Source organism: Malaciobacter halophilus (assembly GCF_002837275.1).
GTDB lineage: Bacteria > Campylobacterota > Campylobacteria > Campylobacterales > Arcobacteraceae > Malaciobacter > Malaciobacter halophilus.
Genome location: NZ_NXIF01000021.1, coordinates 1 through 40936 on the forward strand (window position 1 = coordinate 1; position 40936 = coordinate 40936).

A 40936-nucleotide genomic window follows, 5' to 3' on the forward strand; every position below is an offset into this window, starting at 1 on the left:
GTAGTTTTTTCATTTTTAATATCATCCATTGATAGATTTATAGAAAAACTTAACTCTTTTTTATTTTTAAAGTATTCAAAACTCTTTCTTATCATAGCTTCTGTTATTTTTGGATACTGTTTACTACTTTTAGAAATCTCTAAAAATCTATCAGGAGTAATAATCTCATCTTTTTTTACAACTCTAGCTAAAGCTTCATATTTGTCGATTTTTTTAGTTTTGGTATTTTCTAAGCCTTGATAAAAAGGAGTAAGTTCATCATTTTGTAAAGCATGTTTTAATAAAGAAGTTAATTTTATATGGTTTTTATACTCCTCTTTTAAGGTTAACTCTTCGTTATAAATTTCAATATTTCTTTTCTCTTTTTTAGCAGTTCTAACTGCAAGAATTGCTTTTTCTAAAGTTCTTGATTTTGAGTCTTTAGCAACACCTATTGTTGCTTGAATATTTATATCTATATCTTCATATTTAAATAGTTTTGAACTAATAGTTTTTATAAGGTGTTCACAAAAATCTATATTAATAGTTTCATAGGAAAAAATTGCAAACTCATCACTGTGTAGTCTATATACTTTTCCTACATCTTTAGAGGTCTTTACAAGAAGTTTTGCAACTTCATTCATGATAAAATCTCCTACTTTAACACCATAAAAACTATTTATTGTTTTAAACGAATCAAGAGAAACAACAGCTAAACTTTGTGTTTTATATAGTTTTATATCCTCTTGTAGTTTAGTTAAGTTAGGTATTTTTGTAAGGGAGTCTGTATATAGATTATTTAACAATTGATTGTAATAGTAAGTAATAGTATCAAGTAGTCTATTAAATCTACTTTGTAATGAGTAAATTTCTGCAGTTTTTGTTTTTATATGAGCTCTTTTTGTAAAGCTTTTATCTTTTGTTACTTTTTTTATCTCTTCTGTAAAGTTTACAACTGGTTCGATAATCTTTTTATTGATTATTTTATAAAAAATATAAAAATATAAGATAATAAAAAGCATAAAAAATATTAAAAAATAGTATATTACCATATCAAGTGATATTTTTATTTCATTTGGTGGATATTTTATATCTAATACTCCATTTACATCACCTACTTTTGAATTATAGTGACAAGTAATACACTCGCTTGATGTTTTCATAGGATATAAATATCTAATACTTCCATCTTCTTGTACAACAAACTGTTTTTTACCTTCCATAGCTTTTTGTATAAGAGGGTCATTTTTTACTTTTTGTTTATCCTCTTTTATTACACCCATGATTTTTTCAACATTTTTATTTCTATATGAGTGTACTTCTAAGCCATGTCTTATATGCTCCATTCTATTTAGAATTTTAACTAAATCTTCTTTTGCCCAACCTTCTTGCATTCTTGTGTACATAGTTTCAAAAATAAGTTCGCTAGTCTTTTTTGCATCATCTTCTGCTAAAGTTGTTAAAGCAGTTCTTTTTATATAAATTGTTGCAATAAGTAGAGTAATAATACTAAAAAAAAGAACAACTATTAAAATTCTAAAAATCAATACTTTGTTTGTAATAAGGTTATTTTTCATTCAATTCCCAACAAATAAATTACTTTAAAAATTATATATTAAATATACTATATAGTAATTTAAAAAAATTATAACTTAACTACTTTTGTGTGCTTAACTAATGTTTTGGTATAATATAGAGTTTTAAAGGAAAAATATTGAAAGATTTAACAACATTTTATACAAGTAAAAACATACTATTTAAACAAATAAATGAAGTTCTCCCTAAGCAATTAGGAAGTAGAAAGAAAATAGGAATTTATACAGCAACAGATATAAAATCTACTTATTATGCAATCTTTATAGTAGATGCAAAAAGTAGATTTATAAGAAAAAATGCAAATGATTTATTAGAACTTTTTGAGAAATTAAAGGAGTTTAAAGGACATAACTTTAAACACAAAGAGTTACTTATAAGTTCACCACTTTGTTCAAAAGCAAAGAGTTTTTTAAAAGATAATGAATGGAGAGTAAGAGTTGATTTTATGTGATATAGGAAATACAACTATTCACTTTTTAATTGATAAAGAAGAGAAGAGATATTTTTTAGATGAAAAGATACCAAACTTTAAAGAAAAAATTTACTATGTTTCTGTAAATGAGAAAGGTACTTTAAAATTAAAACAATCCAATAATGAGTTAGTAAATATACAAGACTATTTTGAGTTTGAAACAAACTATAAGGGTATGGGAATTGATAGAAAGATTGCTTGTTATGGATATGAAAATGCAATAATAGTTGATGCTGGAAGTGCAATTACTGTTGACATTATAAATAATAAAAAACATGAAGGTGGATTTATACTTGCTGGTATTAAAGCTATGAAAGATTTATACCCAAATATCTCTTTGAAATTAAAGTTTGATTTTAATACAAAGGTAAATTTGGATAAAATCCCACTTTGTACACAAGATGCGATATCATACGCAATCTTACAATCAATAATACAACCAATTGAAAATATTAGAAAAAAACAAAAAATCATATTTACTGGTGGAGATGGAGAATTTTTAAGTAAATATTTTAAAAATAGTATCTATAAAAAAGATTTGATTTTTGAAAATATGAAAAGGATAATTAATGCTAACGATTGCATTGCCTAAAGGAAGAATTGCAAAAGAGACTTTAGAAAAGTTTGAAAAGGCTTTTAATGAAGAGTTTATATTTGAAGATAGAAAACTTATACTTGAAAAGGGTGGTTTTAGATTTTTAAATGTTAGAAATCAAGATGTACCTACATATGTTATGCATGGAGCTGCTGATTTGGGAGTTGTGGGGCTTGATGTTTTAGAAGAGAAAGAGTATGATTTAATAAAATTATTAAATCTACACTTAGGAAAATGTAAAGTTGCTTTTGGATTAAAAAGAGGTGAGGAGTTAGACTTTTCAAAAAGTGAAATTAAAGTTGCAACAAAACATGAAAAGATTGCAAAAAAATATTTTGAACAAAAAGCAATGGCTGTTGAAATTATTAAACTATATGGTTCAATTGAACTTGCACCAATAGTTGGCTTAAGTGATTGTATAGTTGATATTGTTGAAACTGGAACTACAATGAAACAAAATGGATTAGAAGTAGGGCCAACAATCATGGAAAGTAGCGCCCATTTAATTGCAAATAAAAACTCATTTTATGCTAAAAAAGAGATTATTTTAGAATTAAAGCAAAGATTAGAAGAAGTATTATAATGGGATTAGATTTATACTCAAAAGTAGAACAATATTTAGATTTTGAAGATGAGGTTTACTCTTTACACAAAGAGTTTATGACTTTTGTAATGGTAAATGAGCTTGATAATATACTTGATATTGGATGTGGACAAGGTTATTTTCTTGAGAATCTAAAAATAAATGGTAAAAAGGCTTTTGGGATTGATTTAAGTAATGAGCAAATAAAAGTTTGTGAACAAAGAGAAGTTGATGCTAAATGCATGCCTCTTGAAGAAGTAAATAGAAAATTTGATTGTGCAACTGCAATTTTTGATGTAGTAAACTATATCCCTAAAAATCATCTAAAACAGTTTTTTAAAGATACATATAATGTTTTAAATGAAGGTGGATATTATATGTTTGATGTTAATTCATATTTTGGATTCAATGATGTTGCAGATGGAAGCTTGACTATAAATAAAGAGAATAAATTTATAGCAATTGATGCAATTTTTGATGAGGATGAATTAAATACAAATATTATTCTTTTTGAAGAGAAAAAGAATAATTTATATGAAAAACAAGAAGATTTAATAACTCAATATTATCATGATATAAAGAGCTTAAAACAGCTTTTAAAAGAGGTTGGTTTTAAAGTAGAATCAATTAGTGATTTTAATCTTCATGGTTTTGATGAAGCAGATAAACATATTTTTATTTGTAAAAAATAGATACTTATTTTAAATCAATGACTTATTTAAAAGGTTTATATAATATTTTATAAACTTTTTAAAGGTTATAAAGATGAACTACCCAAACTTTTTTAATGAAATAGAATCAATTACTTTAGAAGATAAACTCTCAAATTTTTTAGGCGCATTTGAAAATGGAGTTATTGAATTTAATTATTTAGATGCAGTAAAAATTGCAGGTCATTCATGTCCTACTGTTTTAGGAGCATATTTGATGTGTATTGAAGGATTAAAGGCTTTATATAAGTTAAGCTTACCTAAAAGAGGAGAGATTAAAGTAGAGTTTAAAAATGCTTCAACTGAAGGAACAACAGGAGTTATTGCAAATATAATTAGTGCAATAACAGCAGCTACAACAAATACAGGATTTAAAGGAATTTCAGGAAACTTTGATAGAAGAAATTTACTTTTTTTTGAACAAGATATAACTTCAAATGTAAAGTTTACAAGATTAGATACAAATGAAAGTGTTGATGTTTATTATGATTGTAGTAGTATAACTTTTGACCCTATGGTGTCAGAATTAATGAAAAAAATAGTTCAAAAAAAAGCAAATGATGAAGAGAAAAAACTATTTAGTAAGCTTTGGCAAGAAAGAGTTGAAAAAATTTCTAAAAATATAAATAAAGTGATAAAAGTTGTATAGAATAAAAAGACAAAAGTCTTTTTATTCTTATATTTTAAGTCCTATAAGTTCTCTTATTTGTTCCATTTTTGCTTGAGCAATTTTTCTTGCTTTATTTGCTCCAAAAGCTAAAATATCTTTTACTTCATCTTTATTATTTAAGTAATACTCTCTTTTTTCTAAATAAGGTTCAAAGTGCTCATTTATTTTATCTAAAAGTGTTAATTTAAAATGCCCATAACCTTCACCTGGAGTTTCATATCTTTTTTGTAAATCTTTTAATTCATCTTCATTCATAAATAGTTCACAAAGTTTATAAATATTACAATTTTCCCACTCTTTAGGCTCATCAAGCTCTTTTGAATCTGTAACAATTCCCATTACTTGTTTTTTAACTTTTTTCTTACTTCCAAACATATCAATTGTATTTCCATATGATTTAGACATTTTAGCTCCATCTGTTCCTGGAACTGTTGCAACTATTTCATCTACTTTTGCTTTTGGAAGTATAAAAATCTCTTTGTCATATGCATGATTAAAAGAGTTTGCAATATCTCTTGTCATCTCTACATGCTGAATTTGGTCTTTTCCTACTGGAACAACATCTACATCATAAAGTAAAATATCAGCAGCCATTAAAACAGGATATGAAAATAATCCATGGTTTGCTTGAATTCCCCTTGAAGTTTTATCTTTATAAGAGTGTGCTCTTTCTAAAAGTCCCATTGAAGTATGATTTGATAATATCCAGTACAGTTCAAGTACCTCTTTTACATCGTGTTGTACCCAAAAAGTAGATTTCTCTGGGTCCATTCCTAAAGCTAAAAAGTTAACAGCAGCTTCAAACATATTATTTTGTAAAGCCTCTTTATCTTTTACCGATGTTAAAGCATGATATGATGCTAAAAAAGCAAATAGTTCACCGTCATTTTGTGATTCTATCATCTTTTTTATCATACCAAAATAGTTTCCTATGTGTATTGTACCTGATGGTTGAATTCCTGATAATATTCTCAAAACATAAATCCTTCAAATTTTTTTTGAGATTATATCTAAATTAGGCTAAAATAGAGACTTAATAATCTAAAGAAGAGAGTAGGAGAAATTGGAAGATTATATAAAATCTAAACTAGATAATTTTTACCAAATAATCGAATATCATGAGGGTATTCTTGGTATAAATGACACACTTTCAAATAATGAATATTTAAATATAAAAGATAAAATTTTTAATGTTATTAATCTTTTTTCAGTAATGGATGACCAGTTTGAAACAAAGTTAATGAAAAAGTTTCTAAATGATACAGTTTGCTTAATTGAACATTTTTATAATATTGATATTAAATATAATATTGAAAAAATTTATAATGATTACGAAAAAAAAGAGCAAATAGATTTCCTTAGCTTTGAAAAACTCTTTAAAAAAGTTTTAAAAGAGGAAAAATTAAGAGCTGTAAAGATTATGAATACAAAACTTTATTATCTTGATTTATATATTTGGCATGAAGCTATGAGGTCACAAATTCTTACAAAATTTATTAAGAATTTTACAACTTCAAGTATTTTTGGAACAAAAGAGTTCTTAAGACATACAACAAAAAGTTTTAATTCAATATGTGATTACAAAATAAATGCAACATGTAAACCTTTAGAAGTTAAATACTCAAAAGCTGAAATTGGGGAGTTAAAATCTTTAGAACCAAAAGAAGAGATTGAGTGTGATGAGATTGTTCAAAAACTTGTGGATTCTAAAGAGAACATAAGATTTTTTAAGAATATGAGAGATGAAGATATAAAACATATTGTTAAAGATGTTAAATTTATTAGATATAATCCCCATGAAATAATAATAAATTTACTAGAAGAGGGTGATGAAATTTTCTTTTTACTTGAAGGAAGTTGTAGGGCAAGTATTGGTGCAAATATTGTTGGACAAATAGATAAAAATCAAATTTTTGGAGAGTTTGCACCAATTACTAAAGAGAAAAGAAGTGCTACTGTAAGAGCAAATACTAAAGTAAAAGTTATTAGCTTTAAATTGGCTTTTGAACTTTATGAGGAAGACCCTTATGTTTTTACTCAACTTTACAAAAATGTAATTGCTGAGTTAGTACAAAAAATTAATGCAAAGAATTTAAATAAGCTTTAATCTTGTTTTTATTCTTTGCTCTAACATATTAATATGCATAATTAAATTATAGTATTCTCCCATAAATGATAAAGGAACTTTAGTCTCTTTTGATATTTCATCTTGTAAATCTTGAAGTTTTTCAAGCTGTTCTTCAAGTTGCTGTTTATTTAAATAAGCTATATCTAATTCTACGGTTTTTACTTCTTCATACCATTTATATATTTTAGAACGCATACTCCATTGATAAAGTGGTAAAACTCCTTTAAATAAAGGTATTAAAAGAGTAATTAAAGGTATTAAAAATATTTTTAATCTATCAATATTTGCAGCTATCCAATAAGGAAATATTTTCTCTAACCAAGTATCTCCATTTTCAAAATATATCTTTGCTTCTTCATGGACTTGAAGTTTCATATTTTTTAAATTAGGAAATTCTCCTTGTTTTGAAAATAGCTCTTTTTTATTGTGTACTTCTTTTACTTTTTTTAATAAGATTCTAATTAATTCTTGTGAAAAATCACTTTTAACAACTAAGTTTGCTGTTGTTGCAAGTAAATTTATATTTTCATCTGGTAAGTTTTTATACAAATCAAGAGTTCCCTCATATAAAGTTAAAGAGTCTAAATATGAATATTTTCTACTATATGCTTTTGCTCTTTTAAAGCTAAGTACATTAATATTTGGATTTTCAAGTAACTCTTTTACAATTTGTGAATTATGAGAAGTAACAGCAAACATAGCATCAATTTTTTTAGCTAACAGTAGCTTTTTTGCTTCTTCATTTGAGTAGTTAAGAATTGTTGCATTCTGTTTTGATAATCCATTATCTTTTAGTATTTTTGAAGTTAAATCATGGGTTCCACTTCCTTCTTGTCCTATATTAATTCTTTTAGTAATCAACTGAATAATATAATCAATCTTATACCCTTCATTTCTATAAAAAACCCACAATGGTTCATAATAGATTGATGCAATTGATTTTATATTTTTTGTATCATTTGTAGTTATTGTTCCATTTTGAATAAATGCAACATCTGCTTTATTTTCATGAAGAAGAGTTATATTTTCAACTGAACCTTTAGAAGTAATAATATTTACCTTTACTTTCTCTTCTTCTAAAAGTTTTTTATAAATTAATGCAGTTTTATAGTAGTTTCCTGTTTTTGAGCCTGTGGCAATAGTTATCTCTTTTTTAGGAGCAGGTTTTACAAACTTTGAAGTTATATAAAAAGATGCAATTATTAAAACTAGAATTGGAATGGATATTGTAAAGAATCTACTTTTCATACTCTTCTCTTTATATTGGTATTTATATACTTTAGTGAAACTAATATAAAGGTATTATAAAAAGAAGTATGAAAAAGAGTATTTAATAAGCTTTGTTTAGTCTTGTTTCTACTTTTCTTTGGAAATATGTAAAGGTAACTACAATTACCCAATATACAATAGCAACTGCTAAAAATGATTCAAAGTATTTATAACTACTTGAAGCTTCAATTTGAGCTTTTGCCATAATCTCTGGAACTCCTAGTGTAAAAGCAAGAGAAGTACTTTTAATTATATCAATAAAATTATTCATCAAACTAGGAATGGCAACTCTAATAGCTTGAGGTAAAACTATATAAGAAAAAGTTTGTGTTCTTGTCATTCCAAGTGAATTTGCTGCTTCAAACTGTCCTTTATCAATAGAAGATATTGCTCCTCTAATTGATTCTGCCATATAAGCTGAAAAGTGCAGGGCTAAACCAGCAATAGAAGCTGTATAAGCATCTAAATTTGAAAATATAGGAAGAATTTGTGGTAAACCAAAATATAATAAATATAACTGTACAAGTAAAGGAGTTCCTCTAAAAAAAGAGATGTATAAATCACAAAGTTGTGTTAAAAGTTTTATCTTATAAGTTGTGATTACTGCAATTAATATGGCAATTATTAAAGCTATGGCAGCTGAAATAACTGCCATAGAGATAGTAATATCTATATATTTAAAAAGTATTGGGAAAATCCCTAAGGTATAATCTATATCAAATGTACTCATTATTTCTCTGTAATATTAGAATCAAACCATTTTACTGAAATCTTTTTTAATGTACCATCTTCTTTTAGTTGTTTTATTGCTTTATTAACTTCTTCAACTAAGGCTTTATTTTTCTCATTTTTAACAAAAGGAAAAGAGTTTGTTAATACTTCAAGTGGTTCACCTACTATTTTTAAAGGTAAATTTGCTTTTTTTATTAGTTCAACTGCTGAAATTCTATCTTGAACAAAAGCATCAATTCTTTTAAGCTTTACATCTTGCTCAAAACCATTACCTTCATAAGTGATAAGTTCAACTTCATTATTTTTATCTAAACTTCTAACTATTTGTGCATAGTTCGTACCTAATGTAACACCAACTTTTTTACCTTTTAAGTCTTCAAATGATTTAATTTCATTATTATCTTTATGTACAATAATTTGTGCCCCATCATAAACATATGCAGTTGGGAAGTAATATTTTTCTAGTCTTTTAGGTGTTGTTGTAATTTGATTTGAAATAGTATCAATTTTACCTGTTTCAAGCATTCCAAAAAGTCCAGAAAACTTTGCAGTTTTAAACTCGATTTTTGCATCAAGTTTTTCACCAATTGCATTCCAAACATCTATTTCAAAACCTTGAAGTTTATCATCTTTATAAAAAGTAAATGGAAAATATCCACCTGAAGTTCCAACTTTTATAACTTTTTCTTGTGTAGATGCTTGTGTAGAGTCATCTTTTGAACATCCAATAAAAAGTAAAGAGAACACTGTAATAGAAGCTAATATTATCTTATTCATAACTGTCCTTTATGTTATTTTTGTGAAATTGTACATTTTTTTTGTTAATTATTTCTTACTTTTAAATTTTATATAAATTTTATTAAATATTTGTGTAGTCTTAAGAAGAGAGTTCTTCTTAAGATTTAAAAAATAGTATTTTCAAGTAGTATTTTAAAGCCTATAGCTATAAGAACAACTCCACCAAGAATCTCTGCTTTACTTTCATATTTTGCAGTTCCTTTTGAGCCAATCATAACTCCAATAAAACTAAAAATAAATGTTGTAATACCTATAATTAGCAAAGAGAAATAAACATTTAAATCAAATAAATGAAGTGTGAAACCAGCTGCCATTGCATCAATACTTGTTGCAACTGCTAAAGTTAATAAAACTTTAGTTGAAACTTTTGCTATATCCTCTTCTGTATTTTCTCCAAAAGCTTCATATATCATTTTTCCACCAATAATTAAAAGAAGAAAAAATGCAAGCCAATAATCAAAACCACCAATTATATCTTTTAATCCAACTCCTCCAAAATATCCAATAAATGGCATTAATGCTTGAAAAAAACCAAAAAATAGTCCAGCTTTAAAAGCTAAAACTTTTAGATTTTCATTACTTTTTATGCCTAAACCAATAGATACTGCAAAAGCATCCATACTTAATGCAATTGCTAAAATTAGTACCTCTAACATCTAATAGCTTCCTTTTTTTTATATGAAAGTGAAATTATAGTCAAAACTAAAAAAGTAGTTGCTGAAAATATAAATGGAATTTCTGGTTTGATTTCATAAAGAATTGTACTTAATAGAGGTCCTATTATTATTCCTAAGCCTTGTGCTGCTGATACTGTACCTGCTGCAACTCCTTGCTCATGCTCTTGTACACTATTTGCAGTGATTGCTAAAAATGCGGGCATTAACATTCCTAAACCAGCTGTTCCTATACTAAAAGCAATAGTTAGTTGTATTTGTGTTGTTATAATACTAACTAAAAAATATCCAATTGCACAAAATATTGAACCTAAGATTAGCCATGTATGCGAAGAGATATTTTTTAATTTTGACACTACAATTTGTGTTAATATAAAAACAACACCAATAACTGCTAAAATATAACCAGTACTTTTTGCAGTTTGAACTTGTGTTAAATGAAATTTATCAAGTATATAAAAACCTAAGCAAACTTGTGAGGTTACAATACTGTACATAGTAAAAAATGATGCAATCATAGGAAGTCTTAATCTTTTATCTAAAAAATGAATAGCTTTTTCTTTAGTTTCTTCTCTTTTTTTACTTGGTTCTAAACTAAAATATATAATAACTACTGCAATTAAAGGTAAAATAGTAGCTACATATAAAGGTGCAGTTAATCCATAAACAGCAAGTACACCACCTATGATTGGGCCTATTATCATACCAATTCCATTTGCAGCACCTAAGCTTGCCATATATGAAGTTCTTTTGCTAGGTTCCACCTTATCAGCAATTAAGGCATTTGATACAGGTGGAATTGCAGAATAAAATACTCCAATCATAACTCTTGCAAAAACTAAAGCAATAAGTGAGATTATAACTGAAGGTGGATTTATTATGGCATAGTTTGTATATCCTGCTAAAAATAAGTAAGATAGAAAAAAACCAAATATTGAAAAAATTAAAATAGTTTTTCTTCCATAATAATCACTTTTTTTACCCCAAAATCTTGAGAGTAATACCCATGCAACACCTGCAAGAGCAACCATAAGTCCGGCATGCCATTCTTGTAAATTTAACTCTCTTACAATTGGACCAACAACTGCTAAGAAAGCCATCATTGAAGACACACATAAAATATTTATTGCCATTAAAGGCTTTATTTCTTTCATTTTTTATCCTATTGTATTTAAACTGTTTATTTTTATTTTTTCATTTTGTTCCTCTTTTGATAAAAATTCATCTATTTTAAATGATAAAAAAAGAGGAATAAAAGCTATTAAACTAATAGCTAAAACTATATTTTCATAACCAAATTTTCCAGAAAAAAAGATACTCATACTTGCAAAAATCAGTCCAGAAAGCATAAACATACTATGTTGAATTGCATATTGTGAAGCTGGATTATTACTATCTATTTCATCCATCATTAAAGTTGAAATTACTGTTGTTGAGGGTGTATAAAAAATAAAAATTGTTCCAATTGTTAAAATTACATGAGTAGTGCTTGAATATCCATGTAGTAGTAAAATCAAGAAAAAAAGTCCTAAAATTTGTCCTATTGAACAAAAAATCAAAACTCTTTTTTTGCCAAATTTATTTATTAGCCATGAAGCACCAAAAGATGCTATAATTCCAATGCTATATCCAATAATATGTACAATTAGTCCAATATCTTTTAGTTCCCATCCTAAATCAACTAAAATTGGAGATATTAACCCATGGGCAGTTGCAACTGCACAAGGAAAAAGAAGAATAAAAACAAGCCATATTTTTCTGTTTTTACCTTTCCAAAAACTATAAAACTCTTTAAAAACAAATCTTTTTTGTTTAGCTTTTTTCTCCCAAGCAGGCTCTTTAAATAGTAAAAGTTGAATTATTGCAATAGAAGTAAAAGATGCAAGAATTAAGACTGTTATTTGCCATTGAAGGTATGAATAAATAATTAATGCAACTCCTCCTCCTAAAACTGTTCCTATAAGTCCTCCTGATACTTTAATTGCATTACCAAAAGGTCTTTGTTCTTTTGTTAGGATTTTATAAACAAGTGCATCTAAAGCAATATCTTGAGTAGCAGAGAAAAAAGAAAAAATAACTGCACATAAAAGAATTATTGAGATATGAGTTGTTACTTCATAAAAAGATGCAAAAAATAGTGAACTTACCATTACTATTTGAGAAAGTATAAGCCAAAATCTATAATGACCAATTCTTTGAAAATTTACTTTGTCTATAAAAGGAGCCCATACAAATCTTAAAACCCAAAAAAATCCTAGCATATAAACTATGCCAAGATTTTCTAAAGACATTCCTGTTTTTCTTAAAATAGCGATAAAGGCTTCTGTAAAGAAACCTAATCCTAAAAATTGTGTAACATACAAACTTAAGAATAAAAAAGAGTGCTTTTTTGTAAGGCTTTTCATCAACTATTCCAAACTTTTGTTCTAGTTTGCGCTTCCCACATATTTTTATATAAGTCACTTGAAACTATTATTTGTTCATGCTTACCTTGCTGTATAATCTCTCCTTCATTCATTACTAAAATATTATCTGCATGAGTAATTGTAGATAACCTATGTGCAATAACAATTACTGTTCTATTTTTTACAAGAGAATCAATTGCTTTTTGAACAGCAAGCTCACTTTTTGTATCAAGAGAAGCCGTAGGTTCATCAAGTATTACAATTGGAGCATCTTTTAAGATTGCTCTTGCTATTGATATTCTTTGTTTCTCTCCACCTGATAAATTTCCTCCTAAATCTCCAATATTAGTTTCATAAGAGTTTGGAAGATTTTGTATAAAATCATGGCAATTTGCAAGTTTGCAAGCTTTGATAATCTCATCTTTTGTTGCTTTTGGTTTTGCCATTTTTATATTATTTAGTACTGTATCATCAAATAAATATACATCTTGAAATACTACAGAAATATCTTTCATAAGCTCTTTTTGTGTCATGTGCTTAATATTTACATCACCAATTTTTACACTTCCTTTAGATACATCATCATATCTCATAAGCATTTTAGTAATAGTAGTTTTTCCACAACCTGAGTGTCCCACTATTGCCGTTAGTGAGTTTTGTTTTATTTTGAAATTTATATTTTTCAAAGAGTAAGTTTCATCTTTATCATATGAATAAAAAACATTTTCAAACTCTATATCAAAACTCTTAGCTTCTTGTTTAGGTTCATAAGTTTTTAATGACTTTATATCTAAAACAGTTTTTATTCTATTAAAAGCACTATCCATAGTATCAAATACAGGAATAACTCCTAAAAATAAAGTTAAAGGCTCAGTTAGTCTTGATACTACAACAAGTAAAGCAGCAAGAGTTATAAGTGCTAGTGAACCTTGTTCTACCCAAATACCTCCTAAGAATACAAGTACTAATAAAATAATTTCAACAAGTGAACCCATAATTAGTAAAGGAAGTGTACTTTTTCCTGCTCCATCTTCTTGTATGGTTCTTACTTTTTTTACTGCTAAATCAAGTTGTTTTGCATTTTTACCTACTTGGTTAACTGATCTTAATACAGGAAGACCTTGAATATACTCAATTAGTTGTGATTCTAAATTTGAGTTGGCATCATTAAAATCTTTTTTCTCTTCAATTGATACTTTTCTTTTGATTATATAAAGTGGTATTGCAAAAGGTAGAATCACTAACATAATAAGTGCAAGTCTATAATCAATAAAAAATGTAAATAAAACTACCACACTTGGTACTACAGTTATTTGCATAAATAGTGCAGAAATAACTCCCATATGTAAAATAGATTCATCAACATTAGCAGATAAAATAGAGTTTAATTCTCCTGTTTTATATTTTGATAAAGTATGAAGTGGCATATTTCTAAGTTTTTTACCTAGTTTTACTCTTAAATCATTTGTAATTTCAACAATATAGCCTGAATAATCAAAATCATGACCAAACCACTTAGTAATAATTGAAATTGCACTAAAAAGTGCCATAAAACTAAACCAATAAATAATCTCATTTATATCTGGTTGTGAAGAAAATATTGCTTTTAATAATGGGAAAAACATTGCAAAGGCTAAACCTAATGTAACAAAAGAGATAAAAAATAGTAAAAGACTTCTTTTAAATCCTATTTTATACTCTCCTGCAATTTCAATTGATAGTTTATACACTTCATATAAAGAACTAAACTTTTTATTTGTCATTATGATTTCCTTTATTATCAATATCCCAGTTATAAGCTTTTTCATAACTTGTATATAAATCAATATAATCAAAAGAGTTTTTAATTAACTCTTCATGTGTTCCTTTTGCTATTAATTTACCTTTTTCAAATAGTAAAATCTGATTTGCATCTTTAATTGTTGAGAGTCTATGTGCAATAATAATTACTGTTTTATTTTTTGTAAGATTTGCTAATGCTTTTATAAGTTTCTCTTCATTTTGAGCATCTGCATATGAAGTAGCTTCATCTAGTACAATTATTTTGGCATCTCTTAATATAGCTCTTGCAATTGTAACTCTTTGTTTTTGTCCACCTGAAAGTCTTGAGCCTTTATCTCCTACAATGGTATCATAGCCTTTGGGTAAAGTCATTATAAACTCATGGATTTGTGCGGCTTTACAAGCTTGAATTACTTGTTCATCTGTAGCTTTTTCATTTGCTAGTTTTATATTGTTTTTAATTGTATCATGGAAAAGATATGTATCTTGAAATACAAAAGCAACACTGTTCATTAGTGTTTTTGAATCAATATCTTTAATATTTTGATTTCCAATTAAAATTTCTCCAGAATTTACATCCCAAAATCTAGGAATTAACTTTGCAATAGTACTTTTACCTGCCCCAGATGAGCCTATAATAGCAGTTTTTGTACCTTGCTTTACTTCAAAATTGATATTTTCAAGGGCATTTGAATCTCTATTTTCGTATTTAAATCCAACATTTTTAAACTCAATATCAAAAGAGTTTAACTCTTTAATTTTATTTGAATAATATAACTCTTCTTCATTTGATATATCAGCAATTCTATAAGCAGCTGCTTGTGATTTTTTTACAAAGTTGCTCATCCACATTAAAGGCATTAAAGCATCACTCATTCCTGTTGCAATTAATAAAACTGCTAAAAATGATACTAAATCTAAACTTCCTTGTAAAACAAAATATGCTCCAATACCACTAACTGCTAAAATAGTTGGCATTGGACTTAAGATTGCCATTGCAAACTTTGCAGCTACACCTGTTTCATTTATCCAGTTTTTTAGATTTGTTTTATAGTTTTCTAAAGACTCATTATATCTTTTAAAAGAGCTTGTACCATCATCAAAAGTTCTAACTATTGGCATAGCTTGAACAAACTCTACAACTGCTTTGTTTATATTTGATTGAGAGTTTTCATATGCATTTCTATAAACTTGAGAGTCTTTCATAACATAACTCATAATAATAACACCAAGTATTAAAACCACAATAGAAGCAAAAGCTAATCTATAATCAATTATTAACATTAAAATTAGTGAAGCAATAGGTGTAGAAATACTTCTTCCTATCATTGGAGTTGTATCTGCAACAAAAGCATGAAGATTTTTTATATCATCTAATAAAACTTTTTTTAATCTTCCTGTTCCTGTTGTTGTTATAAATCCTAAAGGAACTTTTGCTAAATGCTTAGAGAGATTTATTCTCAATATTTCTTCAAGTTTAAATGCTCCAAAATGAGAGATTATAAAAGCATATTTTCTTGAAAAAAATGATATAAATGTGATTACAGCTAAATATATAAAAGCTGTATTAAAATCCATTGTAATTCCTAAAAAAGTTGCATTTTTATCAACTGCTAAGGAAACTACAAATGCTAAAAAAGTTAATGCAATAACTGAAGTGATACCAGAAAAAGCTGCTAGTAATATTGCACTATTAATATGTAAGTTTACAGGCTTCATTATAGCCCATAAACTTTTTTTCATCTTTTCGTTTTCCATAAATTACCTTTATTTCTTATATTGAGTAAAATTATAATAATAATTACTATCAAATACAAGAATGAATTTATGTATAAAGGATTATTTTTTTACATAAAAGTATTTTTTATTAAAATCTATAATTAAAAGCAACATTAAAAGTTCTAGGATTTCCAACAGCTCCCATATATCCTACTGTTGTATCATGAAAACCATCTAAAAAATACTCTTTATTTGTTATATTTTTTACTCCAAAATATAAATCCCAATTATCTTGTTCATAACCAATTTTTGCATTATAAACTGTATAAGATTCAACTTTTTTTTCATTTGACCTATCAAACTGCTTTTCTCCTGTATGCAATGCTTCAAAATTTGCAAAAATACCATTTGGGTTTCTATACTTTAACCCTACATTAAAATCATATTTAGGAATCATTGCTACTTTATTATCTTTATAGTTTCTATTTGCAATTGAATCTTCATAATCTCCATATTTTGCTGATACTAAACCAAAGTTCCCACTTAATGTTAGGTTATTTGTAATTGCATATGAAGTTTCAAACTCTAAACCTTTTATATCAACTTCTGTTACATTAGCCTGCATAATAGTTGTAGGATTTACTTGGATTCTATCTTGATAATCGTCAACTTTTGTATAAAAAGCAGCCATATTAAAAGTTAAACCTAAATTAGGAAATTTAGATTTTATACCAATTTCTAATGCATTTGATATTTCTGGATCAAACTCTGCAAGCTCCTTATTATCAACTGCATATGAAAAACCACCAGCTTTATAACCTTTTGAAGCTGTTGTATAAACCATCATATTTTTATTTATGTAATAATCAAGTGAAAGTTTTGGAAGAACAATTGAGTTTGTTTTTTCCATATTTTTCATAGGAGTTGCTGTGTTTACTCCTGCAAAAGTGTGAGTTCTTTTATCCATACTTCTTTTTGACTTTTCGTATCTAAGTCCTGCTGTTAATCCTAGTCTATCGTCAAAAAATCTTATAGTACTTTGTCCAAAAATCGCAATATCTCTTGAGTTTAAATCTGCTTTCATTTTATCTTCTGAATATAAAGGAACACCCATCATATTTGCATAAGTTTCATCAAGTTTATAGCCTGTTTCATCATTTGCATTCTCATTGTTAAAGTATGTTCCAACTATCCAATTAAAAGAGCTACTGTTTGTTGAAGATAGTCTAAACTCTTGACTTAAAGAATCAAGTTCTCTTGAGTTAAACCCTATGAAGTTTTTACTTGGAGAAAAATCTCCATCTAAAGTACTTTGATTATCCATATCTCTATAACTTGTAATAGAAATAAAATCATAATCTTGTGCACTATAATCAAACTTTAAAACTGAAGTTTTTGTTTTGGCTTGACTATCACCTTTATAATTAAATGATGATTCAAACTCATCTAAACTTGAAAGTCCAGTGGCATTTTTGTATTTGCCTTTTTCCATTGAGGTCATAGGAAAACCTCCATCATCATCTAATTTTTGGTATCCTAAAATTAAACTTGTTTCTAAATTATCTGTTACTTTATAAAGCATATTTGTTCTTAATGATAAAGTATCATGATTATCTATATCTGTTGAAGTATATAAATTTTTAATGTAACCATCTCTTTTAGACTTTAATGCAGACATTTTTAAAAATAGTTTATCTTGGATTAATGGAAGGTTTAAAGAGGCCATGATTTGTTTTGAGTCATAATCTCCTGCTTCAAGATTTACTCTTCCTGATAGTTCATTTGAAGGTTTTTTAGTAATTATATTTATAACTCCAGCCTCTGTATTTTTCCCATATAAAGTCCCTTGTGGACCTTTTAAAACCTCAATTCTTTCTACTTCAAAAAGTGGAGAGTCAAAAGCAAATAAATCTGCATAAGATACATCATCAATATATAGTGCAACTGCTGGTTCTCCTACTCCTGTATTGGAAATACCTCTTATTGCAATTCTTGAAAAATAGTCTCTAGAACCACCATGCATAGTTGTTAAGTTTGGAACATAAGATGCAATTTCTCTAGTATTTTTTATACCTGAGTCTTCAATAAAGAATTCATCTAAAACATTTACTGACATAGGTACTTTTTGAATATTTTGTTCAGTTTTTTGTGCAGTAACTGTAATATCTGATAGCTCAACACTTTTTTTATCTGCCATAAGTGAATTTGATAAAATCACTAAAGATGCACTAAGTGATAATAGTACATGTTTCTTGTTCATTTTCTTACCTTTAAATATAGTCTTAATTTAATTTGTAATATACTTATAATGATAATGAAAATCAATAATAAAGTTATGATAATTGTATTATTAATTAATAAAAAGGTATTTTGTGTCAAAGTTATATGATTTGAATGATTTAGAAAACTTTTTTGTAAAAGACTTAAAAGATAATATAAAAGTAGATTTCCCAAATGAAAGTGGAAGTGTAGAAGTAGAAAAAACCATAATATCTGATGATATTTTTTTATATAAAAATAGCTTTAATTTCAAAGATGACGTATCTTTGGACTCTTCTTCTAGTGAAGAGGGCTTATGTATAAATATAGTATTAGATGGTAGTTTAAAATATACAGATAGAATTTTAGATGAACAAACAAATAAGTGTGCTAATAGTATGTTTGTAAAGTATATTAATCAAAGTCAATCTTTATTTGAAGTTAATAAAGGTAATATCTTAAAGGATATTGGAATAATAATAAAAGGGGAGTTTTTACAAGAGTTTTTTTTAGAGAAAATATCTAATAAAGAGTTGATTTTGAAAAACTATGAAAAAAATATTCCTACTAATTTTAAAACTGCTCAAACAAATCTAAAAACAAAGATTTTAGCCCATGAGATTTTTAATTCTCCTTATGAAGGAGAGTTGCATAAAATCTATTTACAAAGTAAGGTTTATGAAATAGTATTTCATGAGTTATCTGATATTTTACAAAAAAATAGGCTAAAAGATATAAAAAAAGAGGTAAAACTTACAAAAGAAGATATTTATGCCTTACAAAAAGCAAAGAGCTTAATTTGTGAAAAAAGATTTTTTCTTAATCTTCCAAAACTCTCAAAAGAAGTAGCTTTAAATGAGTTCAAATTAAAGTATGGTTTTAAAAAGCTTTTTAATACTACACCAGGGGCTTTAATTTTAGAGCATAGGATGTTAGAAGCAAGAAAGTTATTAGAAAGTAGTGAACTTAATATTACTGAAATTTCAAAATTAGTAGGTTATAAGTATGTTCAAAGCTTTACAACTGCATTTAAAAAAAGATTCAATGCCAATCCAAAAGAGTTTATAAAATCAAGAAAATACTATTATTAAGAAAAGAGAATTCTCTTTTCTTAAAAACTATACCTTAATCCCACTCCTATTTTTCTTGGGTCTCCAAAAGTGATTCTTGACATTCCTCCTGCTGTATCAAATGCTGTTACATACTTTTCGTCAAAAATATTGTTTGCATAAGCATAAAAATCCCAATCTTTATATTTATAACCAAATTTAACATTTGTTGTTATGTAACTATCTTGTTTATCCATTTTATTTTTTGAATCATGGAAAAAATATGTTGGCCCTTGAAGATTTATATCTGCTCTTGAATAAAATCCACTAGGATTAAAATATCCTACACCAACTCTTGCTGTATATTCAGGAGTTAATTGAATCTTTTCATCATCATATTTTGCATCACCTGCATCATACTGTTTATATTTTGCATCTGTAAATCCAAAGGCACTTGTTAATTCCCAATTGCTATTTGGATAATGATTTATTTCTAGTTCAACACCTTGAGAATAGGCTTTTTTTGCATTATCTGTTAACCATATAGAAGTAGATAAAGATTTATAAACATGAATATCTTTTATATCCATTCTAAAAATTGATAAAGTTAAATCTGTTTTTTCAAATGAACCTTTTAATCCTATCTCATAGTTTGTAGATTTTTGTGCTTCAAATGAGTTTGCATCTTTGTCATTATTCATAGCAAAATAGTTAAATCCACCTGGCATATATCCTTTTGAAATTGATGTATATGTTGTCCAATCTTCATTTATTTTATAAGAAAGAGCAAGTTTTGGTAAAAAAGTATTCCAAGTTTTTTCATCATTAAAATGATTCATTGCTGGACCAGAAACACCAACTGGAAGCATATACATATCTAAATCTATATCTTTTTTTATTCTTTGGTATCTTCCACCTAAAGTTAATTCAAAATCTTCATAAAATGGTATAGTTACTTGTCCAAATAAAGCTTGAGTTTTGCTATTTGTTATTGATTGGGCATCTTGAACCATTTTTGTTCCCATCATATTAAATTGCATTCCATATGGACCATTATTAAGCTTTTCATCTTCAAAGTATAAACCAGCAACCCATCTAAAATCTTCACTATTTGTACTTGAAAGTCTAAACTCTTGTGTCCATGATTTTGTTTCACTTTTATTCATTTGATAAAGCTCTTTAAAAGCAGGATTATCAGAGTAATCTGCATCATACTCTCCATCAATATTAAACTTTTTATGTGTAGTAAGAGAGCTAAAATCAAAGTTATTAAAAGCATATTTTGCTTGAAAACTTTGTGCTTGAGTATCCAATATTTCAACAGTTGGTACATCAAAACTAAAATATTCAGCATCATCTCTATTTGCATCACTTACATCTATTTGGTCACTTTGTGAATAGCCATCTGACCAATGTCTTTTTTCATGTTCATCTGTAAGGTTTAATTTTAAACTTAATCTATCTGTAGGTTTATATAAAAAGTAAGTATTTACTTTTCTACTATTTTGTCTATTTGCATGGTCATTCATACCAGGATAAGTATTTTTTATCCAACCATCATCTTTTTGAAAATTTCCATTAAGTCCCCAAAATAGTCTGTCTTTTATAATAGGACCATTTATATAAAAATTAGCAAGATTGTAGTTGTTGCTTCCATACTCTAAATTTAATGAACCATTATAGTAGTTATTTGCTTCTTTTGTCACAATATTAATAACTGCTCCAATTGCATCTTTTCCATATAAAGTTCCTTGAGGACCTCTTAATACTTCTACTCTTTGTACATTTGCTAAAGCAGGGTTAAAATTATATCTATTTGCCATGGGAATACCATTGATATAAACTACAACAGGATTATTATTTGTAAACAAAGAGGTATTTAATCCTCTAAAATTTATATAAGTTCCAGAAGTAGAGTTTGCTGCGTACATTCCTGGTACTTGATTTATCACATCAATTACGGTTTTGATGCCTTTTTCTTGCAGTGTAGTTTCATCTAAAACTGTTATACTTTGAGGTACATCTTTTATATTCTCCTCAATTTTGTTTGCAGTTACAGTAATACTATCTAAATTAGTAGATTTCTTTTCATGCTCACTATGTGCATAAGCAACAGAAGTGCAAATTAAACTTGCTAGTATTAAACTAATGGGTTTATTCATTTTGTTTCCTTATATTATCTAAAGTATTTTTGAGATAATATTATAATGATAATCATAATTAATTATAATATATTTTTTATGAATTAAGGATTTATTTTTAAGTATGAGGGATTAAATGTCATATAGAATAAGTAGCATTGATTTTGAAGATTTTATATTAAGTAGTAATGAGTGTAATTGTTGGCAACATAATATTCCAAATAATTTAGGAGTTATAAAAAGTAATAAGCAAATTATTGAAGATAATATTTTCATGTTTAAAACAAGTGCATCAATAAACAAAAAATTAGAGGTTAAGTCTTTTTCAAAAGTTTCTGGACTTTGTATTGCTATTAATCTTGAAGATGATGTAATTTATACAGATAATAGTAATAATTCGAAACTTTTATTTAAAAAAGATGAGATTTTAATAAAATATGTAAATAGTTATGATGGTTCAATTATTTTTGATAATTTTACTAAAACAAAATCTCTTTGCCTTGTAATAAGAGACTCTTTTTTAGAAAAATACTTTTTTAATGGACTTAATAATGTAAAGGTATTAAAAAGAAATTTTCAAAATCATATCTCAACAAATATAAAAAAATCATTGGCAAGTTATAAAACAAAAATCTTGGCAAATGAACTATATAATTCACCTTTTGAAGGAGATTTAGATACTTTATATTTGCAAAGTAAAGCATATGAGATTATTTATAGTGAATTTAAAGATATATTTAATTTAAATAAAGAAAATATTTGTACTTGCAAAAAAGTAAAATTTAACTCTTTAGATATAGAATCTTTAAAAAAAGCAAAAGAGTTAATTTTATCTTCCCAAAAGGTTTATTCTATAAGTGATTTAAGTAAAGAGGTTGCTTTAAATGAATTTAAATTAAAATTAGGATTTAAAGAGCTTTTTAATACAACTCCAGGAAGTTTAGTACTACAAGCAAGAATGCAAAAAGCAAAAGAGTTATTAAGTACAGGTGATTACAATATTGCTGAGGTTTCAAGTATTGTAGGTTATAAGCATCAACAAAGTTTTACAGTAGCTTTTACAAAATATTTTAAAGTTAATCCAAAAGAGTTAATAAAAAATAGAACTTATTATTTTTAGGTAATATTTTGCTAGTATAATCACCATTAATAAAAATAAAATGTACTGTGCTTATACAGGCTGTAAAACCATGAACTAAGCCAATTATTGACTTAGTTTCATGTAAAAACTTTTTGTTTTTCAAACATAATTTTCCTAGAATTTATAAGAAAGAGTAACTTTAAAGTTTCTTCCTGGCTCATAATCTGTTGCATCACCAAATGCTTTTAAATCACCTTGAAAAGAAGAGTGAGAAGCATAAGCTTTATCAAATATATTATCAATTCCAGCAATTACTTTTAAACCTTTTATTGATTTTGGTGTATATTTAACAGCTAAATCATGTACATGATACCCCTCTTTTTCTATATCTTTTACATCGTTTTCATCTTTAACAAAGATTGATTGCCAAGAAAGTCCAACTTCAGGTGTAGCTTGATAGTTTAATCCAAGAGTAAATGTATCTCCTGTTTCTTGTTCAAGTGCTTCTCCTGTATAAAGTACTTCTGAATCCATTCTTGAGTATGTAAATAAAGCATTAAAGTCATTTAAGTTATATGCAAAGCTTGCTTCTATACCTTTTGTTTTTGTATCTCCTAAATTTACCATTTGGTATGTGTCATCAAAGCCAATATCATCATTGATTTTTGTAACATAATATTTAGTTAATATTCCAATATTATCTGCACCTAGTACATTATCTTTGATATATTTAAACCCAATTTCATTGTTATAACCTGTTTCTGATTTAATATTTGAGTTTTGTGTTGTAGCTCTTGTTCTATAACTTGCAAAAACTTCTTGCATAGGAGCACCTTTAAATAGTGTTGTATGACTTGCAAGTAATGATAAACTATCTGTAACTGCATATTCAGCAGCAAGAGAATAAGTTATCTCTTTTTCACTTACATCTGCAACAACTCCATTAAGTTTATATTTAGTAGCTCTAATTCCAGGAGTTAATATAAGGCCATTATTAAAATCAATTGCATCTTCAATAAATAGAGCAAAAGTTTTAGCTTCTTCATCATCTCCATAAGCATCTCCATCAGTAGTTACTTCACTTGTTTGTACATCATAAGAAAATCCATATGTAAAAGTATTAAGAATATCTTTATAGTTGATATTTGATTGAGCTTTTGTGCTAAAACCTTTATTTTCTACAATAGCATTAAAAATATCTCCTCTTTTATTAGAGTTTGATTCATGTCTTGTTAAATCCATTTCATTGAAATATAAAGAAGAGTTTATAAGTAGATTTTCTCCTTTATCAATTGTATGCTTTAATGTGTAAGTGTTTCTAATATATTCAGTTGGATGAATTAAATCTGCAGGAGCTCCTCTTGCAACATTAATTGCTTCATTTACTGCTGTGCTAAAATTTGGTCTTGGGTGATAATCACCTTCATCTTCTAGTCTATCATAAGAAAAAGATACTCTTTGCGTATCGTCTAAGTCAATACCATACTTTAATAAAAGGTTTTTAATAGTACCTTCTCTTCCTTTTTCTTTGGTTCCATCTCCTGTTTTCCAATTTTCATTTTCAATATGGTCATAATAAATAAAAAAATCAGAGTTATTTGTTATCTTTCCATATGTAGCAAGTGATGCTCCAACACTATCATTACTATTATATTTAGTAGAAACAATTGCTCCAACTTTCTCACCATTTTCTAAAAAGTCTTTTCCATCTTTTGTTTCAAACTCTATTGAACCTCCTAGTTCTCCATGAACTACAGAGTTTGCACCCACTTCAATATTTACTTTTTTTAGAATATCAGGATTAACTTTTAGAGTACTTTGATGGTGAAACATATCAACATTAGGCTGTTTTGCACCATCAATAGTAATATTGATATCTTCATCTTTTATTCCTCTAATGATAATTTTATTATTCATTGAGTGACTTCCTCCAACATCAACACCTGGTAATCCTCTTAATAAATCACTTAAGTGGTCAGCTTGCTTAGTTTCAATTGAATCTTTTCCTAAGTTTAAAGAAGAACTAACAATTTCAGTTTCCCAAACATCAACTGAATTTATCTTATTTGTATCTTTTGCATTTGCATTTAAAGAAAAAATTGCTAAAGAAGCAATTGAACTTAAAAGTATTTTTCTATTCATTATATTCCTTATCTCTTGTGTGTAGTTTTAAATTGAAAAATAAAAATTGAATTGTATTCACCTTTTACTTTTAACAAACTTTAAAATGATAGTGAGTATCATAACTAATATAAATCACATTCAAATCACAATTGGAGATTTAATGAACAAATTAATGGAATTTTTACAAAAAACTGTAGAAATATTAATAGTAGAAGATGAAATGGTATTAGCAATTGATATGGAAAGCTCATTGGAAGAGATGGGATATGAAATATCAGGAATAGAATCAACAGCACAAGATGCAATAAAACATGTAAATGAAAATAAGCCAGATATTGTAATTATGGATATTAACTTAAAAGGCTACAAAAGTGGATTAGAAGCTGCAAAAGAGATATGGCAAACTCATAAAATACCAATTATTTTTTTAACTTCTTATAGTGATGATTTAACAGTTAAAAAGTCTATGGAGAGTGAACCTTATGCATATTTAATAAAACCTTGTAGAGAAAAAGATATTGATATTGCTATTAAAACTGCACTTCATAAGCACAACTATTTTTTTAAAAATAAAAATCTAATGAGTGAGCAAATAGTTATTGATTTAGCCCAAAACTATAAGTATGATAGAACAAAAAGAGTTTTATCAAAGGGCTTAGATAGTATAAAATTAACAGGAAATGAATTAAAATTTTTTGATATTTTAAGTGAAAATCCAAAAGAGTCAGTTAGTTTTGAGCAAATAATTTCATATATTTATAGAGATGAATCACTATCTGATATGGGAAAATTAAGAACACTAGTATATAGATTAAGGGCAAAACTTAATGCTGAGGTTTTTGAAAATGTCTATGAGTTTGGTTATAGGCTAAAACTTGACTAGTTTTAATACTTTTTCAAAATTATCTTTTTCTTCAAAACTTTTTTTATCTCTTATTGTATTAGCTTTAGTTTTATTATCCATTCTTTTTTTGCTCATCATACCAAAAATGGAAAAAGAGCAGTATGAACATGAGATAAAACAAGTAGAGCAAACAATTGCTTTAAATACACAACAACTTCATTTAGCAGTTAAATATATTAGAAATGATGGTAAAAAAAATTATGAATTAGTTAGATTAAGGATTGAGTCAAAACTTGAAAAATTGTCTCGAAAATTAAAGAAATTATCATCTTTTGAACAAGAAATTGCATTAAAAGAGTACTCTAAAAAACTCTCTTGCCAAATAGCTTTAATAGATAATTCAAATAAATTATCAAAGCATCTAAATAATAAATTAAATAATGATGGGTATATTCAATATAAAAATTCAAATCATAAGGTAAATAGTTGGAAAAACTATATAAAAAAACATGAAAAGAATTTTTGTCCTTCAATTACTAGTCATATAGTTTATAGTATGGAGTTTGATAAAAATAGCAATTTACTACTTTCTTGTAATAGTGACTTGTTTTATGACCATGAAAATAATGAAGAAAAAAAGATTAAAAAGTATGTACAAAAGAGTTTTTCATATACTAATCATTTACATAAAGGGAATACTTTTTTAATGTGGTTAAATGTAAAAGATGCTACAAATAATCCTTTATATAATAAAAACGATAAACCAAAAAACAATAAGTATTGTATTAGTAAGTTATCTGATGTAAAGAGTATAAATACAGGTACATTAAGTGCAAAAGATATTTTAAGTGCTAGTAATGGCAAGCCTATTACTCATATTTTAAATGGCAAGAAAGCTTTAACATGGGTTAGAAGTATTAATAATGACCCTGTAAGAAGATTAGTATTTTTAACAACAGTTTATGAAGAAGATTTATATAAGGCAATTGATAAGGCCTTTTGGAAGCTTTTTCCTGCTGCAATTATGTCTTTTATCTTTGCAATATTAATTGGATATTTACTCTTTAGAAAGTTTTCAAAAAGCTTAGATACTTTAGTGAATACATCAAAACAAGTACAAAGTGGTAACTTAAAATTTAGGTCAAATATAAAAGGTGAAGATGCAATTGGGCAATTAGGACAAACTTTTGATTTGATGCTTGATTCTATGGAAAGCAATATTAAACTTCTTGATTTAAAAGTAGAAGAGAGAACACAAGAGTTAAAAAACTCTTTAGATGAAAAAAATACACTATTAAAAGAGATTCACCATAGGGTAAAAAATAATTTGGCATTTACTATAAGTTTAATAAAACTTCAAAAACGAAAAGTAAGTGATAAAAATACAAAAGAAGTTCTTACTGATATTCAAGAAAGAGTTTATATTATGGAATTAGTTCATAGAAAACTTTATGAAAGTAAAGATTTAAACAAAATTCCTTTTAAAAAATATATTCATGAACTTATTTGGGATATTAAAAATGCATATCATATTGAATATTTAGATATAAAGCTAAATATTGATGATATATTCTTAGATATTGAGCATGCATTACCTTGTGGTTTAATAATCAATGAGTGTTTAACTAATAGTTTAAAATATGCTTTTGAAGAAAAATCATCTCATAACTTTTTTGAAATAACTTTTAAAAAGCAAGATTTACAATATGTTCTTGAGATTGCTGACAATGGAAAAGGCTTACCAAAAGATTTTGATATTTATAAAAGCAAAAGTTTGGGACTAAGACTTATTGTTTCTATTTCACAAAAACAACTACTAGGAAATATAAGTTATAAAAATAGTGGTGGATTAAAATATATAATAAGCTTTGAGATTTAAGTGTTAAGCGCTATTTTAAAATATAATTGACAGCTAAGAGTTAACTTCTTAGCTGTTTTAAAATATTTCTAGCTTTTCTTTTGTGGTAAGGGTTGTTCACTATTTGTTGTAAAGTTTTGATACTTTGTGATTTATTATCTAGTTCATAATAGCACAAAGCTTTAAGTATCTTTTTTTCTCCATCAAGTTTACTATTTTTTTTAGTTCTCATACTATTTATAATTTTTATGCTTTTTTCATAGTTTTGTTTATTATAGTATAAATTTGCAAGTATCATTTGAAACTTTGCATTTTTTGCAAATTCTGAACTAGATAGTTTCTTAATAGCTAGGTTAATTTGTTTAGAATTAATATAGCTAGATACAATAATTTCAAATATCTTTTTATCTTCTTTTACCATTTTTTCATCAACTGCTTTTGTCAAAAGTTGTGCAGATTTTTTATATACTCCATTTTGTAAAAGAATATTTACAAAGTATAAAATATTATCTTTTTTTGTAAGAATATTGTTTTTATATGCTAACTCTAAAGTTGAAAGGGATTTTTTTAATTGATTCTCTTGCTGATAAAGAGAGGCTAATTGAACCCAATACTCTTCTTTTGTATTAAATAGTTTTACCATCTTTTTCATTACTTTTATAGCATTTTTATAATCTTTTAACTCTACATATGAAGAGTAGTATATTTTATACCAAGACTCTTTAATTTGATTGTGTTTATTATTTGAAAAGTAGTTTTGTGAAAACTTGATACTATTCTTATAATCTTTATTATAATAGTAAGCTAAAATAAGGTTTTCATAAATATCTGATTTTTTTATAAATTTGCTATTTAAAAGCTCTTTTGATAGATGTATACTTTCTTTATATTTCTCGTTTGAAAGATAGACTTTTGCAAGTGAAAGTTTTACTTGATGAATACTTTTTTCTTCAAATGCATTTAGTTTAACTATTTTTTCATATGCATCTTCTACTTTATCATATTTACTAGTGCTAATATAAATATTTGCAAGTGTTTGATAAATAAAAGATTTTTCATATGCATTTTTATCTTTTTTTAACAACTCTTCTAAGATTACCTTAGCTTTAGTAAGTTTATCTTTTTGTATAAACTCTTGAGCTTTTGTAAGTGTGTTGTATGTACTTTTTGACATACTATTTTTTGCGTACAATCCACTGCTTAAACAAAGTATCATTACAATTAGTAATTTTTTAATCATCTTGCCAACCTAAAATTAAATGTAATTGTTGCATTTTTAAAAGTTCCAGCAACATCATCTTTTGATGGTTTAAATCTCCATCTTTTCATAGCTTTTATTGCTGCTCTTTCAAATACACCTTCTGGGTTAGATTTCATAACTTTTACATCTGAAACAAATCCACTTGAATCTATTTTAAATGCAAGTTGTACAAACCCCTCTTGCCGTCTTATCTTAGCCCTTCTTGGGTATCTAGGATTTACTCTTGTTATTGCTGTTAACATATTTGCATCTATTAAATTTGAACCTAATTCAATTTGTGCTCCACTAAGAGAGTTAATTGAAGAAATATCTATATTTGGATTAACAGCTAAAGGTTTAATTTTTACATTTTTATCAAGTTGTTTATTTAAATTTGTTTTTAATTCAAGTTTTTTAGGTTCTACTTTTTTTACTGGTTCTTTTGGCTTTACTCTTTTCTTTTTTTCAATATGTGTATCTTTTTTGTCTCTTAAATAAGTTAATTCAATAGGTTCTGATTCTTTTTTTATCATGTCACTTTGTGTTGAAGTCATTTTTTGCATTAGTAAAAACATACCAACAGATATAAAAAAAGATAAACAAATTGCTATAAAAATTCTCATTTTAATTCTTTAATGTTGAGATTGAAATATTTGTAATGCCAGCAAGTCTTACTTGGTCCATAACTTTTACTAAAACACCTGTTCTTGCATCTTTATCTGATTGAACTACTACACTATTTTGTGAATTACTAGCTTTTAATCTTTCTATATTTGATCTAATTGCTCTTATATCAACCATTCTTTTGTCAATCCAAATTTCATCATTGTTTTTAATTGCAATTAAAATATTTGCTTGTGCTTTTTGCTGACTTGTTTTTGCACTTGGTCTATTTACTTCAACTCCAGCTTCTTTAACAAATGATGTTGTAACAATAAAAAATATAAGCATAATAAACACTACATCAAGCATAGGTGTTAGATTTATTTCTGTCTCTTCTTTATTTGCTTTGTGGGAAAATCTTCTCATTATAAAACCTTTGAAATCTCTAAATATAATTTATCTGTGTGATACTTGATTGAAAGCTCTAATTTCTTTTCAAATAGTATTCCACTTAGTGCAACTACCATCCCTGCCATTGTTGGGATTGTTGCCATTGAAACACCATTTGCCATAGATTTTACATTGCTTGTTCCATTTAATGCCATTACATCAAATACTTCAATCATACCTGTTACAGTTCCAAGAAGACCAACAAGTGGGCATACAATAATTAAAGTTTTTATAAAGCTAAGTCCTGTTTTTAGTTTTATATTTGAGTCTTCAATAATATATTTTTTAATCTCTTCTTTGAACCTTTGATTTATTTTTGAATCTTTTAATTCAGCTATTAAAGAGTTTTTATACTTTTTGTATTCAAAACTTATATAGATATATCTTTCAAGTAGTAATGCCCATAAAAATAGGGCAATACCAAATACTATGTAAAGTACAAAGCCTCCTCTTTCAAAAAAGCCAAATAGATTATCTATGTATATATCAATCATTTTGTTTCAAATTTTTTGCTAACATTCCTATACTTTGCTCTTCTAAAATAGATACAATTGCTTCAGATTTTGAAGAGATGTATGTATAAGCAAAAAGTAAAGGAATTGCTGTAACTAAACCTAAAACTGTTGTAATTAATGCTGTTGAAATACCTCCAGCCATTAGTTTTGGGTCACCTGTACCAAATAGAGTAATTGCTTGGAAAGTTGCAATCATACCTGTAACAGTTCCTAATAATCCAAGTAAAGGTGTAACTGCTGCAAGTAGTTTTACAAAACTTTGACCTTTTTTTATAGTATTTGTCTCTTTTAATATCTCTTCTCCAATTTTTATCTCTAAATCATTAATTGAATCATTTATATTTTTATAAAATACCTCTGCAATTTTTCCTAAAGAGTTAGAATTATCATAGTTTGAAATATCTTTTCTTTGTTTTTTTATTTTTGTATGAATAATATTTAAAATAATCATTTTATATATTGCAAAAATTAAACCAAGTGCACCTAATGTAAGAATAATATATCCTACAATTCCACCTTGGTTGATTCTATCCATTAGTGTTGGATTATTTCCAAGCATTGTAAAAAGTGTACCTTTTGTTGGGTCAACCAACACATTTTTTATCTCGTTTGTACTAGCTTCAAACTCTTTTGCACTATCTTGATATTTTGATGATGGTTGAACTGATAGTTCAATTAATGCATTCATATCTTTTGAGTAAGCTAGAAAATTACCATTTGAAAATGCTGAGAACTGACCAATTCTAGTAACTTCTTGAGTGTTTTTTTGTCCATTGTTTGCAATAACTGTGGCATTATAATTTGCAATATTTCCACTTTGAATAATCTCATCTAACATTGTGTGCCAAAATGTTGTAAGCTCATCAATTGTTGGAAGTTTTTTAGAGTTAGAAAATTTAGTAAAAACCTCTTTTTTTTGTGGAAATTGTGAAGCTGTAAAACTTCTGTTATAGTTTGTTAAAAAGTCAGCTGATGTTTGTCTTACACTTCCAAACATTTCCCCTAAATCACCAATTTTTATATTTAATTCTGACTCTTTTTTAGCCAAAATCTTTTCATTGTCTTCAATAATCTTTTTTAATCTTTGTGTTTCTAAATTCTCTTGTTTTAACTCTTTTTTTGTTTTAATTAAAAGTTCTTTTTGTCTATTTTTGTTATCTATAAAATCTTTTAATCTTTTTTGTTCTTCAATTATCTCTTTATTTGAAGAATCTTTTACATTTTGTAGTAAGCTATTTAAATCAAGTGCAAAACTTGCATTTACAATAAGTAGTGTTGTTAATATGTATTTAATCATTATATACCTTTACTTGTTAGAAATGGAAGATTTAAAAAGTCAACATTTTGATGTTTTTTAGCGATTTTTATACCTTTTCTAATGTTAGATTTTGCATCACTATTATCTATTTTTACCCATGATTTTGTCTTTTTATTCCAATATCCATACTCTTTTAAGTCTAAACTTTGATAATATAAAGCAGTTCTTCCTAATCTTAAGAAATTATAAGTTTTGTTATCAATTTTGTCTTGATATGTTTCAATATTATTTGAGTAGTCATACTCAATTTTAAATGCTTCTAATATAATTCTATATTTTTCAGCAGTTTTAATATCTGATTTATTAAGGCTTTGTTTTAATCTTTGAATTCTATTTGTTCTTTCTTCCAATAAAAATGGAGTATCCATTTGAACTAATTTTTCTAAACTATCAACCATTTTTAGCATAAGTGGAAAGATGTTTTTTTGAGTTTTTTCTATATCAACTAATTGTTGGTCAATATCTTTTAACTCTTTTTTTTGTGAATCAAGGATTTTTCTTAATTGATTGTTGTAGATTCTGCTATTTTTTAACTCAGCATTTGTGTATTTATATTCACTAAATAACTCTTGAGTTTTTTCATCTAAGTTGTCAATTCTATTTTGATAAGATTTAAGTTTAGTATTTGTATTTTCAATAATATTCATTGATTTATCAATTTCATCAGCAATAACTGAAGAAGTAAATAAAATTGAAATAAACAGAAGTTTTAATACCCAATTCATTTTTAACCTTTTTATTAATTTTGAGAATTATAATCAATAATGAATAAAATTTAACTTATTTAAATGAAATTCATGATAAGAAAAACTATATTCAAAAGAACAAATAAAGAATTTTTATTTGTTCTTTAGTTCTAAAAGTAGTTTATTAGTATTTTTAATACTAATAAAAATAGTTGCAAAAAGTAAGACAAATGCTATTATAATACTAATCGTAACAGCATTGCTAGTTGCAATTGTTGCATCTGTTCTACTTCTTTTTCTTGGTTTTTCTTTATTTTCTTTAGAAGTTTTAACCTCCTTAAATCCTTCAGGAGGAGCAATACCATCTTTAATAACAGTATGCCCTTCTCCTCCATCTAAAACTATTTGATAAGGAATTTTTGGAATATCAACAGTTAGTTCATTAGAAGCAGGAAGTCTTTTCTCATAAAGAATCTCTTTATTATGTAATGCTTCTAAAATCAATAAAGCACCAGCAGCACTTTGACCTGTATTAAATACTCCTTGAACTGTAATCGTTCCATCTTCATTATCCATTACACTTAAAACAAGTGAGTGTGAAAATAAAAATATAGGAGTAAGTAAAATAATTAAAAAACTAGATATTTTTTTCATTTTTAACCTTTTTATTTAAAATCCAAAATAGCTTAGCTTCGCTTCTATTTGAAGGAAGTTTTTTAGCAATATAAATTAACATTGCACCAAATAGTATAAGTGAAATATCCACAGCAAGTATATTTCTTAGATTAAAACTAATAAGTTCAAAAAAAGAGAACCCAGAATTAATTGAGTGAATAAATGCAGAAAGAATAAAAATTATTCCACCAGAGTATAAAAACTCTTTAGATGCTTCATAAGAATTAATTCTAAAAAAAGACCAAAAAAGAGTAAAAAGCCAGACATTATAAAAAATACCTTGTTGCCAAACTACTCTATTCTCTAAAGAGAAAGGAAGTAGCCATTGAAGTAAGAAAAGTGTAGCAGTTGCTGGTATTACACCAATCATACTTGCTAAGCTAAATTTGCCTAGCCAATGATAAAATGTGATTTTTTCATCAAACTTTTTAGCTTTTTTTTCCAAATATAACATCATTGCAAAACCAATTGCAATTGCACATAAAGCCATAATAACTGCAACTATAATTCTTGAAAATATATCTATACCAAATAAAAAATGTAAAAAGAATAGACTCTCAGCTACAAATACAGGCCACACTTTATCCATTACTTTTTGGTTTTTAATCAAATCTTCTGTTGTTGCACTTAAAGTAATTGTTGGTCGATTAAATATTCCTCCATTTAAAAATGGTTTAAAAGGGTTATATCCTACTATTTCTACTTGTGCTGATTTATCATTCCAGTTTTTTAATCTAATTTGTTTAAAAGTAAGTTCAGGATTGATTTTTGAAGCTTTTTTTAGTAACTGTTTTATTTCAAGCATTTTAGCTGTTTGGTTTATTTTTTTAATAGGTTTACTCTCTTCAAAAAGTACTTTTCCTACAACTTCATCAATTGCTTTTGCTTCCCCTTTTGAAACAATCTTTGACATAGGCCCTGAACTAATTAATCCTACATTCATAACAGCTCCACTTAAAGTAATAAGTAAAAATGGCAAAAATGCCCAAGTAAATACTTTTACATGTATTTTAGAAAAAACTGCTTGTTGATTTTTCCCTTTATTTGCAAATTTAAATAAGTATATTAAAATAAGTCCAGTAACAATTAAAAGTAAAGTTCCAACTGCTACAAAGCCAAAAGATAAACGACCTATTAATTTTAAGGGTTGTCCATAATGAAGCTCATTTAAAAACTCAGCAAGATGGGATTTTTGTTTTGTTTCATCTTCTAATTTTTGTTTTGTTATGGGATTAAAAGCGATTGGTTTTACAAAGGGGTTTGTAATTATTACAGCAGGGTCATTCATTCTTCCAGGAAGATTAACTAGTATATCATCTTTAGGAAAATTTTCATCTTCTAAAACTTTATTTATCATATAATTATAATCAATATTAAAAATATCAGTTGTTTGTATATGTCTTGATGGTTTTTCCCATGTTTTAATATAAGGAAGAAGTATCGCAAAAATACCAAAAAATATCGCAATATACATAATTATAGAAAAAATCACTCCAGCAGCAATATGAAGTCTAAAAAGTCTTTGTTTAAAAAGTTTTGATTTGTTCTCTTGCATATAAAATCCTTAATATAATATATAAAGTGCAATTGCACAAATTGTAGTTGGTATTATGAATCTAAGTAATGCAATAAGTTTTGTATAAGATAGTATAATCCATGTTGTAGCACAAGCCCATGCTAAAGTATTAAACATTATTGAAATTATTGTAGATTCTTCAATCTTAAGTGGGATAATAAAAGCAAGTAGTGTCATAAATAAATAAGAAAGAATTAACCCTCCAAATATACTTAAAACAACTCTAAACCAGCCTAATATCTTTCCATTTTTTTCAGGAGTATTTAGTTTTGTATATGTCTTTTTTATCATATATTACCTTTGTTGATTTCCCCAAAATTTGGGGAAATTTTAAAATGAATAACTTAATGCAAATATTGCAGTTCTTCTTTTACCATAAGCAGCAGTTGCAGTTCCTGCTGTTTGGATATAATCTTCATCTGTTAAGTTTTTTACACTAAAATTTGCTTTCCAATTGCCTTTTTTATATCCAAGCATCGCATTATAAATAATATTTGAATCTATTTTTATATTATTATTTGTATCTGCAAATCTATCTCCTATATATCTAGCTCCAGCTCCAACAAATATATTTTTTAGTCCTAAATCTGTTAAATCATAAGTAGTAAAAATATTTGCATTATGCTTTGGCACACCTGTTAATTGATTATTATTATAGTTTATATCTTCTGTTTTTGTATATCCATAAGAAGCAACTAATGCCCAGTTGTTTGTAATTTGACCCATTAAATCAATTTCAAAACCTTTACTTTTGATTTTTTTACTAGTTTTATAAAACATATTTGTTCTTGTAGCTGTTGGATCTTGTTGTGCAACATTCTCTTTTTGAATTTTAAAAAGTGATGTAGTTAAAGTAAAGTTATCATTAAATAGTTTCTGTCTTAATCCAATTTCATAACCTTTACCCTCTTCAGGGTCTAATAAATTACCATTTTTATCAACATAACTACTATTTTGAGGGTTGAAAGATTCAGAATAGTTTGTAAAAAATGTAGTTTGATGTGATAATTTATATACTAATCCAATTTGTGGTGTAGTTGCAGAATCTGTGTAACTATTTTTTGTATCTTTTAAGATATTTTCATTTTCCATTTTTACTTTTTGGTATCTAAAACCTAAGCTTAATATTAAATCCTCTGTTAAATTTATGTTATCTTGTATAAAACCTCCATAATTTTTTGTTTCATTTTTTGAATCAACATATTTAAAAGCATTTGGGTGATCTGACAGATGTGTTAATGCACCACCATAATTTACATTTTTAGGGTCTAAAATATAACTAATTGATGTATCATAATAACCAGAGTTTTCTGTTTTTGATTTTTTTGCATCAAAACCTAAACTAAGTCTATTTTTTAAATCACCTAAATAAAACTCTTTATTTATTGTATATTGAGCAAGATGTTCTGATGAATCAAAATCTTGTGTAGAAAAGTTTCTTGTTATAGTATTTGGGTTTCCTCTTGTTACGTATGGTGCATATACAGAATCATTTATTCTTTCTAAATCTATATATCTATATCTAAAAGTAGAGTTCCAAGTATCATAATTACTTTCAAAATCAAATCCAGCTAGTTTTTGTTTCTTTTCAAATTCGGCATCTGGATGTGTTGTTATTGTATCTCTATTTGTAAGAGGTTTTCCATTGTTTTTTACAAATGTACCAAAATCAGCAGGTGATTTATCATCTAAATATTCAGTTATAAAAGTAATAGTATTATTGTCATTTATATCATAAGCAATTGAAGGAGCTATGAATAATTTTTTAGTATCCACATTAAAATCTTTTGCATCTTCTTTATGAGTATATGTAGTAACTAATCTATATCTTAGTGAACCATCATTATTTAAAGAGCCTCCTAAATCAATTTTAGGTTTAAAAGAAGGGTCGTTTGATGTTACTTCAAACTCAACTTTTTTAATATTCTCTTTTGTTGGTTTCTTCTTTACAATATTTATTAATCCTCCTGGATTCGCTTCTCCATATTGTAAAGAGTCAGGACCTTTTAATATCTCAACTTTTTCAAAATTAAAAATTTCACTATTTGTAATTGCATTAGTGATATTAAAACCATCTCTTAAAGTAGGAGCGCCTGAAAATCCTCTTATTATATAATTATTATTTCTACCATGACTATCTCCTGCATATGCTACATTTGATGACATAGTAACTATATCTGTTAAACTTTGTGGTTGATAATCTGATATAAAATCTTCATTATAAACTTGAATTGATTTAGCTGAATCCTCAAGTTCTATACCTGACCTATTTATATCTATTTTTCCTGTTGTTTGGTATTGTGAAATTGTTTTTTCTATAATAGTAACACTATCTAATTCTTTTGTTTTTTCTTTGTTTGTTTGTTTACTATTTGCAAGTAGGGGAGAACTTGCTAGTAAAATAGTACAAAGAGATATTGACAGCTTTTTAGATAAACTAAAAGTTTTCATTTATGTGTACTCCTCAAATAATTTAGGGAATAATACATAAAATGATTATGATTATCAATATGTTAATATCATAAAAAGGAAAATATTAGCTACAAAAAGGAAATTTATAATCTATTTATTTTTTTTCTATATTCACTTGGACTTATTTTAAAGTGATTTAAAAATAGTTTACTAAAATGACCTATATGTTTGTATCCTACTTTCAAACATGCTTCTTTTACACTAAAATCTTTTTCTAACAACTCTTTTGCAACCTCTAATCTTCTTTTTTGAAGCATTTTATATATAGTTGTGCCATAGTACTGTTTAAAATCTTTCTTTAAATAACACTCGTTTGTTGCTGCTTTATTTGCGATATTTTTTATATTTAAAGGTTGTGCATATTGTGAAAGAATTATCTGCTTTGCTTTTTTTAGTGATTCTATTTTTTCCATATTAAAATCTTTATTATTTGTACATTTATTAATTATTTTATTTATAGTGTAGTGTGCTAAATTTAATGCCATTGATTCAAGATGAAGATTAGATAGAGTATTTTCATTGATTGTTTTATTCTCAAAGTAAGATAGCAACTCAAATTGATAAGAATCCATATATCCACCTTCAATAATAAAGCGATTAACTGCTTTAGTCTCTTGCATTATTTCACTTAATTTTTCTAATTTTTTTGCTAATTGTAAAAAAAGAAGCTCTTTTATTCCAATAGATACTGCTTTGTATTGTTTATTTTTCTTTAAGTGCATTTCTACTGAGAATTTATCTGAGGAAAGGCCAATAAAAAACGAATTCTTTTTTAATATAAACTCTTTATTATCTTTGAAAAAATATTTTATATTATTTGATAAATTAAAAATCAATACTGCTCCTGCAATATTTGAAGAAAGATGAAGTTTATAATCATCATTTAGTTTGTAATCATATGCAGAACTAGCTATTCCATTTCCAAAATCATGCCAAAGAAAAATCCCCTTTCCATAATCATGTTTTATATTTGTCAATAAAGTTTCTCTTGAAAAAGGATTATTGATTTTTTTACTAATTTCTATTAAATTATTATGATTTACTTTTTTCATTATTTGAAATATCCTTGAAATAAAATAGTTATAGTAGTAAAAAAAAATTAAAATATCTTTAATTAATGATAGTGATTATTATAATTGGATAATAAAAGAAAATAACTCTTAAGTAATATTAAGAGTTATTTTAACTTTTAAAATTTATAACTTATAGTTGCAAGAACGGCTCTTGGCTCTCCTATATATACTCGTGTATCACTTGTATTGCCTGAAGCTGAACCATCTACATACTCTTCATCTGTTAAGTTTTGAACACTAAGATTTGCTTTCCAATTGCCTTTTTTATATCCAAGTGTTGCATTATAAACAATAGTTGAATCTAGTTTTATGCTATTTGCATCATCTGCGTATTTACTTCCAATATATCTAGCTCCTGCACCCACATAAAAATTTGCTAAGTCAAAAGCTGATAGTTTATATTTTGTAAAAATATTAGCAGTATGTTTTGGAATATTTCTTAAGTTATTATTATCATTATTTTTATCTTTTGTTTTTGTATATCCGTATGAAGCAATCATAGACCAATTTTGTGTAATATCTCCTACTAAATCAATTTCAAACCCATGACTTTCTTGTTTTCCACTTGGAACTGACCATTCACTAAGAGATGGAGCATTTGGATCTGCTAATGCAATATTCTCTTTTTCTATTTTAAAAACAGCAGCTGTTAAATTTAATTTATCATTAAATAGTTTTTGTTTAATACCAAGTTCATAACCTTTTCCTGTTTCAGGCTCTAAAACATTTCCACTTTTATCTATGGCGCTATTTGGAGTAAATGATTCAGAGTAGCTTGTATATAAACTTGTTTTATTTGTAATATGGTAAACCAATCCAAAAGATGGAGTAATAGCATCACTTTTTTGTCCCTTTTGAGGTTTAGACTCACTATATCTTAATCCTGCATTAAATATTAGTTTATCCGTAAGGTTTATACTATCTTGTAAAAAAATCCCCCAAGATTTAACACTTGTTTTTGCTTGTGACATATCACGTGTAATATTATATGAATTTACAGGATTTATGTGCTGTTCATAAACAGGATTTGAAAGATTTATATTATAAGGATGCATTGCAATATTTGAACTTCCTTGTGAAGTTGATTTATTATAATCAGCTCCAATGCTAATATTATTTTTTATATTAAATATTTGAAACTCTTTATTAAAAGTATATTGTAAAGCATGCTCTTTAAATTCGCCTCTTTGATTTGCAGGGAATCTTGTCACTTCATTTGTGGCTTCATTATACATAAGAGGTAAATAAACATCTCCATAATCTCTTATATGTTTAATATATCTATATTTAAAATTAGAACTCCAAGTGTTGTATCTACTATCAAAATCAAAGCCAAGAATATTTTGAGTTCTTTCAAACTCTTCATTTGGATGAGAAGTAACATTTTTGATTGGTGCAACAAGTTTTCCTTTACTATTTACATTAGTTCCAAAATTTGTAGGAGATGTTTCTTTATTGTATTCACTAATAAAAGTAAAAGTATTATTATCATTTATATCATATGCTAAACTAGGAGCAATAAATATTTTATTTGTATTTGTATTACTATTTGTATATCCTTTGTCATATTTATAAGTAGAAATAAGCCTATAATATAGTGAGTTATTCTCATTTAAACTTCCAGTTAAATCAATTTTTGGTTTATATGAGGGATTGTCATTTATTTCAAACTCTAAATTTGCCATAGACTCTTTTAAAGGTTTTTTCTTAACTAAGTTTACAATTCCACCTGGACTTGATTGTCCATATTGCAATGAATCAGGCCCTTTTTGTACTTCAACTGAATCTAAAGCAAATACTTCTGGATTAGGAATTTTATTAGTAACTTTTAATCCATCAATTAAAATAGGAACTGATGAAAATCCTCTCATAGAAATATTAGTTGATTTTCCATCTGTATTACCAGTGTAAACTGTATTTGATGATAACTCTATAATATCATCAATATTTTGAAGATTGGCATCTTGAATAAAAGCTTCATTAAATACTTGAATAGATTTTGCAGTATCTTCTATATCAATACCTGTACGATTTAATTTAATTTTTTCTTCACTTTGATAACTTGAAATAGCATTTTCAATTATATTAACTTCATCTAATTTTGTACTCTCTTGTGCAAAAAGTAATTCACCTGTTAATAAAAAAGAAGAAAGACTTATGCATAAATTCCTTTTAAGAAATTTTTTATTCATATAATACTCCTAAAATTTTTATTTTTGGATATTATATAAAACAATACTAATTATCAATATCTAAAAAACACTATAAGGAAAAATATCTTGTATAATAAGGAAATCAATAATTATTAAGCTCTTTTCTATAATTATTTGGAGTAATTGAAAAATGATTGAAAAAGAGTTTACTAAAATAGCTAGTATTGTTATATCCTACTTTTAAAGCAACTTCTTTTACACTAAAGTTCTCTTTTAAAAGTTTTTTTGCAACATCAAGTCTTCTTTTTTGAATCATTTGTAAGATTGTCATTCCATAATATTGTTTAAAATCTTTTTTTAAATAACACTCATTTATTGCAGATTTATAAGCTATATTTTTAATAGACAATTTAGAGTTATAATCTTTCATAATTATCTCTTTTGCTCGCTCTAAAGAAGATATTCTATCTTTTTTTAAGCTTCTTGAAGATTTATCATTTAAAGATTTAGAAATTTTTTCAATAGTGTGGTGAAGTAAATTTGTGATTTTTGATTCTAAATATATACTTTTTAAACTATCCTCAAAATAGTTTTCATCTTTAAAATCATTGCATAATTCAGATTGTAGTGCATCAATTTGTAAATTTCCTAGAACATAATAATTTTGTTTAAATGCAAGTTCCATGTAATTTTTAATATTTTCAATC

36 protein-coding genes are annotated in these 40936 nt (G+C 26.4%); 10 read left to right on the top strand and 26 right to left on the bottom strand.

What is annotated here, in order from left to right; genetic code table 11:
• A partial coding sequence (locus CP960_RS05365; RefSeq protein WP_101184389.1) for a diguanylate cyclase domain-containing protein occupies nt 1-1556 on the bottom strand: 1556 nt, incomplete at its 3' end.
• Nucleotides 1557-1693: 137 nt separating this feature from the next.
• On the opposite strand from CP960_RS05365, the gene CP960_RS05370 reads away from it, so the two are divergent.
• From CP960_RS05370 to CP960_RS05390, 5 genes are all read left to right on the top strand, one after another.
• Entirely contained in the window at nt 1694-2026 is a 333-nt protein-coding gene (locus tag CP960_RS05370) for a hypothetical protein (RefSeq protein WP_101184390.1), read from the top strand.
• Nucleotides 2013-2639, top strand: coding sequence for a type III pantothenate kinase (locus CP960_RS05375; RefSeq protein WP_101184391.1), 627 nt, complete (start codon nt 2013-2015; stop codon nt 2637-2639). The genes CP960_RS05370 and CP960_RS05375 overlap by 14 nt, the downstream gene beginning before the upstream one ends.
• Nucleotides 2617-3225, top strand: coding sequence for an ATP phosphoribosyltransferase (hisG, locus tag CP960_RS05380; RefSeq protein ID WP_101184392.1), 609 nt, complete (start codon nt 2617-2619; stop codon nt 3223-3225). The genes CP960_RS05375 and hisG overlap by 23 nt, the downstream gene beginning before the upstream one ends.
• On the top strand, nt 3225-3917 hold the full coding sequence (locus CP960_RS05385) for a class I SAM-dependent DNA methyltransferase (protein ID WP_101184393.1): 693 nt from the start codon (nt 3225-3227) through the stop codon (nt 3915-3917). The genes hisG and CP960_RS05385 overlap by 1 nt, the downstream gene beginning before the upstream one ends.
• Before the next feature lie 73 nt (nt 3918-3990).
• Nucleotides 3991-4584 (top strand): FmdE family protein, encoded by a 594-nt coding sequence (locus tag CP960_RS05390; RefSeq protein WP_101184394.1) that lies wholly within the window; start codon nt 3991-3993, stop codon nt 4582-4584.
• Between the two features lie 27 nt (nt 4585-4611).
• On the opposite strand, the gene trpS is transcribed toward CP960_RS05390, so the two are convergent.
• Nucleotides 4612-5580 (bottom strand): tryptophan--tRNA ligase, encoded by a 969-nt coding sequence (gene trpS, locus CP960_RS05395; RefSeq protein ID WP_101184395.1) that lies wholly within the window; start codon nt 5578-5580, stop codon nt 4612-4614.
• 88 nt (nt 5581-5668) lie between these two features.
• Between trpS and CP960_RS05400 the strand changes: the two genes are divergently transcribed.
• Entirely contained in the window at nt 5669-6712 is a 1044-nt protein-coding gene (locus tag CP960_RS05400) for a cyclic nucleotide-binding domain-containing protein (RefSeq protein ID WP_101184396.1), read from the top strand.
• Here CP960_RS05400 and CP960_RS05405 read toward each other — a convergent pair.
• The 9 genes from CP960_RS05405 to CP960_RS05445 all read right to left on the bottom strand — a co-directional run bounded on the left by CP960_RS05405 (nt 6698) and on the right by CP960_RS05445 (nt 18372).
• The gene (locus CP960_RS05405) at nt 6698-7981 is read right to left on the bottom strand and encodes a TAXI family TRAP transporter solute-binding subunit (RefSeq protein WP_101184397.1); all 1284 of its coding nucleotides are present in this window, start codon (nt 7979-7981) and stop codon (nt 6698-6700) included. The genes CP960_RS05400 and CP960_RS05405 overlap by 15 nt on opposite strands.
• Before the next feature lie 82 nt (nt 7982-8063).
• Entirely contained in the window at nt 8064-8732 is a 669-nt protein-coding gene (locus tag CP960_RS05410) for an amino acid ABC transporter permease (protein ID WP_101184398.1), read from the bottom strand.
• Nucleotides 8732-9511 (bottom strand): amino acid ABC transporter substrate-binding protein, encoded by a 780-nt coding sequence (locus tag CP960_RS05415; protein ID WP_101184399.1) that lies wholly within the window; start codon nt 9509-9511, stop codon nt 8732-8734. Before CP960_RS05415 ends, CP960_RS05410 begins: the two co-directional genes overlap by 1 nt.
• A 125-nt stretch (nt 9512-9636) precedes the next feature.
• Nucleotides 9637-10188: a manganese efflux pump MntP gene (locus CP960_RS05420; RefSeq protein ID WP_101184400.1), complete on the bottom strand. Its 552-nt coding sequence runs from the start codon at nt 10186-10188 to the stop codon at nt 9637-9639.
• A complete protein-coding gene (locus CP960_RS05425) occupies nt 10182-11360 on the bottom strand; it encodes an MFS transporter (RefSeq protein WP_101184401.1) in 1179 nt (392 codons plus the stop codon). The genes CP960_RS05420 and CP960_RS05425 overlap by 7 nt, the downstream gene beginning before the upstream one ends.
• 3 nt (nt 11361-11363) lie before the next feature.
• A complete protein-coding gene (locus CP960_RS05430; RefSeq protein WP_101184402.1) occupies nt 11364-12611 on the bottom strand; it encodes an MFS transporter in 1248 nt (415 codons plus the stop codon).
• On the bottom strand, nt 12611-14374 hold the full coding sequence (locus CP960_RS05435; protein ID WP_101184403.1) for an ABC transporter ATP-binding protein: 1764 nt from the start codon (nt 14372-14374) through the stop codon (nt 12611-12613). Before CP960_RS05435 ends, CP960_RS05430 begins: the two co-directional genes overlap by 1 nt.
• On the bottom strand, nt 14364-16151 hold the full coding sequence (locus tag CP960_RS05440; protein WP_101184404.1) for an ABC transporter ATP-binding protein: 1788 nt from the start codon (nt 16149-16151) through the stop codon (nt 14364-14366). The genes CP960_RS05435 and CP960_RS05440 overlap by 11 nt, the downstream gene beginning before the upstream one ends.
• Nucleotides 16152-16260: 109 nt before the next feature.
• Nucleotides 16261-18372, bottom strand: a complete 2112-nt coding sequence (locus CP960_RS05445; RefSeq protein WP_101184405.1) for a TonB-dependent receptor — start codon at nt 18370-18372, stop codon at nt 16261-16263.
• A gap of 112 nt (nt 18373-18484) precedes the next feature.
• On the opposite strand from CP960_RS05445, the gene CP960_RS05450 reads away from it, so the two are divergent.
• Nucleotides 18485-19462, top strand: a complete 978-nt coding sequence (locus CP960_RS05450) for a helix-turn-helix domain-containing protein (RefSeq protein ID WP_101184406.1) — start codon at nt 18485-18487, stop codon at nt 19460-19462.
• 20 nt (nt 19463-19482) lie between these two features.
• Here CP960_RS05450 and CP960_RS05455 read toward each other — a convergent pair whose 3' ends face one another.
• Entirely contained in the window at nt 19483-21582 is a 2100-nt protein-coding gene (locus CP960_RS05455; RefSeq protein ID WP_101184407.1) for a TonB-dependent receptor, read from the bottom strand.
• A gap of 115 nt (nt 21583-21697) precedes the next feature.
• On the opposite strand from CP960_RS05455, the gene CP960_RS05460 reads away from it, so the two are divergent.
• Nucleotides 21698-22681, top strand: coding sequence for a helix-turn-helix transcriptional regulator (locus CP960_RS05460; RefSeq protein ID WP_101184408.1), 984 nt, complete (start codon nt 21698-21700; stop codon nt 22679-22681).
• A 135-nt stretch (nt 22682-22816) separates the two neighbouring features.
• Here CP960_RS05460 and CP960_RS05465 read toward each other — a convergent pair whose 3' ends face one another.
• Entirely contained in the window at nt 22817-24784 is a 1968-nt protein-coding gene (locus tag CP960_RS05465) for a TonB-dependent receptor domain-containing protein (RefSeq protein ID WP_101184409.1), read from the bottom strand.
• Between the two features lie 142 nt (nt 24785-24926).
• Here CP960_RS05465 and CP960_RS05470 point away from each other — a divergent pair, with 142 nt between their 5' ends.
• Complete coding sequence (locus CP960_RS05470; RefSeq protein WP_162919053.1) at nt 24927-25649, top strand: response regulator; 723 nt, start codon at nt 24927-24929, stop codon at nt 25647-25649.
• Nucleotides 25642-27489 carry a histidine kinase dimerization/phosphoacceptor domain -containing protein gene (locus CP960_RS05475; protein ID WP_101184411.1) on the top strand — a complete coding sequence of 616 codons (1848 nt, stop codon included), beginning with the start codon at nt 25642-25644 and terminating at the stop codon, nt 27487-27489. Before CP960_RS05470 ends, CP960_RS05475 begins: the two co-directional genes overlap by 8 nt.
• 40 nt (nt 27490-27529) lie before the next feature.
• On the opposite strand, the gene CP960_RS05480 is transcribed toward CP960_RS05475, so the two are convergent.
• From CP960_RS05480 to CP960_RS05540, 13 genes are all read right to left on the bottom strand, one after another.
• The gene (locus CP960_RS05480; protein WP_101184412.1) at nt 27530-28708 is read right to left on the bottom strand and encodes a tetratricopeptide repeat protein; all 1179 of its coding nucleotides are present in this window, start codon (nt 28706-28708) and stop codon (nt 27530-27532) included.
• Nucleotides 28705-29331 (bottom strand): energy transducer TonB, encoded by a 627-nt coding sequence (locus CP960_RS05485; protein WP_101184413.1) that lies wholly within the window; start codon nt 29329-29331, stop codon nt 28705-28707. The genes CP960_RS05480 and CP960_RS05485 overlap by 4 nt, the downstream gene beginning before the upstream one ends.
• A gap of 1 nt (nt 29332) precedes the next feature.
• Entirely contained in the window at nt 29333-29737 is a 405-nt protein-coding gene (locus CP960_RS05490) for an ExbD/TolR family protein (RefSeq protein WP_101184414.1), read from the bottom strand.
• Nucleotides 29737-30255, bottom strand: coding sequence for a MotA/TolQ/ExbB proton channel family protein (locus tag CP960_RS05495; protein WP_101184415.1), 519 nt, complete (start codon nt 30253-30255; stop codon nt 29737-29739). Before CP960_RS05495 ends, CP960_RS05490 begins: the two co-directional genes overlap by 1 nt.
• Nucleotides 30248-31573, bottom strand: coding sequence for a MotA/TolQ/ExbB proton channel family protein (locus CP960_RS05500; protein WP_101184416.1), 1326 nt, complete (start codon nt 31571-31573; stop codon nt 30248-30250). Before CP960_RS05500 ends, CP960_RS05495 begins: the two co-directional genes overlap by 8 nt.
• Complete coding sequence (locus CP960_RS05505) at nt 31573-32319, bottom strand: DUF3450 domain-containing protein (RefSeq protein ID WP_101184417.1); 747 nt, start codon at nt 32317-32319, stop codon at nt 31573-31575. Before CP960_RS05505 ends, CP960_RS05500 begins: the two co-directional genes overlap by 1 nt.
• Before the next feature lie 114 nt (nt 32320-32433).
• Entirely contained in the window at nt 32434-32934 is a 501-nt protein-coding gene (locus tag CP960_RS05510; protein ID WP_101184418.1) for a hypothetical protein, read from the bottom strand.
• Complete coding sequence (locus tag CP960_RS05515) at nt 32918-34510, bottom strand: PepSY-associated TM helix domain-containing protein (protein ID WP_101184419.1); 1593 nt, start codon at nt 34508-34510, stop codon at nt 32918-32920. Before CP960_RS05515 ends, CP960_RS05510 begins: the two co-directional genes overlap by 17 nt.
• A gap of 9 nt (nt 34511-34519) precedes the next feature.
• Nucleotides 34520-34822 carry a hypothetical protein gene (locus tag CP960_RS05520; RefSeq protein WP_101184420.1) on the bottom strand — a complete coding sequence of 101 codons (303 nt, stop codon included), beginning with the start codon at nt 34820-34822 and terminating at the stop codon, nt 34520-34522.
• Between the two features lie 39 nt (nt 34823-34861).
• Nucleotides 34862-36982: a TonB-dependent siderophore receptor gene (locus tag CP960_RS05525; protein WP_101184421.1), complete on the bottom strand. Its 2121-nt coding sequence runs from the start codon at nt 36980-36982 to the stop codon at nt 34862-34864.
• A gap of 104 nt (nt 36983-37086) precedes the next feature.
• Nucleotides 37087-38055, bottom strand: a complete 969-nt coding sequence (locus CP960_RS05530) for a helix-turn-helix domain-containing protein (protein ID WP_101184422.1) — start codon at nt 38053-38055, stop codon at nt 37087-37089.
• A 137-nt stretch (nt 38056-38192) separates the two neighbouring features.
• Nucleotides 38193-40268 carry a TonB-dependent siderophore receptor gene (locus tag CP960_RS05535; protein ID WP_101184423.1) on the bottom strand — a complete coding sequence of 692 codons (2076 nt, stop codon included), beginning with the start codon at nt 40266-40268 and terminating at the stop codon, nt 38193-38195.
• A 103-nt stretch (nt 40269-40371) separates the two neighbouring features.
• Nucleotides 40372-40936 (bottom strand): helix-turn-helix domain-containing protein (locus tag CP960_RS05540; protein ID WP_133121138.1); only part of this gene is annotated, 565 nt, incomplete at its 5' end.

Coding starts and splice junctions, on each gene's coding strand:
- hisG (WP_101184392.1), top strand. CDS start 2,617: ATGCTAACGATTGCATTGCCTAAAGGAAGAATTGCAAAAGAGACTTTA.
- CP960_RS05385 (WP_101184393.1), top strand. CDS start 3,225: ATGGGATTAGATTTATACTCAAAAGTAGAACAATATTTAGATTTTGAA.
- CP960_RS05390 (WP_101184394.1), top strand. CDS start 3,991: ATGAACTACCCAAACTTTTTTAATGAAATAGAATCAATTACTTTAGAA.
- CP960_RS05405 (WP_101184397.1), bottom strand. CDS start 7,981: ATGAAAAGTAGATTCTTTACAATATCCATTCCAATTCTAGTTTTAATA.
- CP960_RS05410 (WP_101184398.1), bottom strand. CDS start 8,732: ATGAGTACATTTGATATAGATTATACCTTAGGGATTTTCCCAATACTT.
- CP960_RS05415 (WP_101184399.1), bottom strand. CDS start 9,511: ATGAATAAGATAATATTAGCTTCTATTACAGTGTTCTCTTTACTTTTT.
- CP960_RS05420 (WP_101184400.1), bottom strand. CDS start 10,188: ATGTTAGAGGTACTAATTTTAGCAATTGCATTAAGTATGGATGCTTTT.
- CP960_RS05425 (WP_101184401.1), bottom strand. CDS start 11,360: ATGAAAGAAATAAAGCCTTTAATGGCAATAAATATTTTATGTGTGTCT.
- CP960_RS05430 (WP_101184402.1), bottom strand. CDS start 12,611: ATGAAAAGCCTTACAAAAAAGCACTCTTTTTTATTCTTAAGTTTGTAT.
- CP960_RS05435 (WP_101184403.1), bottom strand. CDS start 14,374: ATGACAAATAAAAAGTTTAGTTCTTTATATGAAGTGTATAAACTATCA.
- CP960_RS05440 (WP_101184404.1), bottom strand. CDS start 16,151: ATGGAAAACGAAAAGATGAAAAAAAGTTTATGGGCTATAATGAAGCCT.
- CP960_RS05445 (WP_101184405.1), bottom strand. CDS start 18,372: ATGAACAAGAAACATGTACTATTATCACTTAGTGCATCTTTAGTGATT.
- CP960_RS05455 (WP_101184407.1), bottom strand. CDS start 21,582: ATGAATAAACCCATTAGTTTAATACTAGCAAGTTTAATTTGCACTTCT.
- CP960_RS05460 (WP_101184408.1), top strand. CDS start 21,698: ATGTCATATAGAATAAGTAGCATTGATTTTGAAGATTTTATATTAAGT.
- CP960_RS05465 (WP_101184409.1), bottom strand. CDS start 24,784: ATGAATAGAAAAATACTTTTAAGTTCAATTGCTTCTTTAGCAATTTTT.
- CP960_RS05470 (WP_162919053.1), top strand. CDS start 24,927: ATGAACAAATTAATGGAATTTTTACAAAAAACTGTAGAAATATTAATA.
- CP960_RS05480 (WP_101184412.1), bottom strand. CDS start 28,708: ATGATTAAAAAATTACTAATTGTAATGATACTTTGTTTAAGCAGTGGA.
- CP960_RS05485 (WP_101184413.1), bottom strand. CDS start 29,331: ATGAGAATTTTTATAGCAATTTGTTTATCTTTTTTTATATCTGTTGGT.
- CP960_RS05490 (WP_101184414.1), bottom strand. CDS start 29,737: ATGAGAAGATTTTCCCACAAAGCAAATAAAGAAGAGACAGAAATAAAT.
- CP960_RS05495 (WP_101184415.1), bottom strand. CDS start 30,255: ATGATTGATATATACATAGATAATCTATTTGGCTTTTTTGAAAGAGGA.
- CP960_RS05500 (WP_101184416.1), bottom strand. CDS start 31,573: ATGATTAAATACATATTAACAACACTACTTATTGTAAATGCAAGTTTT.
- CP960_RS05505 (WP_101184417.1), bottom strand. CDS start 32,319: ATGAATTGGGTATTAAAACTTCTGTTTATTTCAATTTTATTTACTTCT.
- CP960_RS05510 (WP_101184418.1), bottom strand. CDS start 32,934: ATGAAAAAAATATCTAGTTTTTTAATTATTTTACTTACTCCTATATTT.
- CP960_RS05515 (WP_101184419.1), bottom strand. CDS start 34,510: ATGCAAGAGAACAAATCAAAACTTTTTAAACAAAGACTTTTTAGACTT.
- CP960_RS05520 (WP_101184420.1), bottom strand. CDS start 34,822: ATGATAAAAAAGACATATACAAAACTAAATACTCCTGAAAAAAATGGA.
- CP960_RS05525 (WP_101184421.1), bottom strand. CDS start 36,982: ATGAAAACTTTTAGTTTATCTAAAAAGCTGTCAATATCTCTTTGTACT.
- CP960_RS05530 (WP_101184422.1), bottom strand. CDS start 38,055: ATGAAAAAAGTAAATCATAATAATTTAATAGAAATTAGTAAAAAAATC.
- CP960_RS05535 (WP_101184423.1), bottom strand. CDS start 40,268: ATGAATAAAAAATTTCTTAAAAGGAATTTATGCATAAGTCTTTCTTCT.